Genomic DNA, 56350 nt, shown 5'->3' with positions numbered 1-56350 from the left:
AGAAGCAGAGCCGGCGCGCCTCCGCAGCGCGCTGAGGCGCTCTTGCGCCGCCCGAGCGGGCGCCCCTGCCCTTTTAGTCTGTGAGCGCAAGCCGCCCGCAACCGCGGGCGTCGCGGCGTGGCGGGCCGTGCACATGCGCGTCAGCCCCTCTTGTCACCGCGCGGGTGATGGACTAAAAACGAAAAGATTCGGGCATAAACGAAAACAAACTAGGGTTGTTTATTGTCAATAGGCTTTCGCTTCCTGGTTCATTTTTGTGTTCGTTTCAATTCCCTGGGCACCAGACCCACCACCCGACCGGCCACGCGCCGGCACACCGGAGACAATCCTCATGCTGCGTTCACGCCGTCATCTCATTGCTCTTGCGAGCCTCACTGCCATCGGCCTCCCAGGCTGCGCCTCGATGATGGGCAAGCCGTCGCCCACCTTCACCCTGCCGATGGCCGACGGCACCAAGCTCTTCGTGCGGCGTTGGCTCGCCGTGAGCGGCACGCCTAAGGGTGTCGTGCAAATGGTGCACGGTGCTTCCGAGCACAGCGGGCGCTATGACCGCTTTGCGCAGCACCTCAACAGCGACGGCTGGTTGGTGTACGCCGATGACCACCGCGGCCATGGCTACACGCGTGTGCGTAGCGGTGCGCTTGGCGACGCAGGCCCTGATGCCTGGAACAAGTTCGTCAGCGACGAGAAGTCGCTCAACGAATACATCGCGGCGCAGCACCCGGGGCTCAAGGTCTTCATGCTCGGCCACAGTATGGGCTCGTTCATCGCCCAAGACTACGCGGCGCGCTACGGCAACACTGTGTCTGGCGTGGTGCTGTCGGGCAGCAACGGCGTGCTGGCCAATGCTGACCAGACGGTGGCCGCCGTGAAAGACCTCGCCAAGGCCAACCCCATGGCCCCGTCGCCGGTGCTCGCGGGCGTGTTCGAGTCGTTCAACAAGCCTTTCACCGGCAAGCCCGGTTTCGATTGGCTCAGCCGCGATGCGGCCGAGGTCAAGAAGTACCAGGAGGATTCGATGGCCGGCTTCGCCTTCAACAACGAGCTGGTGGCCGACTTTTTCGCCGGCCTGCGCGACCTGTGGAACCCGGCCCATGAGGCGCGCATTCCGAAGGCCTTGCCGATCTACGTGGTCTCGGGCGACAAAGACCCGGTGAGCGGCAACACCGCAGGCCTGGACGTGCTACTGGCCAACTACAAGCGCTACGGCCTCACCGACGTGCAGCACAAGTACTACCCGGGTGCGCGCCACGAGATTTTGAACGAGACCAACCGCGACGAGGTCGAGGCCGACATCATCGGCTGGCTGAACGCCAAGCGCGGCTAAGCAGTGCGGCTGCGGGCCTTAGTTCGCAGAGGCTGCGCCTGAGGCCGGCAGGCCGAGCCGGCGCGCCGTTCTCTCGATGGCGCCACCGGCCGCTGACGCGCCGCGCTCGGCTGCGCTGGCCGCGGTTTTGAGGCCGCTCTTGGCGGCATTCACGCCACGCTCCACGCCACTTGCTGCCGCGTGCGCGCCGCGTTGCACGCCACTGGCCGCGGCATGGGCGCCGCGCTTGGTGGCGCCTTCGACTTTGGTGGCCACACTGGAGGCACCGCTCGCAGCGGAGTCGGCCACCTCGGTCGCCCCGGCCACGGCAAGACCTGCGGCGCTTTGCAACACCAGCACCAGGGCCACATTCCAAATCAGTTTGCGCATCTCAGACTCCCACGTTTAGCGTCGCAGGATGATAGTCGCGGCTTTTGCTCGCGCGGCGCCAAAGCCGCACTGTCGCCGTACAGCAGTGCGCGAAAGCGGGCATGACGGCCACGGCGGCACAATCGATGCGCATCGTCGGCGTCACCCGAGGAGAACCTGAATTGCTCACCTTGTACTTTGCCCCTGCCACCTGTGCCCTGGCCGCGCACCTCGCGCTCGAAAGCGCCGGTGCCGACTACCAAGCGGTGCGTATCGACTTCGGGCGTAACGAGCAGAATTCAGCCGGCTACCTGAAGCTCAACCCCAAGGGCCGCGTGCCCGCACTGGTGACGAGCCGCGGCATCCTCACCGAAACCCCCGCCATCCTGCTGTTCATCGCCCAGACCCACCCGCAAGCGGACTTGGCCCCGCTCGACGATGCGTTCGAGCTCGCGCGCATGAACGCCTTCAACAGCTACCTCAGCTCCACCGTGCACGTGGCCCACGCGCACGGGCGCCGCGCCTCGCGTTGGGCCGACGACCCGGCCGCCATTGCCGACATGCAGAAGAAAGTGCCGCAGACCATGAGCGGCTGCTACGAGCTGATCGAGCACGAGTTCTTCAAGGGCCCGTGGGTGATGGGCGAGCGCTACACGCTGAGCGACCTGTACCTCTTCACGCTGTCGCAATGGCTTGCAGGCGACGGGGTCGACGTGAAGCGCTTCCCCAAGGTGGCCGATCACATGCAGCGCATGGCGGAGCTGCCGATCGTTCGCAAGGTGTTGGCGGCGCAGAGCGCGAAGGCCTGAGTTGCCCCGCCGGCGCGCGGCCAACTCGATTCGACGCTGGCTTAGGAGAGCGTTCGCTTGAAGAAGGCAACCGTGCGCTGCCAGGCTTGCTTGGCGGCGGCCTCGTCGTAACGTGGCGTGGTGTCGTTGTTGAAACCGTGTTGCACGCCGGGGTAGATGTAGGCCTCGTAAGCCACGCCGGCTGCCTTCAGCGCGGTCTCATAGGCTGGCCAGCCAGCGTTGATGCGCTCGTCGGCGCCGGCGTATTGCAGCAGCAGCGGTGCCTTGATGCGCGCGGCCTCGGCAGCGGAAGGTTGCGCGCCGTAGAAGGGCACACCTGCTGCGAGACCGGGCAGGCGTGTGGCCAGGTAGTTCACGATGCCGCCGCCGTAGCAGAAGCCCACCGCGCCGACCTTGCCGTTGCCCGCAGGCAAGGCCTTCAGGTACTGGTAGGCCACGACGAAGTCTTCACGCGTCTTGGCTTGGTCGAGCTTGGAGAAAAGCTCGCGTGCCTTGTCTTCGTCGCCGGGGTAGCCGCCAAGGGGGGCGAGTGCGTCGGGCGCGAAGGCGACGAAGCCGTCGAGCGCCAGGCGACGGGTGATGTCTTCGATGTGCGGGTTGAGGCCACGGTTTTCATGGACGACCAACACCGTGGGCAACTTGCCGGAGGAGGCTTGCACGGGCTGGGCGAGGTAGCCGCGCACCGTGCCGTAGCCTTGCGGTGAGGGCAGCTCGATGCGGCTCGTCTTGAGCCGCGCGTCTAGCGGCGGCACCTGCTGCGCTTGGGCGAAGTCCGGGCTCAGTGCTGCCAGCCAGCCTGCAGCGGTGGCACCGACTGCCGCGTACTTGGCCGCCCCATCCAGAAAGCCGCGCCGGCTCAAGCCACCATGCACGTACTGATCGAAGAGCTTCAACACTTCGGGTGGGAAGTCTTTGGCAGTCAAACGGCTCATGGGTTCACTCCTGGGGTGGTGTCGTGGGCTCGGCAGGCGACTATGCAATCACCCGAGGAACCACCTGCCCGTGGTGGGTATGTGCCCGGCGGGGGATGAACAACGAAAACAAAATCGTCAGAACGGCAGCAGCTTGAAGTTGGCCACCCGTTCGGCCAGCCAGATGGCGGCGATGGCAGCGATCAGCAAGGAGCCGCCGATGAAGATCAGGCGCTGATACAGCCAGCGCTTGCGCAGGCCGAAGGCCACCGGCAGAAACACCGCCACGATGGCGAGCTGGCCACACTCGACGCCGACGTTGAAGCCGACCAGCGCGAGCAGCAGCGCACCTTGCGGCAAGCCCAGGTCGCCCAGCACGCTCGCGAAGCCGAAGCCGTGGATCAAGCCGAAGCAAAACGCCACCAGCCAACGCCGGCCCTGGAACACCGGCCACACGTTGTTGAGAGCGGCCAGCACCACCGACGCCGCAATCGCTGACTCGACCCAGCGGGTAGGCAGTGACACCAGCCCCAGCGTAGCAAGCGACAGTGTGATCGAGTGCGCCACGGTGAAGGCGGTGACGATCTTGGCCACTTCCCAGAACGACTGCTTGAAGCTGCCCGCCGCTTCCCAACGCGGTTTGCGCCACACCAGCACAGCCGGCAGCAACAGCGAGAGCAGGAAGAGGATGTGGTCGAAGCCTATCCAGATGTGCCACACGCCTTCGCGCACGTAGTCGCTGAACTGCGAGAAGAGGCTCATGTCTTTCAGCGCGAAGACTTGCTGTCGGGCTGCCGGGCTGAAGATGGCGGTGCGCGTGTGGCTTTGCGCGCTCAGGTTGAGCAGGCCGCGGTGCTGCGGGTCGATGTCGGCAAAGAGGCTGTAGGTGAGGGTGAGCTGTGCGGGCGCATGGGCGCAGCGGATGCGCAAGTGCAGCACGCTGTAGGCACCGTCGGAATGGTGGTCGACCTGCTGCTCCGGCACCTCGACCTTGCAAGCTGCACCGTCGCTCTGCACGGCCAGGCGTGCCAGGGCGTACGCGGCGATCTCGGCGTGCTTGGCGCGTGTTTCACCCCAGGTGATGTTGCCGTCGCCATCGGCGTCGAGGCCTATCGCGTAGTCGAGGTCGCGCAGGGCGATATCCCAGCGGCCGGTTATGTCGCCGACGCTGGTGTCGGTCACCTGCAGGCTGAGGTAGCTGTCGGAGGGCTTGTGGGCTTGCGCCGAAGACAGGCCTATCCACAGGGCGGCGAACAGCAGCCACGCGCGCATCAGGAGCCACCCTTCAGCTTACGGGCCAGCGCATTCAAGGCGGTGCTTTCGATGTGCGAGGCGGCCATCCACTGCAGCACCGGCTCGGCCGCCGCGGGTTGGCCGGCGGCGAGCGCGGCTTCGAGCAGGATGCGTGCGTCAGCGGGCTCGCGCTGCACGGCGTAATTTTGTTGCGCGAGCTTCAGTGCTTGCGGCGCTTGGCCGAGCACCCCCAGGGTGAAGCGCGATTCTTCTTTCTGGTGGGTGGCGTCGCCGCGCAGGCGGGCGTCTTCGAAGCGCGCGCTGAGATCGTGTTGCCAGATGGCAAGCATCGGGCTCTTCAACGCCTTCGCGGCGAGCACCAGGCGCAGCAACAAGAGATCGGAGCGCGTCTTGTCTTTCAGCAGCCCCAGCACCTCAGCCGGGCGCTCGCGATCAAGCAGGAAGTCGGCATAGGCGGCCAGCAGGTAGCCGTCGGTCAGGCCCAGGCCCAGCGCGCGGCGATAGCTGGCCTCGGCTTCAGTGTGGCGGCCCAGGCGGTCTTCGATCTCAGCCAGGCGCGTCAGCACCCAGAGCTGCTCTTCGGGCGTGGCCTCAGGGTGTTGCGACAGCGCGTTGCGCAGGCGGGTCGCCGCCGCGCTGGCGTGGCCGGTGACGGAGTGCACATTGGCGATGCAAGCAATGCCGATCAAGGGCGTGGCCAGGGAGGCCACTTGCTCGCAGGCGCGCTGCGCGCCGGAGTAGTCGGCCTGCACCATGCGGATGGCGGCCTGCCAGGCCCAGGCCTCGCCTTGCTGCGGGTCTTGCTGCAAGGCAGCCTCCAGGTCGGCGAGTGACGCATCGAACTGGTGGCTGAATTGCAACAGGATGGCGCGCATCACCCGCACAGCCACCGGCGGGTCAGCCATGCCCCACCACGGCGCCAGCGCGGCCTGGGCGTAGCCGATGTAGCGGGGGTCGCCTTCAGCGGCCACTTCGTTGTAATAGCGCCGCGCCAGGTGCACGGCCAGGTCAGGGCTGTTGGGGTTTCGCGTCAGTTCGGCTCGCAACTCTCGCAGCTGGCGCATGCGCGGGTCGGCGGCTCGCGCCGGCAAAACTTCGAGCACTTCGGCGTCAGAGCCCGGCGTATAGGGCGTTGCGGCCACATTGCCGGCAAAAGCGGCGAGTAAAAGGGCAAGACAGAGGGGGGCGGCGAAGCGCATAGGCCGAAGGGAAGCAAGGGCGGCATGGTAGCAACGGATCGATAAATTCCGCGTTTTGGATCAGAATGCGCCCCGGCCCTGTCATGCAATGTCAGCGCTCTTCCAACCCTATCCAGGAGATAACTATGACCAAGCTTCTTTCGACCCTGATCGTTGCCGCATTCGCCTTCACCGGTGTTGCAGCCCAAGCTGCATCGCACGCCGGTGCCGCCCCCATGAAGGCCAGCGAGCCGGCCGATGGCGCCAGCGCCGCCAAGAAGAAGATGATGAAGAAGGAAATGAAGAAAGAGAAGGCAGAAGCCAAGAAAGAAGAAGCGAAGAAGTAATTCTTCAGCCGCTTTTTCTATGCGGCTACTTGTCGCAGAGGGTGTGCGACAAACTAAAGGCAGGAGGTTTCTCCTGCCTTTTTTCTTGGGTGTTTTGCTTTCGCGTGCTCAGGGCGCGACGCGCGATCGCCTAAGGGCGCGCAATGCACCCACCGGCGGCCCGACAAGCGGCGCACGCGGCGCCGGGGTGCGCGTGGGTTGACGCTCACCTTGCGAGAGCGACCACGCACAGCTTTGTGCGAGGGCCCATGCCGCCACCACGAACAAGCCCATGCCGGCGATAGCAAACAAGACCAGCAGCGCGCCATGCACCCACTGATCGCTGAAGACAGCGAACAGCACACCCGAAAGCGCTGCGGTGAAGCCCGCTCTCATGCTGCCGGTGGCACCCAGCATGCCGCCTAGCGCCAGCGCGTAGCAGGCCACAAAGACCCATGCCAGCACCATCTGCGCGAAGCTCAGATTTTTGAGGGTGAGGAGGATGCCGTCCATGGCGCTGAGCATAGACAAAGAGTTAGGCGCGTGGATGTCAGAAAACGCCGCGTTGTGCACTTCCACCGAGATGAGGGGAGTGCACGCAGGCGCGCGTGTAACGGACTCGTGCTGCGCGCAACAGCTTTGTGTGAAACCTCTCGTTCGGGGCTTGCGGCGGGGCCGCGCCAACCTGAATTCTCAGGTTCTCACCGAGCGGGTGCGGTGCTGTAATGCACAGCAAGCTGCAAACCTATTGAAGGGGGGCGCATGGGGTCACGGTGGTGGCAAGGCGAGAGACCCACGACGATTCGGGCGCGGGTGCAGCTGCTTGTCGTGGCCTGCGTGGTACCGGCGTGGCTGCTCGCGTTTGCCATCTCCTATGTGTCGTATCAGCGCGAGCGAAATGCGATCGTGATCACCACGGTGCAGGCCGCTCGCTCGCTCACGCAATCGGTGGAGCGCGAGTTTTCGACCAGCATTGCCGTGCTGCAGACGTTGGGCACGTCGACCCACATTGATGAAGGCGACATGCGCAGCTTTCACGCGAGCGCTAGCGAGACGCTGCGCTACAGCTCGGGTGAGGTCATCTTGCTGCTTGACACCGAGCTGCGAGTGCTGATGAGCAGCCAAACGAGATTCGGCACGCCCCTGCCCACACTGAAGCACGACCGCTTCCCGCAGGTGATGGTGACCCGGCAGCCGGCGGTGTCCGAGTTCTTCATCGGACAGGTCTCCCGTGAGCCCCAGGTGGCCGTGGCCGTGCCGGTGATACGCAACGCACGCGTGATCGGCCGGCTGGAGATGGTGCTTTCGCCTCAGCGCTTCACCCAGCTTCTGGCGCGCCAGCAGATGGATCCGGATTGGACGGTGGCCGTGCTCGACAGCCATGGCGTGATCGTGGCCCGCAACCGCAAAGCCGAGAGTTTCGTGGGCCAGCCTGCCACCCCGGCGATGCTGCAAGCGCTGAAGGATTCACCTGAAGGGAGCTCGCGTGGGAAGACGAAAGACGGCATCGACGTTATCGCCTGCTTCAGCCGCTCATCTGCCTACGGCTGGTCCGTGGCCATCGGCGTGCCCGAGGCGGCGCTCAACGCCAGGCTTGAGCGCACGCTCGTGGCGTACATCGCCGGAACGGCGGCCATGCTGACCTTGGGCCTCTTGTTGGCCAGCGTGATCGGGCGGCGCATCTCGGAGCCCATTCAGGCGCTGGTGGCGCCAGCTCTGGCCATCGGCATGGGTGAATCGGCGAGCATTGCGCCGTCGCCGGTGCGCGAGGTGGCCGAGCTGGGCCAGGCCTTGCAGCAGGCGCTGGCGCTCCTGCGTGAGCGCGAGCAGGCTCGCCAACAGGCAGTCGCTTCACTGCGTGACAGCCAATCGCGCCTGCGCATGGTGCTTGATGCCAGCCAGATCGGTGATTGGGATCTCGACCTGCGCACCGACGAATTGCACCATTCACTGCGTCACGACCAGTGCTTCGGCTACTCCGGGCCGGTGCCCGACTGGACGGTGGCAACTTTCTTCGATCACGTGCATCCCGATGATCGGGAGCGGGTCAACCGGAACATGCAGGCCGTGCTTCGCGACGGCAAAAGCTGGCAGCAAGATTGTCGCGTGGTGTGGCCTGATGGCAGCGTGCATTGGCTGTCCACGCACGGCACCTGCCTCAGCGAAAACAGCGTGCCGTACTTCATGATGGGTATCGTGATCGACATTTCCGACCGCAAGCAAAGCGAAGAGCTGCGGCTGAACAGCGTGCGCCTGGAGCTCGAGAACCAGCAGATGCAGGAAGCCAACCGGCTCAAGAGTGAGTTCCTGGCCAACATGTCGCACGAGTTGCGCACGCCGCTCAACGCGGTCATCGGCTTCGCTGACATCCTGCGCAGCAGCAGCGCGCCCTTGCCAGCGATCAAGCAACAAGAGTTCCTAGGCCACATTGCATCGAGCGGGCGCCACTTGCTGCAGCTGATCAACGACGTGCTCGACTTGTCCAAGGTTGAATCGGGCAAGCTCGATTTTTTTCCCGAATGGGTGGACCTGCCGCGGCTCATGGGCGAAGTGACCGGGGTATTGCAAGCCGAGCTGGCGCTCAAGGGCATCACGCTCATCACCGAGCTCGAGCCGGGCCTGACCGACCTGCTGCTCGACCCGGCTCGGCTCAAGCAGATGCTCTACAACTTTCTGTCGAATGCCATTAAGTTCACCGACCCCGGTGGGCAGGTGGTGCTGCGCGCGTTTGCGCAAGGGCCTTCGCATGTGCGCATTGAAGTGGAAGACACGGGCATCGGCGTTGCCGAAGCCGATCAGCACAAACTCTTTCACCAGTATCAGCAGATCCACAGCGGCTACGCCAAACCGCACCAGGGCACCGGCCTGGGCCTCGCGCTGACGCGCCGCCTGGCGGAGTTGCAAGGTGGCTCGGTCGGGGTGCGCAGCACACTCGGCGTGGGCAGCGTCTTTCATCTGGTGCTGCCGCGCCGCAGCGGTCGGCACGGCATCGAGCCGTAGGGCGCATTTCTCAAATCCTGAAGCCCCGTGCGTGTGGTGAGTCGACAGGCGCGGTGATAGATTCGCGCCTCGTCTGGTCGCATTGGTTGTTGGTGGCGAGCACGACACACCCCCGCACGTACACAAGAGAACCTCATGAGCGCAGACACCAGCACCCAGGCACGCAGCACCCTCGGCGCCATCGGCATCGGCGTGAGCGATCTGAGCCGATCGGCCGACTTCTACATGCGCGTGCTAGGCATGAAGCAGCTGCGCACCTTCAAACTGCCCTACATGGATGAGATCGTGCTGGGCCTGGAGGGCAGCCGCGGCTCGGCCATCGTGCTGATGCAATGGACGGATGGCTCGGAGCGCCATTACGGCAACAACGCCATCAAGCTGGTGTTCTATGTGCCAGACCCCAAGGCCCTGGTGCAACGCATTCGCGACGAAGGGCTTGAAATCGTGCGCGAGCCCGTGCCGGTGCCAGCCCTGGGAAATGCAGTGGTGGGGTTTGCCAAGGACCCTGATGGCTACCTCATCGAGATCCTTCAGGCAACGCCCAAGGTGGCCTGAGGCCGCAGACGATGGCCGCTGCCCCGATCAAGTCCAAACCGCGCGCGCCCAGGGCACGCCTGTCTGCCGATGAGCGGCGCACCCAGATCTTGGACAGCGCCACGGTACTCATCCTGCATCACGGGCTGTCGCACTGCACGCTGGAAGAGGTGGCCGCCACGGCGTCGATCAGCAAGGCGCTCATCTACCGCCATTTCTCCAGCCGCGATGAGCTGCTGAAGGCGTTGCTTGAGCGTGAGTTCAGCGTGTTGCGCGGGCGAGGCCTGGGTTCGTTTCCGCCCGACACCCCCTTCGAACACATCCTGCGCGTGGCCACCCAGCAGGCGTTCGACTACCTCTATGAGCGCGGTGCGATCTTGCGCGAGCTGTTCAGCGACCGCGCAGCCATCAAGCTGCTGCAAGGGCGTGACCGCGACGAGCGCATGCTCAGCACGCAGTTCTTCGTCGAGAAGTCGATCCGCACTTACCGCGTGCCGCCTGAGGTGGCGCAGATCATCGCGGTCATCACCATCAACGCGCCAGCCTCGGCGGCGCGCGGGCTGCGCAAGTTCGGTTTCTCGCCGCAGATGAGCGCCGACGTGTGGTCCGAATTCATGCTCGGCGGGTGGGCCGCACTGGCCAAACGCTTCGGCGAAGCCGCCGTGCCGGTGGCCCCGCAGGCCCATACCGAAACCTCCAAATCCACCCTGCGGGCGGCCCGCAAGCGCTGAACAAGACGTGTCGCCCGTCGTACCGGGTGTTCCGTTGGTGCGCCGCAACGAAGGGATTCCCCTCGCTTGTGCGCGAATTCTCGGCTTGTAGACTCTTTGTCTACTAAGGTGCGCACCGTGAGTCGTGCATCGACTAACTACCGAGATCAGAGACGGTGGAGACGAGCCTGAACCTGGCGCAGGGCAGGGACAAGACCCAAAACTTGGAGACAACGACATGAAGAGATCAATTCTTGCTCTGGCGTCACTCGCTGCCTGCGTGGGCACTGTGCACGCGGCCGACAGCGTGACCCTCTTCGGTGGTGTAGACGGCAACGTCACACGTGTCAGCGCCGACGGCAAAGGTCATGTCTGGCAGGTGCGTGACGGTGGCATGTACGTGAGCAAGATTGGCTTCACCGGCAGCGAAGACCTGGGTGGTGGTTTTCGCGCCCACTTCTATCTGGAGTCGCAAGCCAACAGCGACACCGGCACCGGCGTAGCCACCAACACCAACAACCTCTTCAGCGGCGGCTCCCCTGCCGGTGCTTTCGCCTGGAACCGCAAGGCCACGGTGAGCCTGTTCACGCCGGTGGGCGAAGTGCGCATGGGCCGTGACTACACCGCCACCTTCGTGCCTGCGACCTACTTCGACCCGTTCTTCAGCGCGGGCGTGGCCAGTGCCGTCAACTACCAGCCTTACTACAAGTACATCTCCACGATCGGCCAGACACTGGCCCCTGGCACGCTGGTGCGCGCCAGCAACATGTTGGGCTACTTCATCCCCGCGACCTGGGTGCCGGGCTTGTATGCCTATGGCCAGGTTGCGCTGGGCGAAGGTGTGGGCCCGCGCTACACCGGCATAGGCTCGGGCTACCGCAGCGGCCCGTTGTTCGTGGCGGCGGCCTACGGCAAGACCAAGGCGCCGCTCACCGACACCGGCGCCTACCTCACCGCGCCTACCGCCAGCGGCAACAACAACCTCAACGTGTTCTCGGCAGGCGCGTCGTACAAATTCGGCGGCAGCTTCACCGTGATGGGGTTCTATCACTCGCAGAAGCTTGATTCCTTCGGCCAGCTGGGCGGTCCCACCGAGACAGACCGCAAAGTTGACGACCTGCTGATCGGCTTCTCTTGGGCCATTGGCGTCAACACGATCAAGGCGTCGTACATGGCGCGCAACGACAAGGGCCTGGCCGATGCCGACTCGCGCCAGGTGGGTGTTGGGTACTCGTACCACTTGTCCAAGCGCACGGCGGTGTACGCCAATTACGTGACCATCAAGAACGACAACTCGGCCAACTACAACTTCATTGCCTCCGGCTTCCTGCCGACGGCGGGTGGTAAGGCCAGCGCCGCGCAGGCAGGCATTAGCCACAATTTCTGAGTTTCCTAGGCGATGCCGGAGAGACTCCGGCTGCATGTTTGAATGGGGCTTCGGCCCCATTTTTTTCAGGGTATGCCCGGATGAGGTGGCGGCGTCTGAGAGGCGAACAATGAGGCTCGAAACCTCAGCGAGACACTCATGACACAAGACACGCCACCTGCCACCGACCCCGCAGTTTTGCAGCAGATGTTTGGCCGGGCGATGGCGCAAGGCATGGCCTTGGCGTTTTGGGCGGGCGTGATCCCGCAGGCGCCGGCCCTGGTGTCTGATGCCGGTACCCGCAGTTTTGCGCAGCTCAACGCACGCTGCAACCAACTGGTGCGGGCACTGCGCACCCGTGGCCTTCAAGCTGGCGATGGCGTGGCGGTGATGTGCAGCAATCGGCTCGAATTCGCCGAGGTCCTGTGGGCCACGCGCCGCGCAGGCTTGCGCGTGACACCCATCAACTGGCACCTCACCGCCGAAGAGGCGGCCTACATCGTCAACGACTGCGACGCCAAGGTGCTGCTGCTAGACGCGCGCTTTGCAGGCCTCGCCCCCGCTTTGGCCGAGCACACCCATTGCGCGCGCATTGCCATCGGTGGTGAGCTGGCTGGCTACGAAGACTACGAAACCATGCTGCAGCCGCAAGACACCGGCGACATCCCCGATCCGCAGCTCGGCACGTCAATGCTCTACACCTCAGGCACCACCGGCCGCCCCAAGGGCGTGAGCCGCGTGGCGGTGGCTGGCAGCCCCACCAGCGAGGCGGCCGCCTACCAGCCCGGCGTGAGTGTGCACCTGTGCACCGGCCCGCTGTACCACGCAGCCCCGCTCATGTTTTCGCTTGCGGTGCCCAACGCCTTCGGTGCCACCGTGGTGTTGATGGATGGGTGGGACGCCGAGCGCGCACTAGAGCTGATAGCGCAGCACCGCGTGACGCACTCGCACATGGTGCCCACCATGTTTCACCGGCTGCTCTCGCTGCCCGCCGCGGTGCGCGCGGCCCACGACACCAGCTCGCTGCAATACATCTTGCATGGCGCGGCGCCGTGCCCGGTGCCGGTGAAACGCGCCTTGATCGAATGGATAGGCCCCATCGTGCACGAGTACTACGCCGCCACTGAGGGCATGGGCAGCCTGGTCGACTCGCACACCTGGCTGCTCAAGCCAGGCACGGTGGGCCAGGCCGAGCCGGGGCACATCCGCATCCTGGGTGACGACGCCGGCGAGCTGCCGCCGGGCCAGGTGGGCACGGTCTATCTTCGTGCACCAGATGACGGCCGCTTCAGCTACTACAAGGACACCTCCAAGACGCAGCAGGCGTATGTGGGTTCGCACTACACGCTGGGCGACATGGGCTACCTTGATGAAGATGGCTTCCTCTTCCTCACAGACCGCAGCGCCAACCTCATCATCTCGGGTGGCGTGAACATCTACCCGGCCGAGGTGGAGGCGTCTTTGCTCACCCACCCGGCCGTGGCCGATGTCGGTGTGATCGGCGTGCCCAACGACGAGTGGGGCGAAGAGGTGAAGGCAGTGGTGCTGCTGCAGGGCGCGTACACCGCATCAGACGATCTCGCCCAAGCCTTGATAGCACACTGCCGCACCAACCTCGCGCACTTCAAGTGCCCGCGCAGCGTCGACTTCGTCGCCGAGCTGCCACGGCACGACAACGGCAAGCTGTACAAGCAGAAGCTGCGTGAGGCTTATCGCAAGCGCGTTTGATGGCTGAGGCTTGGATGCAGTGAAGAGGACGCAAAGGGCGCAAAGGGAAGACGCAAAGGACGCTAAGAAAACCGTCGTTGAATTCCTTGCGATCTTTGCGTCTTCCCTTTGCGTCCTTTGCGTCCAAAAAGAGCTTACCCAGGCTCTGCTGCTCAATAACCCATTTTTTTCTTCATCTCCTGATCCACCCATATGCGTGCGTGAATAGGGCCCGGCCGCTCTGCTCCTGCGCGCAGCTCGCCGCCGTAGTTTTTCACCCACGGCCACCAGGCCGTGTACACGTAGGGCACGGGCAGCCAGATGTAGGGTGACTTGTCGAGAATCTCGCGCGTCATGAGGCGCACCTTGATCTGGCGGATCTTCTCGTCGGGCTCGGCGAGCACCTCGCCCATCTTCTTGTCGAACTCGGGATCGTTCCAGCGCGAGGGGTTGAAGATAGAGGTCTTGCCGAAGTTTTTGCGGATCGAAGTGGTCGGGTTGGTGATGGTGCTGATCATGAAGTAGCCGGGGTCGTTGGTGCCCGTGGCCATGGCCCGCCCGTAGGCGCCGAACTCGGTCAGGTCCATTTCCATCTTCACGCCCACCTTGGCGAGATATGAGCCCACGAGGGTGACCAGGTCGTGGTTCTGCGTGTTGCTGCTCACCTGTACCTTGAAGCTGAAGCCGTTCGGGTAGCCGGCCTCGGCCAGCAGCTTCTTCGCCTTGTCGGGGTTGTAGGTGTAGAGCTCTTTGATCGACTCGGGCATGGCCGACAGCGGCTCGTAGTAGCCGGCGAAATCAGGGTGCTGCGGGTGCACGAACATCTCGGCGTTGCCGCCGTAGTAGGCCTTGACGATTTCCTGCTTGTTCACGGCCATGTTGAGCGCGCGCCGCACGCGCACGTCGTCGAAGGGCTTGGTGTCTGTGCGCATGGCGATCATCGTGCCCGAGATGCCCAGCCACTTCGAGGTCTTGAGCTTGGGCGCGCTCTTCTTCAGCTCGTCAATGGCGCTCCAGCTCACGAGCTCCAGCACGTCGAGCTTCGCGGTGCGCAGCGCCGTCAGCGCGGTCGCTTCTTCCTTGATGGTGCGGTAGCTGATCTTGTCGACGAAGGGCAGCTTGTAGGCCTGGCCGCCGATGGTGTCTTTGTCCCAATAGAGGGGGTTCTTGGTGAAGGTGCTGGAGCTGCCCTGCACGTAGTCGCTCAGCATGAAAGGGCCGCTGCCGTTCACGTGCTTCCAGTTGCCGGCCCCGGCGGCGCTCACTTCCTTGGGCACGATGGCCGAGTAGTAGCCATAGCCGAAGCGGTAGTCCCATTCCGCGTTGTAGTTCTTGAAGGTGAACACCAGGCTGTGCGTGCCGGTGGCTTCGACCTTGGCCACGTGGTCGAAGTAGCCCGGCTGCTTGCGCGGGCTCTTGAGCAGCCGCTCGTAGCTGTAGACCACGTCTTCGGCGGTCAGCTCGCGTGACTCCATCACACCAGGCTTGGCGGGAAACATCACGCCGCGGCGCAAGGTGATCTCCACCCGGAAGGGGTTGTCTTTCGTGACCCAGCTTTCGGCCAGCTCGCCGCGCGTGCCGTCGGGCGGCAGCCAGGCATCGGCGATGAAGCGGTGGGCGCCGCCGCGGTGCCGCGCCTTGGAGAGGTCGGCCGCAAACAGTTGTTCGTAAGTCAGGCCCGCGTCATTGTTGAGCTTCCACGACCAGTCGGCCGGGTCCCACGATTGCGCGTTGAGCGTGATGAACAGCGTGCCGATGTTGAGCGCGCCGCCGTACTGCGGCTTGTCGACTTGCGGCTTGTCAGCCTGTGCACTGGCAAGCGCAAGCGCAGGCGCCAGGGCCAATGCCGCAGCGAGTGCACCGGCGAAAAAGGGCGCCGCAATGCGGGGCAATGTCATGCAAAGCTCTCCTTGGGGTGGGTGCCGCGACATACTTTTTGTTCGACCGATCGGTGCCGGGCGCAGCCATCATGGCCCATGCCTGCTCTGTCATTGAGAGGGGAAACTCTGGGAATTGCAGGCCCACTTCAGGCCGCGCCCTGCGCATACCTGCCTTTCCAGGCGCGCCCCAGATGCACAACCTGTCACGAATGCACGGGTTTTGATGCAAGGTATTGCAGCGCAGAGCGTGCAGGCCTCAAGCCGGCCTGCCGGCACCCGATATCCGGAGTAACTCTTGCTCGTCGAGCCATGCGCCACCTTGTTCTCCGCTTTTGGCGGTTCTTACCCGTCAGCACACGTCTCTGTATCACCGCCGGTGGTGTGGCGGGTGGCTTGCTGCTGGGCCTGGCCGGCGCGACTGGGTGGATGCTGGAGCGCGCTTACGCCAGCAGCGTGCAGCTGGCCTACAGCGAAGTCGACAGCGCTTCGCAGCGCCTGGGTGACCGCGTGCAGCGCCTGCTCGACCAAGTGAACCAGACCGCCTCGCTGGTCAAGCACTATCAAGAACAGAATGGCAACGTCGACCTGGTTGCCCTGGAGAAGACGGGCCTGCTCGCCCCCGCGGGCCGCATCTCGGTGGCGCTGGCCGACCAGACCGGCCTGGTGTTTGCTCAAACCGCCGCGCGCGGCGCGGTGCCGCCCAAGCTCACGCATGTGACCGACCGCCAGCATTTCCAGGCCTCCTGGACGCGCACTGGCCTGGCCACCACGCAGCCAGTTTTCTGCGAAGAGCTTCAGCGCTGGATGGTGCCGGCGGGCCGCCAGCTCAAGCGCGCCGATGACAGCTTCGGCGGCGCCGTGCTGTTGGCCTTCGACGCAGCTCTGCTCACCGAAGGCTTCGTCGCCAACGACAGCCCGGGCAACGTGGTGGGCGTGGTGGGTGCGGACGGCATCTTCCGCTCGCGCTTGTCAGACCAGCGCCAGACCTCGGGTGACTTGATCGGTGGCGACAGCCTGGTGCAGGCGTCCAAGCGCATAGACCGCAGCATGAAGCCGACCCCGAGCCCCAGCGATCGCGTGGCACGCTTTACTTCGGTCACGCCAATCGCCGGGCACGACCTGTATGCGGTGGTGGCCGTGCCGGCCTCCACCTCGATGGCCGGCTATGAGGCGTTTCGAGCCGAGTCGCTCGCCGCGGCGCTCGCGGCCGGCCTGATCATCATCGTCATCACCGTGGTGCTCACCCGCCAGACGTACCGCCTGCGCCGCACCGTGGTCGAGAAAGAGCAAGCCGAGTTGCGCGTGTTCCACGAGAAAGAGCTGCTGGAAGTGACGCTGCGCTCCATCGTCGACGGTGTGGCCGCCACCAACCACCAGGGCCGCGTGACCTACCTCAACCCCGCCGCCGAAGAGATGACGGGCTGGACAGTGGCTGAAGCCATCGGCAAGCCACTCACCGAAGTGGCCTGCCTGGTGCACGCCCACACCCGCGAGCGCCTCAACTTCGGCCTGGCCGACCTGGCCCGCCCCGGCGCACAGGCCCGCTCGGCGCGCGACTCGGTGCTGATGCACCGCAGCGGCGTGCCGCGCTCGATCGAAGACTCGGGCGCCCCCATCCTTGGGCGTGGCGGCGCGGCCGTGGGTGCTGTGCTGGTGTTTCACGACGTCAGCCCGGCCAAAAAGCTGGCCGCTGAAATGTCCTACCAGGCCAACCACGACCTGCTCACCGGCCTGGCCAACCGCCCGGCCTTCGAGATGCGCCTGGACTCGGCGCTGGCCGTGGACGACCCCAAGGCGAGCGGCGTGGTGATGTTCCTCGACCTTGACCAGTTCAAGGTGGTCAACGACACCTGCGGCCATGTCGCGGGCGACCAATTGCTCAAGCAAGTGACGGCCTTGCTGATGCAAGAGATCCGCAAGCAAGACACGCTCGCCCGCCTGGGCGGCGACGAGTTCGGCGTGCTGCTCGAATCGTGCCCGATCGAGCCCGCCATGCGTGTGGCCGAAGCCATGCGTCGGCGCGTGAGCGAGCTGCAGTTCGTGTGGGAAGGCCGCTCATTCCAGCTCACGGTGAGCGTGGGCCTGGTGCCCTTCAAGGCTCATCAGTACAGCCGCTCCGACCTGCTGCGCGTGGCCGACTCGTCGTGCTACGTCGCCAAAGAGGCGGGCCGCAACCGCGTGCACGTGTACGACGAAGCCGACACCGCGGTGGCCCACCGCAACGGCGAGCTAGACTGGTTCTCGCGCTTGCAGAAGGCGCTGAGCGAAGACCGCTTCGTGCTTTACGCACAGCGCATCGCCTCGATCCAGGAAGACGGCGGCGGCTACGAAAGCGTCGAGGTGCTGATCCGCCTGCTCGACGACGAAGGCAAGATCGTTGCGCCCATGGCCTTCATTCCGGCGGCCGAGCGCTACGGCCTCATGCCATCGATCGACCGCTGGGTGATTTCGAAGGCGCTGAAGATGCACGCCGGCTTTGCCAAGCACTACAAGCTGCCGGCACGCTTCAGCATCAACCTGTCGGGCGCCTCGATGGCCGACGCCTCTCTGGTCGACTACGTGCGCCAGCAGCTCAAGACCCACCGCGTGGCGCCAGAGTTGGTGTGCTTCGAGATCACCGAGACCGCCGCTGTCGGCAACTTCGACATCGCGGTGCAGCTGATGCACGGGCTGCGTGAGCTGGGTTGCCGCTTCGCGCTCGATGACTTCGGCGCCGGCATGTCTTCGTTCACCTACCTCAAGCGCCTGCCCGTCGACTACGTGAAGATCGACGGCGCCTTCGTGAAAGACATGTCAAAAGACGCTGTCGACTTCGCAATGGTCGAGGCCATACACAACATCGCCCACCGCATGGGTCTGCGCACCGTGGCTGAGTTTGTGCAGAACGACACCACCATCGACATGCTGCGCAGGCTGGGCGTTGACTACGTGCAGGGTTACGGCGTCGAGAAGCCGCGCCCACTGGACGACGAAGCCCGCGGCACCGAGGCCGCGGCCCGGCTGCTGGCCGAGATGCCGGCGCAGCTCATCGCCGCCTAGCCTGCCCGCGCTGCTGGCGTCGTAGGCGCATTCCCACAGCGAAATACGGCGGCGCGCACTGGCCGCTTGGGGGCTGCCGCTCCTACGATCGTTTCACTGCTTTGCATGTCGAAACGAGACTCTCATGGCAACCGCGTCACGCGCCTTGTGGAAAGGCGCCATCAGCTTCGGGCTGGTGCACATACCCGTCAGCCTGCACGCCGCCACCACCGAGAGCGGCGTCGACTTCGACTGGCTCGACAAGCGCAGCATGGACCCTGTCGGCTACAAGCGCATCAACAAGCGCACCGGCAAAGAGATCGACAAGGACAACATCGTCAAGGGCGTGGCGCATGGCGAAGGAAAGTATGTGGTGCTCAGCTCGGAAGAGATCGAGGCCGTGTACCCGAAATCCACTCAATCGATCGACATCGAGGCCTTTGTCTCGGCCGCCGAGATTCCCTTCCTCTACCTCGATCGGCCGTACTACCTGGCGCCCATAGGCAAGGGCGAGAAGGTGTACGCGTTGCTGCGCGAGGCTTTGCTGAAGAAGCAGCGCATAGGCTTGGCGCGCGTGGTCATCCAGACCAAGGAGCACTTGGCTGCGCTGGTGCCGGTGGGCCCGGCTCTGGTGCTCAACCTGCTGCGCTGGGGTGCAGACATTCGCACCTGGGCAGACTTGAAGCTGCCCAAAGAGGGTGTGAAGGGTGCCGGTGTGACCGAGCGCGAGATGAAGATGGCCGGTCAGCTGATCGACGACATGACGACCGCCTGGCAACCCGAGAACTTCAGCGACAAGTTCAAGGACCAGGTGATGGCCTTGGTGGAAAAGAAGGCCAAGGCTGGCGACGCCGAGACGGTGCTGCAGCCGGAAGAAGAGGCGCCAGCCGCCAAGGCCGGCAATGTGATCGACCTCACCGAGCTGCTGCAGCGCAGCCTGAAAGGCGGGGGCAAGGCCAAACAAGCGGCCAAGGCCCAGCCGGAAGCCGAGCCCAAGCGCAAGCCGGCCGCGAAGAAGAAGCGCGCCGCCTGAGCACCGGCCATGTCCAGCAGCACCCCCACGCTCGCCGCGTACAACCGCAAGCGTGACTTCAAGCAGTCGCCCGAGCCCGCGGGCGAACTCGCCACCTCGGGTGAGGAGCTCAGCTTCGTGGTGCAAAAGCACGCAGCGCGGCGCTTGCACTATGACTTTCGCCTGGAGCTAGACGGCACGCTCAAGAGCTGGGCCGTGCCCAAGGGCCCAAGCCTGGACCCGGCTGACAAGCGTATGGCGGTCGAGGTGGAAGACCACCCGCTTTCCTATGGCGGCTTCGAAGGCGTGATTCCCGAAGGCCACTACGGCGCAGGCTCGGTGATCGTGTGGGACCGCGGCACCTGGTCGCCCCTCGGCGATGCTCGCAAGGGCTACCGCGAAGGCAAGCTCAAGTTCGAGCTGCACGGTGACAAGCTGCGCGGCGGCTACACCCTCGTGCGCATGCGCAAGCGCGACGACGAGCGCCAGACCGCGTGGCTGTTGATCAAGGAGCACGACGACGAGGCCAAGCCGTCGGCTGAGTACGACGTGGTCGAGGCCTTGCCCGACAGCGTGTTGGGCAAGAAGGCGCCGAAGAAGGTGGTGGCCAAGAAGGCAATAGGAAAGAAAACATCGAGCCATGCCAAGTCGGCCCTGCCGCTGACGCTGGCGCCGCAGCTTGCCACCTTGGCGAGCGAAGTGCCGCCCGGTGACGATTGGTTGTACGAGATCAAGTTCGACGGCTATCGCCTGCTCGCCCGCATCGATGGTGATGACGTGCGCTGCCTCACACGCAATGGCCACGACTGGTCGCACCGCATGCCCGCGCTGGTGAAGGCGATCAAGGGGCTGAACATCGGCTGGGGCTGGCTCGATGGCGAGATCGTCGTGGCGGGCGCGAACGGCGCCCCCGACTTTCAAGCGCTGCAAAGCGCCTTCGACTCGCAGCGCACCCAAGACATCCAGTACTGCGTATTCGACCTGCCCTTTCACGACGGGCGAGACCTGCGCAACACGCCGCTGCGTGAGCGGCGCGATCGCCTCGCGGGCTTGATCGGCCAGCACAAGGGCGCCGCCGTGCAGTTCAGTGCCGCCTTCGACGAAGACCCGAAGAAGCTGCTTGCCTCGGCGCAGCATGCCGGGCTCGAAGGCCTGATCGGCAAGCGTGGTGGCTCGCGCTACCACGCGCAGCGCTCCACCGATTGGATCAAGCTCAAGGTCGCGGCGCGGCAAGAGTTTGTGATTGGCGGCTTTACCGAACCGAAAGGCTCGCGCAGTGGCCTCGGCGCGCTGCTGCTGGGCGTGCACGATGACAAGGGCGCGCTGCGCTATGCCGGCAATGTGGGCACGGGGTTCGACGACAAGACGCTGGTCAAGCTGCGCGCTCAGCTCGACGAGATCGAGGTTGGCACCAGCGCCTTCGCCGATGCACCGGCGCGCGTGGGCACGGTCAAGCTCGTCAAGCCGCATTGGGTACAACCCAAGCTGATCGCCGAGGTGTCGTTTGCGCAATGGACCCGCGACGGCCATGTGCGCCAGGCGGTGTTCCACGGTTTGCGCAGCGACAAGCCGCCGCAACACATTGCCAAGGAAGTGGCCCAAAAAGTGACCCGGAAAGTGACCCGGAAAGTGACTGCTGAACAACCTTCGGCGAAGTTGCCGGCGAGTTTTCGCGTTACCCACCCCGAGCGTGTGATCGACACCCAAAGCGGCGTGACCAAGGGGCAGCTGGTGGAGTTCTATGCCGCAGTGGCTTCGCTGATGCTGCCTCACCTGAAGCAGCGGCCTGTGTCGCTGATGCGCGCACCGCAAGGCGTGGCGGGCGAGCAGTTCTTCCAGAAGCATGCCGAGGGCCGGGCGATGGCGAACGTCGACACCCTGGACCGCGGGCTCTACCCCTCGCATGCGCCTTTGCTGGCAATCTCGAATGCGCTGGGGCTGGTGTCGGCGGCGCAAATGAATGTGCTGGAGTTCCACACCTGGAACGCCACCACGCGCGCCATGGACAAGCCCGACCGCATGGTGTTTGACCTTGACCCCGGCGAAGGGGTGGTGTGGGCGCAGGTGGTGGAGGGCACGCAGCTCGTGCATGCCTTCCTCAACGAGCTGGGGCTGAAGAGCTTTCTCAAAACCAGCGGCGGCAAGGGCCTGCATGTGGTGGTGCCGCTCACGCCAAAGCTCGAATGGGACGCGGTGAAGGATTTCTCACAGGCCATCGTGGCCCACATGGCCGAGGTGATCCCGCAGCGCTTTGTGGCCAAGAGCGGGCCGAAGAACCGCGTGGGCCGCATCTTCATCGACTACCTGCGCAATGGTCTGGGCGCGACCACGGTTTGCGCTTGGTCGGCGCGTGCGCGGCCGGGCATGGGCGTCTCGGTGCCACTTGCGTGGGATGAGCTGGCTGGGCTGAAGAGTGCAGCGCAATGGACGGTAGCCAACGTGTCTGAGCGCCTGCCCACCGGCAACTCACCGTGGGACGGCTACACCGCCGCGCGCCAGAGCTTGGGCAAGCCGATGAAGGCCTTGGGCTTCGACCCGAAGAAGGGGGCGTGATGAGCGCTTCTCAGGCAGGCCTCTTGTACGTGAGCGACGCCATGCCAGGCATAAAGCGGCTGCGCCACGGCGACGGCTTTCGCTACCGCCGCCCCGATGGCCAGGCCTTGCGCGATGCCAACGAGCTGCAGCGCATACGCCACCTCGCTATTCCACCGGCCTATGAAGAGGTGTGGATCTGCCCGTTGCCCGAGGGCCATCTGCAGGCCACTGGCCGCGATGCGCGCGGCCGCAAGCAGTACCGCTACCACCCGGGTTGGCGAGAGGCACGCGACGCTGACAAGTTCGAGCGCATGCGCGAGTTCGGCGCCGCGCTGCCGCGCATACGCGCCAAAGTAAAGCGCGACCTGGTCGCGACGGTGGGCAGCCGCCCATCTGTGCTGGCGGCGCTGGTGCGCTTGCTCGACACCACCCTCATGCGCATCGGCAACGACGAGTACGCGCGCACCAACGGCTCCTTCGGCCTCACCACGCTGCGCAACCGCCATGCCGCAGTGAAGGGCAGCGTGCTGCGGCTCAAGTTTCGCGGCAAGAGCGGCGTATGGCACGAGGTGGCGCTCGACGACCCGCATGTCGCCCGCATCGTGCGCGCTTGTCAGGCCATGCCGGGGCAGGAGCTCTTTCAGTACGAAAGCGAGTCGGGGCAGGGTTGCTGCGTGGGTTCGGCCGACGTGAACGACTACCTGCGCGAGTTGAGCGGGGCCGATTTCACCGCCAAAGACTTTCGCACCTGGCATGCGAGCGTATTGGCCTTGCAGCTCTTGTGCACCGTGCCCGCCGATGGGCCGGTGAGCCGGCGTGCCGTCAACGAGGTGCTGCGCCAGGTGGCGGGCAGGCTGGGCAACACCCTGGCGGTCTGCCGAAAGTCTTACGTGCACCCAGACCTGATGGCGAGGGCGGCCGAGGGAGGCCTGGCCGGCTGGGCGGGCAAGGACAGCAAGCGCCGGCGCGGTCTCACGATGGCCGAATGCCGGCTGCTGGCCTTCTTGCCGCCACATTGAGCAAAAAAAGCTGGGGCGAAAAAAAAGCGGGCCGCTGGGGCCCGCCTGGATACCGCTGCAGACACGCCGGTCAGTTCAGACCGTGGCAGTCGTAGGCGTTGATTTTTGAGCGCCTGCCGCCTCTGCTTCCTTGCAGGAGGGAGCGCACACATGCTGCGCTTTGCCCAGCAGGCGCCGGGTCTTCAAGGTGTTGCGGGGGCGGTGCTTGCCGCACAAGAAGCACGACATGGTGCCGGCCTGGAAGTCACCAGCGCTGGCGAAGGGAGAGCCACCTTCCTTGACCTTGTAGCGAAGGCCGTCGGCCTGAATCTTCGTTTTGACGACGTCTTTTGCCAAAGTACTTTCCTCGAAATGGATGGAATTCCCGACTGAAGAAGGGTATTCCGGTGCCGCAAAACGCTCATAGTGACACGAAGCGGGCTTTAAGTCTTGCAAAGAGTGCATTGACCAAGCTGGTTGCACGGTATGCACGCACCCGCTGGCCCTGTGTGGGGAGCCAGAGTTGGCGATAACCCTTGGTTTCATTCCCAAGCGCAGGCGCACAAGCGGCATGATTCCCCGCTTTTCACTGGAATGACGGCGATGGCACTCTAGACTTTCGCCTCCTTGCCAGGAGCCGCCCATGTCGCCCAGCCCCATCATCTCCATCAACCCGCTCGGGTTCCCCTGGGACACCATCGACCCGTTTCTGTTCTGCGTCTACCACGACGACGCGTATCCAAAGGCCAACGCTCAGTTCGGCCCGGCGGCTTCGCTGGCCGGGCGCGATCTGGGGCAAGACTTTGCTGGCATCGATGGCTGGCGCATGTACCACGGGCTCACCGTGCCCGGCTTCCCGGCGCACCCGCACCGCGGCTTCGAGACGGTGACCATCGTTCGCAAGGGGCTGATCGACCACTCCGACTCGTTGGGCGCCACGGCCCGCTTCGGCGGTGGTGACGTGCAGTGGCTCACCGCCGGCCGCGGCATCGTGCACGCCGAGATGTTCCCGCTGCTTGACCTGGCCCAACCCAACCCGCTGGAGCTGTTCCAGATCTGGCTCAACCTGCCGGCGGCCAACAAGATGGCGGCACCGCACTTCACCATGTTCTGGTCGGAAGACATTCCGCATCTGGTGGCAGAAAGCGGCGAAGGGGGCGAAGGGCACATCGAGGTCGTCAGCATTGCCGGGCGCTTGGGCTCGAGTGACGCGCTGGCCCCACCGCCCGATTCCTGGGCCTCACGCGAAGAGGCCGACCTGGCCATCTGGACAATCAAGATGTCGCCCGGCGCGCGCTGGGTGCTGCCGGCGGCCAGCGGCACGGGCACGCGCCGCAAGCTCTATTTCTTCAAAGGTGCGAGCGTGCGCCTGGCGGGCCAGCATGTTGACGTGGCCTGCGCCATCGAGCTGCAGGCCGGGCAAGCGGTGGAGATCGTCAACGGCGAAGAGACTGCCGAGTTCCTGATGCTGCAGGGCCGCCCGCTAGGCGAGCCGGTGGCACAGTACGGCCCCTTCGTGATGAACACGCGTGCCGAGATTCAGCAGGCCTTTGCCGATTACCAGCGCACCCAGTTCGGCGGCTGGCCCTGGCCCGACAACGCACCTGTGCACGGGCGCGAGCCCGAGCGCTTTGCGCAGCATGCCGATGGCCACCGAGATTTGCGGCACACGGCCGGGCCGCCCTAAGGCTTGATCTGCCCTTCGATGCGCGCACACAGGCGGCGCAGCCTTGGCAAGACGGCCCATTGACCGGCAAGTTTGCCCACCCTGGCGCCCACCAGCACGCTCAGCAGGCCTTGGGCGGCCCAGGCGCTGAGGGCGGTAGCCGACTCGCGGCCTGCAGGGCTCAGCGGCACGATCAGCGTCAGGCCGAGCAGCACGCAGGCACCCACGGCGGCTTCGGTCCAGCCTTGGGCGCTCAACAGGCGGTTGATCTGCCGCTCGTGCTCGCGCTGCTCGGCTTCGGGCTGGTCGGGCATGCGCATGGCAATGCGGATGCGGGGCAGGCTGTGGCGCTCGGCGATGCCGCGGCGAAAAGTTTGCAGGTCGGCCAGTGACTCCAGCGCCACCGTGCGCGGGGGAGGAGCCAATCGACGGGAGGACGCCAAGCGCGGCCCCGTCAGGCTTCGCTCGGCGGGCAGAGGATGCCGAGAAAGATCGGTCGCACGTAGATTTCGGCCACGTTGTCGGGCGTGGCACCCGGCACCCAGTGGCCCAGGCTGACGGCCGAGTTGACCAGGCCGCTCGCCACTTGCGCGGCGATCACCGGGTGCAACGGGCGGATCGAGCCGTCCATCATGCCGTCGACCACCATGCCGCCCAGGCGTTCGGTGAGTCGGCTCATGCTGCGGCGCACCTCGGCGCGGCGGTTGGCGTCTGACAGTGCACTGGTGGCGCCCAGGCGCAGCAGCGGGCCTTCGGGCGACAACTGAAAGCGTGCCAGCGAGCGCGAGATGGCGCAAACTCGGTCCAGGCCTGTGCCCTCGATGCCATCGGCCAGGCTGAGCACGCGGCGGATCACGGCGAAGGTGCGCTCGAAGCAGGCTTCGATCAGGTCTTCTTTGTTGTCGTTGTGGTGATAAAACGAGCCCTTGGTCACGTTGAGCTGGGCCGAGATCATGTCGACCGAGGCCCCGCGGTAGCCCTGCTCGTTGACGAGCATCGAGGCCGCACGCAGAAAAGCTTCGGAGGTGGCGTCGTCATCGCCTAAGAGCCGCCAGCCCAGCTCGGCTTGCGATGGTGCCGACCATTGCGACCCGGGTGCGGCGGTGCCGCGTAGCACGATGTCGCTCACGCGCTCGCCAATGTGCACGTATTCGTCGATCTCGTAGCGGTCGATCCAGCCGCGTATCAAGTGCGCGACCGACAGCACGGTGTAGGTGCGTGCGGCCACATCGGCGCGGCCGAGCTGCGCGGTCTCGGGCGTGCGCAGCAACTCGCGCAGGCGACGAAACATCTCGTTGTAGGCGTCGGACACGACCTCGAAATGCGGGCTGGGCAGGGCGCGCATGTCGTTGAACTGCATCAGCGGCGCGCGCGTGCCGCGGGCGGTGTCGGCCAGCAAGACCGAATGCAAGCGGAAGAATTCGTTGACGCGCGCCTCGACGCCGGTTTTTTGCGAGGCGCTTTCGATGAGGCCGCGAAAAACTTCGATGGCGCGCAGGAAGCAGGCGCTCGCCAGGTCTTCTTTCTTGCGGTAATAGTAGGTGACGCTGTTGGTGACCAGCCCCACGCTGGCGGCGATGTCGGCCAGGGTCGCACCCTTCACGCCGTGCTGGTTGAACAGCTTTGCGGCGGCGCTCAAGATGGCTTCGCGCTTCTCCTGGAAGCGCTGGGTCTGAGCGGGGAGTGTCGCGGACATGGAAGACGGAGCGGCGGGATTGCGGGAGGCCATGTGAGAAGGCGCTGGATTATGCCGCCGAGCCGCCTTGCCGCCCTGTGCACGCGCTACACCGGCTACGCAATGGCGGCCCGCGTGGACACCGGCATGCTCATCGGCTGGGCCTGCGTGTGCAGGTGGCAAGCCACTGCGCGGTCGGTCCCCATGTCGGTAAGCACCGGGTCTTGCGTCTTGCAGATGTCCATCGCGGCCGGGCAGCGCGGGTGGAAGCGGCAACCTGAGGGCGGGCGCAGCGCGCTGGGCACCTCGCCCGTGACGACCACGCGCGGGCGGCTCGCCTCGATCTCGGGGTCGGCCACCGGCACCGCCGACATCAGTGCCTGCGTGTAGGGGTGCAGCGGGCGCTGGTAGAGGTCGTCGCGCGAAGCGATCTCGACGATGCGGCCGAGGTACATCACCGCGATGCGGTGGCTGATGTGGCGCACCACTGCCAGGTCGTGCGCGATGAAGAGGTATGAAAGACCCAGGCGCTGCTGCAACTCGACCAACACGTTGACCACCTGCGCCTGGATGGACACGTCGAGCGCCGACACCGGTTCGTCGCAGATGATGAGGCTGGGCTCCAGCGCGAGCGCCCGCGCGATGGCGATGCGCTGGCGTTGCCCGCCCGAAAACTCGTGCGGGTAGCGGTCGGCCATGTCGGGCAGCAGGCCCACGGTCTTGAGCAGTCCGGCGATGCGATCGGCGCGGTCGGCGGCGTTGGTGGCCACCTTGTAAACGTCGAGCGGCTCGCCGACGATGTCGCGCACTGTCATTCGCGGGTTGAGCGAGCCGTACGGGTCTTGGTAGACCATCTGCATGCGGCGGCGGAACTTGCCGGTGCGTTTGTCTTGCGCCGTGATCTCGCTGCCTTCGAAGTGAATGCGGCCCTGCGTGATGTCGAGCATGCGCAGGATGGCCAGGCCGGTGGTCGACTTGCCGCAGCCCGACTCTCCTACCAGGCCCAGCGTTTCGCCGCGCCTGAGGGCGAACGAGATGCCGTCGACCGCTTTCACGGCGCCCACCTGCTTGCGCATGATCGCGCCCGAGAAAACGGGGAAGTGAACCTTCAGGTCGTCGACGCGGAGCAGGGTTTCGCCCAAGGCGGGTGACGAGGTTTGCGCAGGGGTGGGGTTATGCAATGTCATCGCGCAGGCAAGCCATGTAGTGGTTGGTGCCGACCAGGCGCAGCACCGGTCGTTGTTCGGTGCACGACGCGATCGCGTGGCGGCAGCGCGGTGCAAACGCACAGCCGGGGGGCAGGCGTGCCAGATCGGGTGGCGAGCCTTCGATGGGCACCAGGCGCTGCGTTGCGTCGCCATCGAGCCGCGGCACCGAGGCCAGCAGGCCGCGTGTGTAGGGGTGGCTCGGGCGCGCGTACAGGTCGCGCGCTGCGGCCTGCTCGACGATGCGCCCGCCGTACATCACCGCCACGCGGTCGGCGTAGCGTGCCACCACACCCAGATCGTGAGTGATCAGGATGAGTGCGGCCTGTGTCTCGCGCGTCAGCTCTTTCAGCAGGTCGAGGATCTGCGCCTGCACCGTCACGTCGAGTGCGGTGGTGGGCTCGTCGGCAATGATGAGCTTGGGCTTGCAGGCCAGGGCCATGGCGATCATGGCGCGCTGGCGCTGGCCGCCGGAGTACTGGTGCGGGTAGGCGCCAGCTCGTGCAGCTGCGTCTGGAATGCGCACCTTGCCGAGCAGGCCGCGCGCGGCTTCGAGCGCCTCGCCCCAGGGCGTCTTGCGGTGCAGGTTCATCGGCTCGGCGATCTGCTTGCCCACCGTGATGGTCGGGTTGAGCGAGGTCATGGGCTCCTGAAAGATCATCGCGATGCGGTCACCGCGCACCGCGCGGATCTCTTCATCGCTGATCTTCACGAGGTCTTTGCCCTCGAACAAGATTTCACCGCTCTCGATGCGGCCCGGCGGGTTGGGAATGAGTCGCAGGATCGACAGCGCGGTGACGCTCTTGCCCGAACCCGACTCGCCCACGATGGCCAGTGTCTCGCCGGGCGCCACGTCGAACGACACGTTGTCGACCGCCGTGACTTCGCCGCGCTCAGTGCGAAAGCGCGTGGTGAGTCCGCGTACTTGAAGCAGGGGTTCGCGCAAGGTGAATTACCTTCGGTCTGTTGTGTAGCGTTGAACGGAGAGGGCGGGTCGAGCGCCGGGCCGCTCCCAAGCCGGCCCGCATCCCCTGGGGGGATCGGCCGGTGTACTCACCGGCCTAGGGGCAGACATCCCTATTTGCCCATCTTTTTCTTCATCTCTTGATCGATCCAGATGCGCGCGTAGATGGGCCACGGCCGCACGGCCCCGGCGCGCAGCTCGCCGTCGTAGTTCTTGACCCACGGCCACCATGCCACGTGGTTGTAGGGCGTGGGCAGCCACACGTAAGGCGCTTTCTCCAGGATCTCGCGCGTGAGCACCTTGATCATGATCTGGCGCTTGCCTTCGTCGCGTTCTGCCAGCACATCGGCCATGCGCTTCTCGTAGGCAGGGTCGTCCCACTGCGACGGGTTCCAGACCTGGCCCTTGACGAAGTTCTTGCGAATGGAGGTGGTCGGGTTGGTGTGGCCGTTGTCCATCAGGTAGCCCGGCGCGTTGGTGCGCGTGGTCATGGCCGACAGGAAGGCCGGGTACTCCATGGGCTGGATTTCGAGCTTCACGCCGATCTTGTCGTAGTAGGCCGCGAGCATCTGGACCAGGTCGCCGTGCGTGCCGTTGACCGCCACGTATTGCACCTTGAAGCTGAAGCCATTGGGGTAGCCGGCCTCGGCCAGCAGTTGCTTGGCCTTGGCAGGGTTGTAGGTGTAGAGCTCTTGCACCGCCTGCGGCATGGCCGTGAGCGGCTCGAAGTAGCCCACGTAGTCAGGGTGCATCGGGAAGCCAAACACCTCGGCGTGGCCGCTGTAGATCGACTGGATGATGGCCTGGCGGTCGATCGCCATGTTCATGGCGCGGCGCACGCGCACATCGTCAAATGGCTTGGTGTCGACCCGCATCGCCATGTAGGTGCCGGCCATGGCCAGCGTGCGCGACCACTTGAGTTCGGGCGCCTGCTTCTTCAGGTCGGCCACTTCGCTCGCGCGGATGACTTCGAGAATGTCGAGCTTGCCGCTGCGCAGCAGCGAATAGCGCGTGGCTTCGTCCTTGATGGTGCGGTAGGTGACCTTCTCGACGAAGGGCAGCTTGTATTCCACGCCGCCGAGCTTTTCCTTGTCCCAGTAGTTGGGGTTTTTGGTGTAGGTGTTGGAGTTGCCCGCCTGGAAGTCGGTCAGCAGGTAAGGGCCGGTACCGTTGACGTTCTTCCAGTTGTTGGCGCCGGCGTCGACCACTTCTTTCGGCACGATGGCCGAGTAATAGCCCCAGCCGAAGCGGTAGTCCCACTCGGCGTTGTATTCCTTGAAGTGGAAGACAACGGTGTGCGGGTCGGTGGCCTCGACGCTGCCGATGTGGTCAAGGTAGTGCGGCACCTTCTTCGGGCTCTTCTGCTGGCGCTCGACGTCGTAGACCACGTCGCTGGCCACGAACTCGCGCGACTTCATGACGCCCGGCTTGTCTGGGTACATCATGCCCTTGCGCAGCTTGACTTCCAGTGTGAGCGGGTCTTTCCAGGCCCAGGTTTGAGCCAGCTCGCCGCGGATGGCGTCGGTGGGCAACCAGGCATCGGCCACAAACCTGTACTTGCCGCCGTTCTTGACCGACTTGCTCAGGTCGGCCGCCCACAGCTGCTCGTACTGGCCGCCAGCGTCGTGGTTGATTTTCCAGTTGTAGTCGCCGGGGTCCCACGACAAGGCCGAGATGCCCACGTACACCGTGCCCAGTCTCAGCTCGCCGCCGTACTGCGGCTTGCCGGCCTGAGCGGCGACCAAGGCGGGCACTGCGACAAGGGCGCAGGCCACGGCGCAGGCGCGCAAACGGATGCTCAGATTCTTCATGGGCTGTCTCCTTGGGGTTGCGTGATGGGTGTTGCGTGATGGGGTGTGGATCAACGTGAGCCGCGCATGCGGGGGTCGAGCAGATCGCGAAGGGCGTCGCCGAAAACATTGGTCGCGTAGACCATGACGGTCAGGCACAGGCCGGGCGCGAGCGCCAGCCACGGGCCCTGGAACATGTAGGTGCGCCCGCTGCCCGAGAGCATGCCGCCCCAGGTGGGCGCAGGCGGCGGCACACCCAGGCCCAGGAAGGCCAGGCCAGACTCGGCCAGGATGACGGTGCCCACGCGGGTGGTGAAGATCACGATCACCACCGGCATCACGTTGGGCAGAATGTGCTTCCACAAGATGCGCAGCGACGAGGCACCCAGCGATTGCGCCGCGTGCACGTACATGTTTTCGCGCACCGCCACCACCGCGCTGCGCACGATGCGCGAGCCGTCGATGCCCAACAGCACACCCAGCGTGATGATGGTCTGCGTCATGCCGGGGCCGAACACCGACACCACGACGATCAGGATGATGAGCCCGGGGAAGCTCATCCAGGCGTCGACGAAGCGCTGCATCACCATGTCGAAGCGACCGCCCCAGTAGCCGCTGGTGACACCGATGATGATCGAGATGACGGTCGACAAAAGTGCGGCCGAGCAGCCGATGATCACCGACAGGCGTGCGCCGTAGAGGCAGCGCGAGAGCACGTCGCGGCCGAGGTTGTCGGTGCCGAACCAGTGCTCCCACGAGGGCGCTTTCAGGCGCGAGAGCATGTCGATCTCGTTGTAGCCGAAGGGCGCAATCAGGCTGGCGAAGATGCCGCAAAACAGCATGAACAAGAGCACCACGCCCCCGGCAGCGCCCAGGCGCTTGGTGCGAAACAATCGGGCGAAAAGGGTTCGCGAAGGTGCGCTCGGCGGGGCAGTCACTGCCACGGCCAGGTTGTCTATCACGGCAGCCATCAGCGAACCCTCACCTTGGGATCGAGCAAGCCGTAGCTCAGGTCGACGATCAGGTTGATCACCATCACGGCCACGCCCACCACCAGGAACACGCCGGTGATGATGGGGTAGTCGCGCTGGTTCACGGCATCGAGCAGCAGCAAGCCCATGCCCGGGATGACGAAGATCTGCTCAATGATCACGGCGCCGCCGATCAAGAGCGGCGCTTGCAGGCCGATCAGCGTGACCACCGGGATCAGCGCATTGCGCAGCGCGTGGCGCACGACCACCAACGGCTCCGAGAGGCCCTTGGCCCACGCGGTGCGGATGTAGTCTTGGCGCAGCACCTCAAGCATCATGGTGCGCGTGAGCCGCATGGTGATGGCCGACAGCGCGGCGCCCAGGATGATCGCCGGAATGATCATCTGCTTGAGGTTTTGCAATGGGTTGTCGAAGAAGCCCACGAACTCGACCTCAGGTGACCAGCCCCACCAGATTGAGGGAAACACCATCACCATGGTGCCGATCCAGAAGCTCGGCACGGCCAGCAGCAAGATGGAAAAGGAGCGGCTGAAGTAGTCGCCTGCGGTGTCTTGCCGCACTGCCGAGTACACGCCGATGGGGATGGCGATGACCAGGCCCACGATCATCGCCAGCAGGCCCAGCTCGAAGGTGACGGGCATGCGCGCCAACAAGAATTCGGTGACCGGTGAGCCTTGCCAGAGTGACTTGCCGAGGTCGCCGTGCAGCACGATGTTGGAGACCCAGATGAAGTACTGCTTCCACATCGGCTTGTCGAGGCCGAGTGCGGCGACGACTTGGTCGCGGCTCATCTTGTCGGCCGAAACGTCGTTCTGGCTGAGCATCATGTCGATGATGTCGCCGGGGATCAGCCGCACCGTGATGAACACGATGAGGCTCGCGAAGAAGAGTGTTGGCAGCAGCGACAGCACGCGCCGAATGATGTAGCCGCGCATCAGCCCACGACCCCTGGTGCGGGGGCTGGCGCCGACCATACCCAATCTTCGGCCTGACAAATTTCAGTTTGCATTTGCTCGCCTCGATGCGACCTGCGGAATTGACCGCAGAAACGCGCGAATCATGTACCGAACCAAGGAGAAAGTCTCGCAGGGCAAACACTTAGCCGAGCCTGAACGAGGGCTGAGCACGGGCATACCAATTATTCGAAATCGGGGTAAACACGAGTTTGAGGTGAGGAACTCGCCTGCCCGCGCAGGGTCGGCCCAGGGTCAACCCGGAGGGGTGTTTCCCCGGTGTGCCGTGCGGGTCAGCGCGGCCAGGCCGAAAGCAGGCCTCGCAGCGCGGTGACGAAGGCCAGCGGCTGGTCGACCATCAGGTGATGGCGCGCCGCAGGGATCTCAATTCGCGGCGAACCCGGTGGCGCCAAGCTTGCGATGTAGGCCAGCACCTCGGCGTCGAACAGCAGCGATTGGCTGCCCCACATGATGGACACGGGGCATTGCAATGCAGAGAAGTCGGGCACCGGGTTTTCCATGCGCATGTCGCGCCACTGGTAGGGGTCGAAGCGCCACGTCCAGCCTGTCGTGGCGTCATCGCTTGCTCCGTCTTCGAGGGGTGCGGGCTTGAGTGAGCCGCGCGCGATGTGGTCGGCGATGTAGAGGTTTTTGCAGACCTGGGGCGGCGCAAAGCGAAAGCGCGCGAGCGCAGAAGACAGGTCGGCGTAGACACGGTTGGGGCGCGGGTCGGTCAGGCCGCTCGGGCCGTGGCGCTGGCGCTTCTTGCGCAACTCGGGCGACATGATGGGTGAGTCGACCATCATCAAGCCGCCGAGCTTGTTGCCGCTGCGGGCCGCATAGCGCAGGGCAGGGAAGCCGCCGAACGAGTGCGCCACCACCACGGGCTTGGCCGTGCTCTCGAACAGGCCGGCCGCCGCCGCGACGGCGCCGACCTCTTGAGACAGCAGGTCGATGGAATAGCTCTCGCGCCAGTCGGAGCCACCCATGCCTGACCAAGACATGGCGGCCACACGGAAGTCATCTGCAAAGAAGGGTGCGATGAAACTCCACCAATCGGCGTGCGCACGGTTGCCGTGCAGCAGCAGCAAGCCCGGCTTGCCGATCTCGCCCCAGGTGAGGGTCTCGATCTGTGCGCCCTCTACCGGCGTGAACGAGCGCTCGGGCGTGCTCAGCAGGGCTTTTTCGAACCAGCGAGGAGCTTCGGGTTTGCCCCCTTTGAAGGCCGCCAGCGGTGCCTGAATGTTCAGGTCTTTGGAGGTCAGTTCGGTCACGGCTTGATCTGGGTGAATGGAAACTCAGGTATGCGATGCAGTGAAAAACTTTGTCGCTCACGAGACTTAGAGCACCCCAGTGTTAGGCTATAAAACCCATCGGCCCTGGTGGTAATGAGAAGTCTCTGTTTAGAAAATTCAGTCTGCCAGAGATTCGCGGCTTGTGCCACCGGGCAAGCGCCAGTCGATTCACTAAAGGAGAAGAGCATGAATTTCACGATGTCAGAGCGGCAAATCTACTGGCGCGAGCGTGTGGTCGCGTTCATGAACGAGCACGTGTACCCCGCCGTGCCCACCTATTACGCGCAGATGAAGGGCTTCGGCACCAACCGCTGGCAGGTGGTGCCGGTGGTGGAAGAGCTGAAGGCCATCGCCAAGAAAGAAGGCCTGTGGAACCTCTTTCTGCCCAAAGATTCGCTGCCTGAAGACAGCCCCTACCGCGGTGCCGGCCTCACCAACCTCGAATACGCGGTGTGCGCAGAAGAGATGGGCAAGGTGGGTTTTGCCTCTGAGGTCTTCAACTGCTCGGCGCCAGACACCGGCAACATGGAAGTGCTGGCCCGCTACGCCAATGACGCGCAGAAGAAGCAGTGGATGGAGCCCTTGCTCGACGGCAAGATTCGCTCGGCCTTTTTGATGACCGAGCCCGCCGTGGCTTCGTCAGACGCGACCAACATCTCGATGGAGATCAAGCGCGATGGTGACTTCCTGGTGCTCAACGGCCGCAAGTGGTGGTCGTCGGGTGTGGGCGACCCGCGCTGCAAGATCGCCATCGTGATGGGCAAGAGCAACCCCGACGCACCGTCGCACTCGCAGCAGTCGCAAGTGCTGGTGCCGTTGGACACCCCAGGCGTTGAAGTCATTCGCATGCTGCCGGTGTTCGGCTTCGACGATGCGCCACACGGCCACGCCGAAGTGGTGTTCAAAGACGTGCGCGTGCCGGCTGAAAATCTCCTGCTGGGCGAAGGCCGGGGCTTCGAGATTGCACAAGGGCGCTTGGGCCCGGGTCGCATTCACCACTGCATGCGCACCATCGGCAGCGCCGAAGTGGCGCTCGAAAAGATGATGAAGCGCCTGCAATCGCGCGTGGCCTTCGGCAAACGCATCATCGACCAATCGTTGTGGGAAGAGCGCATTGCCACTGCCCGCATCGACATCGAGATGACGCGCCTGATGTGCCTGAAGGCGGCCGACATGATGGACAAGGCCGGCAACAAGGTCGCGCGTCTTGAGATCGCAATGATCAAGGTGGCGGCCCCGCGCATGGCGCTGAAGATCATCGACGACGCGATCCAGGCGCACGGCGCGGGGGGTGTGTCGGAAGACTTTGGCCTGGCCAAGCAATACGCCAGCATGCGCACCATGCGGTTGGCCGATGGGCCGGATGAGGTGCACAACCGGGCGATTGCGCGTTGGGAAATGGGCAAGTACCGCGCACCTGCTAAGGCCTGAACAGCTTCCAGCAAAACGAAGGCCGGACAGTCAATCGACTGCCCGGCCTTTTTTGTTGAGCGTGCGCTCCGCTCAATGACGATGCATGCAGCTCACTGCTTGGTGGCAACCCAAGTGCCGTTGTCTCCGGTCACGGTTTCGTTCCATGTGCCCGAAGCCGCGGTGGCCAAGAAACTCCCGGCGAAGGCCGTGCTGGCGAAGTTGAAGTTGGCAGTGCCGGTGCTCGATACATTGCCGCCCAGGTAGAAGGTGGTTGCAGTCGAGGTGGTGCAGGTGCCGCTAACCGCCCCGAAAGCATCGACCAGCAAGTGGGAGCAGGTTCCGGAGGTGGTACCGGTGTAGGTGGTGCTCCACAAGCCAAGTTGCGGCGAAATTGCAGCGCCAAGGGTGGGTGGGGTGATGCCGAGAGCAGTTGCCAGGGTCTCGAAGGCAACCCGGTTGAGCCGGGTCGTCACCACGGGTCCAGGAATCAAGCCCCGCGTGCCCACGTAGATCGAGTTGTTTCGTTGGATCAGCGTGCGGGCCGATGCGGTTTGCGTGCTCGATGCGGGCAAGTTGGTGAAGCTCATCATGGGTGTGGTGTTGTCCAGGGCTGTGCCCACGGTGTACGTTCCTGAGCCAGCAGCCACGCAGTTCGACGACGCCTGTGTGGCGGTGTCAAGGTCACACAGGTAGTAGTTGATGACGTTGCCGGCACTGAACGAAGCCCGAAGGGCACCGCCGGTACACACCGTGCCGCTTGCCGGCACGCAACCGAGCGGCGCACGGGTATTGCCCAGCGAGAGGGTGTTGCTCTGCGTGGGTGTCGCAGGCATTGAGAATGCGGCCGGCAGGCCCGCCACGGTGGTGGCGCCATTGCCAACGGCGCCATCTGATGGGCGATAGGAGAGCGCGGCCTCCACCGTGAGGTGCCGGATGCGTCGAACCTTGGCTCCGGTTGGCATGGTGCCGTTGAGTTGGTTGGCCGTCACGCCGATCAAGGTGGACTCGGTATTGAGGGCCAGGCTCTGTGCCTGGGTGGCGACGCTGGCAATCGACTGGCCACTCACGTCCACATCTTCGCGTGTGCTCACATACCGGTACCCGTTGCCCCAGATGGCGATGGATGGGCTGCCGTTGGTGCTGGCATGGGCGTTGGCCTCGTTGAGCGAGGGCACCCAGCCCGAAGCGGTGGAGACCCACTGAGGGACATAGGTGCTTGGCACAGCAGAACGGGGCAACCCGTTCGAGAGGACGTCGGCCACCACGTAGAACGGGTACAGCCCGGTGCTGACATTCGGGACGTTGGTCCAGTAGTAGTGGCGCACATCGAAGGTTTGCGCGTTGGTGTAATTGAAACGGCGCACGGTGTAGTCGGGCGAGCGGGTCGTGAGCGCACCCAGGACCAGGGGCACACCATCGCGCAGGCTCACGACGGAGGCGGCGCCGATGACCGTCAATGCGCTGCTGTCTGAAGAGGGGGTTGTCGCGTAATTGCTGTACAGGTTGGCTGCGTTGACTTGCAGCTGCAATGCCGCCACTGCTTCCGCTTCGACCAGAGTCATGCCTTGTGCCACGCCGGCTTGAATGAGGCTTGTGATCGGGCTGATGACGCTGGCCTTGCTGGCTGGTGCTTTCAGCGTGTAGGTGGCACCGCCGGCTCCCGCCGGAATGGATGCGGTCACGGCGATGCCCGCCGCTGGGGTGGCGGTGAGGCCGGTGAGGGTAAAGGCGCCTTGCGCGTCGGCGCTTGTGGTGGTCTCGCCAGCATCGCAGGCACCGTTCCCGTTGGCATCGACACAGACGATGGCACCGGCGCCGCCGATCACGATGCCCGACAGGGTGACGGGAGCGGGCGGTGGAGGCGGTGGGGGTGGTGGGGTTGGTGAGGGGTTGCTGCTTCCGCCACCACCACCACATGCCGCGACCAGAAACACCACGGCAATCCAGGACGAGCGCACCGCAGCGCGCCGCAAAGACTCTTCATTCATGATTCCCTCCCGATTTTGTTCATAGGCCGGCAAATCAACGTTTGCTCAGCCACCTGCCGGGTGATTCTCGTACGCAACCCCGGTAGGCTGATTCTATGGGTGCGGGTCTAGCCAGCTTGAATGGCTTTCCCGACCTCGTTGCGCCCCTGTTCGCTGCCGCTCTGCGGCACGACCTCTTCATCGCGATCCGAGATGGCTTCAAACTGCGCTGCCACCTGGTCGTCGGCGTCGGCCCCGGTGCCGATGTGCGTGCCCATGGTCATGGTCACGTAGCTGCGTGCAAACGTGCCCGCACCCGCATTCAGTATTACGCGGGTCGGTGCGTCTTCCGACACCAGGTACAGCAGGCCCGGCGTGACGGCAGCCGGCGCCAGTTTGTCGAGCACGGCTTGCGGCATCAGGCCTTCGGTCATGGCCGTGGCGGCGGTGGGGGCGAGGCAGTTGACGCGCACGTTGTCTTTCGCGCCTTCGATCGACAGCGTTTGCATCAGGCCGACGAGCGCCATCTTGGCGGCGCCGTAATTCGATTGGCCGAAGTTGCCGAACAGCCCCGACGACGAGGTGGTGTTGACGATGCGGCCGTACTTCTGCGCGCGCATGATGTCCCACACGGCCTTGCAGCAGTTCACGGCGCCCATCAGATGCACATCGACCACCAGTTTGAAGTCGGCGATCTCCATTTTGCTGAAGCTCTTGTCGCGCAAGATGCCGGCGTTGTTGACCAAGATGTCGACCCGGCCCCAGGTGTCCATCGTGAGCTTGACCATGGTCTGCACTGCGTCGAAGTCTGTCACCGAGCCGACGCTTGCGATCGCTTGGCCGCCCGCGGCCTTGATCTCTTGCGCCACCGCTTCAGCGCCGGGGCCGAGGTCGTTCACGACCACTTTCGCGCCGCGCTGGGCCAGGGCCAAAGCGTGCTCGCGGCCGAGGCCGCCGCCTGCGCCTGTCACGATCGCGACACGGCCGTCAAAGTTAATGCTCATAGTCCTCTTTCAAAAGATCTGGTATGTTTATTGAGGCAAAAAATTGCCCTATCTACATAGGGCAACTCAGTTCACTGAAATGATAGGTTAGAAAACTCGGTTGGTGTTTGGGGGGCATCCTCAGCGCCGGTTTCTGATCATTTGTGCCACCTTATTTAACCAGCAAGGAAGAGACATGTCGCTGTTCAATCTCACGGGCAAGGTTGCCATCATCACCGGCTCATCGCGCGGCATCGGCAAGGCGATAGCCGAGCGCATGGCCGAGCATGGCGCCAAGGTCGTGATCTCGTCGCGCAAGCCCGACCCCTGCGCCGCCGTGGCTGCCGGCATCAATGCCGCACGCGGTGCGGGCACGGCCATTTCCATTCCCGCCAACATCTCGTCGAAAGACGACCTGAAGCACCTGGTCGAAGAGACCACGCGCCAGCTGGGCAAGGTCGACATCGTGGTGTGCAACGCGGCGTCCAACCCGTACTACGGCCCGATGGCGGGGATCGAAGACGACCAGTTCCTCAAGATTTTGCAAAACAACGTGATCGCTAACCACTGGCTGATCAACTTCGCGGTGCCGCAGATGATCGAGCGCAAAGACGGCGCGGTGATCATCATCTCAAGCATCGGTGGCCTGCGCGGCTCGCCAGTGATAGGCGCATACAACGTGTCGAAGGCAGCCGACTTTCAACTCGCACGCAACCTCGCCGTCGAATATGGCCCGAGCAACGTGCGTGTGAACTGCATTGCTCCCGGCTTGATCCGCACCGACTTTGCCAAGGCTTTGTGGGAGAACCCAGACACCTTGAAGCGCGCCACCTCGGGCGCCCCCCTGCGCCGCATTGGCGAGCCCGACGAGATTGCCGGCGCGGCCGTGTTTCTTGCCTCTTCTGCAGGCTCATTCATGACTGGCCAGGCGCTGGTCGTCGACGGCGGCGCCACCATTTGAGCGGGGACAAACACATGTCGACAGCCACCACTGCAGCCACCACCGAGCTGCAAACCTTTCGCGAACAGACCCGTGCCTGGCTGGAGCAAAACTGCCCACCCGAGATGCGCAAGCCTGTCACCAGCGAAGGTGATGTGTGCTGGGGTGGGCGTAACTGGAAGTTTTCGTCCGAAGCACAGAAGACCTGGCTGAGTCGCATGGCCGACCAGGGCTGGACAGTGCCCACCTGGCCGCGCGAATACGGTGGCGGTGGTCTCAATGGCGAAGAAGCCAAGATCCTCTCGCAAGAGATGCGCGCGCTGGGCTGCCGTTCGCCGGTGCAGAGCTTCGGTATCTGGATGCTAGGCCCGGCGCTGCTCAAGTTTGGCAACCATGAGCAGAAGCTGGAGCACTTGCCCAAAATCGCGCGCGGCGAAATCCGCTGGTGCCAGGGCTATTCCGAGCCCAATGCCGGCTCTGACCTCGCCTCGCTGCAGACCCGCGCTGAAGACAAGGGCGACCACTACATCGTCAATGGTCAGAAGATCTGGACGTCGTACGCCGACAAGGCCGACTGGATCTTCTGCCTGGTGCGCACCGACCCGGCGGCCAAGAAGCACACCGGCATCAGCTTCGTGCTGTTCGACATGGCCACACCCGGTGTCACCACCAAACCCATTTTGTTGATCTCGGGCCAGTCACCGTTTTGCGAAAGCTTCTTCGACGATGTGCGCGTCGAGAAGCGCAACCTCGTTGGCACGCTCAATGCTGGCTGGGACGTGGCCAAGTACCTGCTCACCCACGAGCGCGAAATGATCGGTGGCATGGGTGACCGTGGTGCCAGTCGGCCACTCGGACAGGTGGCAGCGCAGCAACTGGGTATTGACGCACTCGGCCGCCTCGACGAGCCCGTGCTGCGCGCCCAGATCGCGCAGTTCGAGGTCGACGAAGCCGCCTTTCGCATCACCATGGAGCGTGTGATCGACATGGCCAAGGCCGGCCAGGGCAACCCGGCGTTTTCATCGGCGCTGAAGTACTACGGCTCAGAGCTGAACAAGCGCCGCTTCGAGCTGCTGATGCAGGCTGGCGGCAGCGAGGCGCTGGAGTGGGAAAGCGAGCGGGGCCAGCATGGCGGCACGGCGCGCGCCTGGTTGCGCACCAAGGGCAACTCGATTGAGGGCGGCACCACGGAAGTGCAACTCAACGTGATTGCCAAACGAATCTTGAACCTGCCCGGAGCCTAGGCATGACAGCCCCCACGTCGCTGCGCTCTTGCCCCCCAAGGGGCTTGCAACGGCTTGGGGCCGCCCGGCGCTCGTTGCGTCTCTAGTTTGCTGGACTTTTCAAATATGGCACTCGTACTCACTGAAGAACAAGGCATGTTGCGCGACAGCGCGCGCAGCTTCATCGCCGACCACGCGCCCGTATCGCAACTGCGCCAGCTGCGCGACAAGCGCGATGCCGATGGCTACTCGCGCAAGCTTTGGGCGCAATTCGCCGAGATGGGTTTTACTGGCATCCTCGCGCCCGAGTCGCATGGCGGCATGGGCCTGGGCCAGGTAGAAGCCGGTGTGGTGATGGAAGAGATCGGCCGCAACCTCACGGCCTCGCCCTTTCTCACCTCCAGCGTCGTGGCCGCCACCGCGTTGCTGCAAGGTGGCAGCGACGCGCAGAAGCAAGCCTATGTGCAGAAGATTGCGCAAGGCGAGCTCATCGCCACGCTGGCGGTCGACGAAGGCCGCAAGCATGACCCTGCGCACACGGCACTTGCGGCCGAGAAGACCGCCACCGGCTACACGCTCGACGGCACCAAGACCTTCGTGCTCGACGGCCACGTGGCCGACCTGCTGATCGTCGCCGCGCGCACCGCCGGCAAGGCCGGTGACAAGACCGGCATCACGCTCTTCCTCGTCGACCGCACGGCGGCGGGGGTGGACGTAGAGCGTGTGCTGATGGTTGACGCGCACAACGCGGCGCGCATCCGCTTCAACAAGGCAGCCGTGCCGGCCACGGCCGTGCTCGGCGCCGTAGGCGAAGGCTGGGCGGTGCTCGACGCCGCTCTGAACGCCGGCCGCGTGGCGGCCGCCGCCGAGCTGCTGGGCCTGGCCGACGAAGCCTTCGCGCGCACCGTGGCCTTCTTGAAAGAACGCAAGCAGTTCGACCGCATCGTGGGTGAGTTCCAAGCGCTGCAGCACCGCGCCGCCGTGCTCTACACCGAGATCGAAATGACGCGTGCCACGGTGCTCAAGGCCCAGCAGGCACTAGACGAGAAATCGCCGCTCGCCGGCGTTCTCGCGTCGGTCGCCAAGGCCAAGGCTGGCACCACCGCCACGCTGGCAGTGCAAGAGGGCGTGCAGATGCACGGCGGCATGGGCATGACCGATGAGTTCGAGATGGGCTTCTTCATGAAGCGCGCCCGCGTGCTGCAAGAGTTGTTTGGCGACGCCAGCTTTCACGCCGACCTGTTGGCTCAGCTCAAGAAGTATTGAGTGGCACGAACGGGCTGACCATGGCGGAGCCTGAACCCCCACCGGGGCCGGCGCCGTCATTGCAGGGTCTCTTCGTTACGCCGATCGGTGCGGCGGTAGTGCGAAATCATCAAGGTCGTCCAGCGGCCATCGGGCCCCCTCAGGTGTGAGGTGTGCACACGGTGGTCGTCGTCCAGCCACTCGATGACATCGCGGTAGTGGGCGAGCGTTTCGGGAGCCGAGAGCGAAGGGCCCTGCGTGTCGAGCGTCAGCACCTTTCGCGAGGCATCGAGCGTGCCGCTGTAATTCCACAGCCAGGGCAGCATCGAGCCCACCCAGGTGCCCACGAAGCGCTCTTGCACGGGGTCGAAGCCCAGGGTCATCAGGGTGTCAGTGGTACCACCGCCCGGCAGGTCGATCTGCGCGCCACACACCACCCACAGCTCGCCCAAGCTGCGCACGGTCTCGTGCCCGCGCGCGCTGTCCGGCTGCTCGCCACTGCCCTTCAGCGCGGTGGTCTCGCAGGCCCACTCGCCGCGAAGCTTGTGCAGCCATTGGTGTTGTTCGAGCGCTTGTGGGTGCATCCGTGCTCCGGGCCGCCAGGGCCGTGTGGCCGACGAGATGCATTGAAGTTAAGCGTTGAGCGCCGTGCTTTCTGTAGGACAAGCCCGGTTTTTGGCCCGGGGCATCAGGCCGTCCTGACGAACCCGGGCGCTAGCGTGCAGCAGCGCGGGTCTTGGGCGCGGGGGCTTCCGGCGCCAGTGTGTTGCTGGCCAGCAGCAGGGCCACCAGCGCTTCGCCGCCGACCGAGATGTGCTCGCGCATTGCCGTGGCGGCGGCTTCGCCATCGCCCTTGCAGATGGCATCGACGATGCGGTGGTGCTCGCTGTCCGAGGTGGTGAGCCGCCCCGGTTGGTCGAAGCCGCGCTGACGAAAGGCGGCCAACCGCTTGCGCACGCCGCGCACGTGGTCCACCAGCACCGGGTTGCTGCAACTGCTGTAGATCTGCTCGTGCAAGAGGGCATTGGCTTCGGCATAGCCCTTGCGGTCGTTGGCCTTGGCGCAGCGCGACGCGGCAGCCAGGGCCTTGACGAGCGTGGCCGAGGATTCCGGCGTGACGCGCCGCGCGGCGAGGCGCGCGATGGCGGCCTCGATCTCGCCCAACGCTTCTAGCAGCGCAGCCAGCTCGGCGGCGGCGGGCCGGCGCACGTAGATGCCCGAGCGCGGTGCGATGTGGACCAGCCCTTGCGCCGCCAACAGCATCAGGGCCTCACGTACCGGCGTGCGCGAGGCGTTGAAGCCTGCTGCCAACGCCTTCTCGTCGATGGCGCTGCCGGGTGGGCGCGCACCGGAAAGGATCTCGGCTTCAATGGCGGTGCGGATGCGGTCCTGAATGCTGAGGGGGCGAGGGCTCATTTGCGGCGGAAATTAGCACATGCTGATGGAGGCTTGGGGCTTGTTGAGTGAGCGTGAGCCCTTGCGAAGAGGCTCAAACGCGCAGGCGGGAATTCAAGACGCGCGCACATGCTGGATTCTCTAGCCGTCGATGGGTTGAGCCGGCGTTTCCAGAATGCGCTGGTAGAACGCCAGGTCTAGCCAGCGGCCGAACTTGAAGCCCGCTTGCTTGATGGTGCCGGCATGCTCGAACCCGAGGCTCACGTGCAACGCGATGCTCGCGGCGTTGGCAGCATCGATGCCGCCGATCAGCGTGTGCACCTGGCGCTCACGCGCGGCGCCGACGATGGCGTCGAGCAGCTTGCGGCCCAGGCCCTTGCCGCGGTGGTCGCGGTGCACATAGATCGAGTGCTCCACGCTGTACTTGTAGGCTGGCCATGCGCGGAAGGTGCCGTAGCTTGCAAAGCCGAGCAAGCTGCCTGCGTCATCTTCGAAGCCCAGCACTGGGAAGCCATTGCTGCGCTTGGTGGCAAACCAACTGGTCATGGATTCGGGTGCGCGCGGCGTGTAGTCATACAGCGCGGTCGAGTTGGCGATGGCCTCGTTGAAGATGTCGAGGATGGCGCCGGCATGGCGCTCTTCGGTGCAGGCGACGAGTTGCATCGCGTTTTCCTTGATAGACGATCGGGCGGCGGGCCGTGGCGATCTTCAGCGGCGTGAAGACAGCCCGTTCAAGACCATGTCGAGGTACTGCTCCACCACTTGTACAGCGCTCAGCCGCCCGCCTGGTTTGTGCCAGCGCGGCAGGTAGTTCAGGCCTGACAGCAGCAGGCGCGTGGCGAGCGCGGGGTCGATGTCGCGCAGCGCGCCTTGCTGTACCGCGTCAGCCACGCACTGGCGCAGCAGTTGCTCGAAGCGGTCGCGCAGTGGCACCACCGCCAGTCGTTGATCGGGGTCGAAGTTGGACCAGAAGGTGTTCGACGAAGCAATCCAGCCCGAGCGGTCGCTGTCCATCTGCTCCGCGCTGCACAGCAAGAAGGCGCGGATCTTGTTGAGCGGCTCTTTGGCCTGCTCGACCGCCACCGCGGCGCGCTCGACCAGCGCCGCCATGCGGCCTGCGACCACGCGCTGGAACAGCGTTTCTTTCTCGGGAAACCAGTAGTACAGCGCGGCCTTGGTGATGCCCGCCGTCTCGGCGATGTCGCGCAGCGAAGTGCCTTCGTAACCCTTGCGTGCGAACAGGTCGGCGGCAATGCCGATCAGCTGCTCTTCACGCAACCCACCTTCCAGGGGCACGGCAGCGGTGCTCTTTTTGGCGGGGGCGGGGTTCTTGGCGGCCATGGGCGGGGCGGATGATAGGCCAAGCCGGTCGGTACTTCAGTGCCCGGTGAAGCGCGGCGCGCGCTTGGCCGCCCAGGCTGCAGCGCCTTCCTTCAGGTCTGCCGATTGGGCGGCGCGGGTGATGTCGCGCTGCAAATCGGTGGCATCTAGCACGCCGCGGGCGATGCGCGTGAGGTGCTTCTTCATGCCCAGCAGTGCGAGTGGCGCCATGCCGGCGAGTGTCTGCGTCAGCTCATCAGCGGTGCCGGCCAGGGCCTCGGCGGGCACCAGGTGGGTGAGAAAACCGCAGGCAAGCATTTCGTCGGCGCCGATTTTCTCGGCGGTGAGGAAAAGCCGCTTTGCCATGTTGACGCCCAGGCGGCTCACGTAGCGCTCCATGCCGCGCTGGTAGAAGTGCAAGCCCAGGCGTGCCGCCGGCATGAACATGTCAACCTCGGGTGCGCCGATGCGAAAGTCGCAGGCAAGCGCCAAGTCGGTGGCGCCGCCATACACCCCGCCTTGCAGCACGGCGATGGTGACGGGGCGTGCGTCTTCGAAGGCGTCGACCATCTGGTCGAAGCTCACGCCGCGCTTGCGCCCGATCTGGCCGATGTCGGCGCCACTGCAGAAGTATTTGCCTGTGGACTGCAGGCGCAGCACCAGCACCTCGGGGTTGGCGTTGACGGCCTCCACATGCTCGGCCAGCGTGGCGAGGTCGTCGGGGTCGAGACGGTTGGCCTGGCGCGGGCGGTTCAGCGTGATGGTGGCGACGTGGTCCTGGGTCAGCAGCTGAGGTGTCATGGGGTGGACTTTAGTTCTGTGGCGCCGTCATCTCCGTTTTCATGGAAATGACGGGCGCTTCCGGCCACCTGCGCGCTTTGTGGGAATGCCGCCAAGACCCGAGGCCCTAGCGCCCCTTGAACAGCGCCGGTCGTTTCTCGGCAAATGCCCGCCGCCCCTCTGCGTAGTCTTCACTGTTGAAGCAGGCATCTACCAGCCGCGCTACTTCCGCATCATCGGTGCGTGAGTAGCGCTCGAAGGTGTTGATCGCCGCCTTGGCTGCGCGCACCGTCAGCGGCGCGTTGCGTGCAATCGTCTGCGCATAGGCACTCACCCGTGCCTCCAACTCGTCTTCACCGACCACGAAGTTCACCAACCCTATTCGCAAGGCTTCGTCTGCCTGCATGAACCGCGCGCTGAACAAGATGTCGCGCGCAGACGATGGCCCGACCAGCCTTGCCAAGGCCGCTACCCCCGCGTACTCGTACCCCAGCCCCAGCTTCGCCGCCGGAATGCCGAACGTCGACCCGACAGAAGCAAAGCGCACGTCGGCGCTGAGCGACACCGCCAACCCACCGCCTATGCAAAAGCCCTGGATCATCGCGATCAGCGGCTTGTCGAGCCTGGAGAGCCAGGCCCGCCCGCGCTCGGCGATCTCGCCGTACTGCTTGCGCTGCTCGGCATTGGCGCGGTGCTGGTCAAACTCGGAAATGTCGGCGCCCGATGCAAAGGCCTTGCCGCCCGCACCCTTGAGCACCACCACGCGCACGCTGTCGTCTTGCTGAAAGGCCTGCAACGCCTCGCCCAGCCCTTGCCACATTTCGAGCGAAATGGCGTTGCGCCGCTCGGGGTTGTTGAAGGTGAGCCAGCCTATGCCCTGGGCTACGCTGGCCAGCAGCTTCTCGGTCTTGAGTTGGATCATGCGATGGCCCCTTGCGCTTTCAGTTGCTGGATGGTGACTTCGTCATAGCCGAACTCGCGCAGCAGGTCTTGCGTGTGCTCGCCGGCATCGGGCGCCGGGTGATGAAACTGCTCGGGGTGAGGGAAGCGCGACAGGTTGATGGGCGAGCGCACCAGGTTCACGTCGCCCAGCTCGGCGTGGTGGGCTGGGCGCGTCATGCGCAGGTGTTTTGTTTGCGGGTCTTCGAAAGCCTGGCCGATGTCGTAGATCGGCCCGCAAGGCACACCCACGGCATTCAGCCGGTCGACAAGATCGTGGGTGGCAAAACGCTGGGTCAGCGTGTTCACATCGATGTTGAGCTGTTGCTTGTGCTTCACGCGCGAGCGCACGTCCACATAAGCCGGGTCGTTGAAGAGGTCGTCGGCGTCAAGCGTCTTGCACAGGTTGGCCCACATTTTCTGGGTGCTCGCGGCCAGGTTGATGAGGCCATCGCTCGCCTCATACACGCCCATGGGCACCGCCATCGGATGGAAGTTGCCTTGCTGCTGGGGCACCTCGTGGCTCATGGTGTAGCGCGCGCCCTGAAAGTCGAGCTTGCTGAGCATCGACTCAAGCAGCGAGGTGTGCACCCATTGCCCCTCGCCGGTGTGCTCGCGGTGCAACAGCGCCAGCAAGATGCCCTGGCCGAGGAACATGCCGGCCGAGGTGTCCGACACCGCAATGCCCGCACGCATAGGCCCGCGGCCGGGCTCGCCGGTGATCGACATCAGGCCCGACAAACCTTGCACGATCTGGTCGACACCGGGCCGGTCTCGGTAGGGGCCGTCTTGGCCGAAGCCCGAGATGCTCGCGAGAATGATGCGCGGGTTGATGGCTTTGAGCTGCTCGTAGTCGAGGCCCAGGCGCGTCTTCACGTCGGCGCGAAAGTTCTCCACCACCACATCGGCCTTGGTCACCAGGTCGTGCAGCAGCGCCATGCCTTTAGGGTGCTTGAGGTCTATGCACAGGCTGCGCTTGTTGCGGTGCAGGTTTTGCTCGTCGGCACCGCGCCGCACGCCCGTCACGGAGCCGCCCGGCTGCTTGGGCGGTGCTTCGATGCGGATCACCTGGGCACCCCAGTCGGTGAGCAGGCGCACGGCGGTGGGGCCGGCGCGGGCGATGGTGAGGTCGAGCACCGTGTATTTCGACAGAGGGAATGACATGGGAACTCAACCGTAGTTGATGGCGCTGCCAGGGCGGAAGGCGGGCAGGCGTTTCATGGCCAGGCGCTCGGCGCCGCGTGGGTCGGCCACGACCCGGCTCTCGGTGTTGAAGACCATGGTCAGGCGCTCTTGCGGCGTGAACGGTTTCCACTCTGGCAGCGTGTCGGTGTTCGGGTTGCCGGTGCGCGCAAAGTTGCCCCAGGCCCGCATCAACTGGCGCATCAGCGGCTGCAGCTCGGGGCCTTGGCCGGTGAAGGCTTCTGCCGCGTCGACATTGCCAAATACGAATGGCATCTCTGCCGTGTGCGGCGAGTGCAGCAAGCCCCTGAGCGCCGGGCTCTCCCATGCGAACTCGTACATATAGACCGGCGCGCCACCTTGCAGGGCCTTCTGCTCGGCACCGCTGACGTTGGTGAGACGGTACATGTGGTCGCTGGCGATGTAGGCCAGCACCTCGCTCGGCGATGCACCTGCATGCTCTGCCTGGTAGACCGACATCAGGGCGTCGGCCCGTGCGTCGTCGATCTTCATGAAGCGCTTGACGCGTTGATGGGCATCAACGGCCGACAGCGTGAAGTTGGTCGGATCGGCCGCAAGAAAGAAGGTGGCCTCGGTGCGCGTGTAGCCGATCAGCATCGGGATGTGCGCTGACATCTCGGGCGCTTGCGGGTAAAACGGGTGGCGCGTGAGCGTGCGGCCGTCGATCACCGGGCGGTAGTGGTCTTGCCCGCGGTTGGCCAGCACCACGGCCTGCATGGCACTCAGCAGTTGGGCGGCGGGCAGCGTTTGCAAGGTGGCGAAGTCGCCCTCAGCCACGCCCAATTGCTGGAGCAGTTGATGCGTCGCCAGGGCCGATTCTTCGGGCTCTTGCACATGAAAACCCGAGGAAGAGCTTTGTACGATGGCGCGGTGGAACAAGCCTTGTGCGGCCGGCATCGCCATCAAGATGGCCACCTTTGCGCCGCCGCCCGATTGGCCAAAGATCGTGACCTGTGCGGGGTCGCCACCGAAGGCCGCGATGTTGTCGCGTACCCATTGCAAGGCAGCCACCAGGTCGAGCATGCCGGCGTTGCCGGCGTCGGCAAAGCGCGGGTCGGCTTTCGTTTCGGCATCAGGCCCTGCATAGAGGTAGCCGAAGAGGTTGAGCCGGTGGTTGACGGTGACCACCACCACGTCTTCGTGCTTGGCCAGCGCGCTGCCGTCGAGCACGGGCGAGTTGCCGGCGCCGATGGAGAAGGCGCCGCCGTGCAGGTACACCATCACCGGGCGCTTGGCGGTATCGGGAGCCGGCGTGAACACGTTCAGCACCAGGCAGTCTTCGCCGTTGGTGGTGTCAGAGGCCAGCCACTGGAAGATGCGTGTGCGTGGTGCGTCGAGTTGCGGTGCGCGCGGGCCGTAAGCCAATGCGTCGCGTACGCCGGCCCAGGGGGTCACCGCTTGCGGTGGCAAGAAGCGGCGCGGGCCCGAAGTGTCGGCGGCATAGGGAATGCCTTTGAACACCGCGACCCCTTTCTGAAACGCGCCGCGCAGTTGGCCTGCGGTGGTGTCGGTGAGTGGCGAATCTGCCATGGCGGTGCCTCAGAGGGGCGCAGTTAATATATCTAACTAAGATATAGATATTTAATTGCTCGGTCAATCGGAGATGGCCCTGGCTTCGCCTCGCACCTGATGCCCGAGCTGCCCACGGATCAGGTTGGCACTACAGATCGGCGGTGTAGCGGGCCAGCATTTGCTCTTGCGTCTCGGCCGGCCCGGCCAGGCCGGTCTGGCTGGCGATCATCACACCCAAGGGCGGCAAGACCGAGCGTGGCATTTGCGCCGAGGGCTGCCACAGGTTCGAGCGCATGAAGGCCTTGGCGCAATGCAGGTAGGCCTCTTGCACCGTGACCTCGATGGCAAGCGTCGGCGGGTTTTTCTCGGTGGCAAAGAACTGCAGGTGCCCATCGGCTTGCGACAACCGCGCCGCGCCGTTGACGCGCAAGGTCTCGTCGACACCGGGGATGATGAAGACCAAGCCGAGCTGCCCGGTCTCGATGATGTTGTGCAGCGTGTCGAGCCGGTTGTTGCCTCGCGCATCGGGGATGAGCAGCGTGCGATCGTCCAGCACTTTCACGAAGCCAGGCGCGCCGCCGCGCGGCGATGCGTCGAGGTTTCGCGTGGCGCTGGTGCTGGCCACCACGAGAAAGGGAGTCAGCGCGATGTAGCTGCGGCAGTGCACGTCCAAAGCCGAGAGCTGCTTCTTGTAAGCGCGCTCCTTGGGTGCGGGGTACAGGGCGCGCAGTTGCTCAAGGCTGTCGATGTACATGCTGGACCTTGATCTGTTTGGCCATGAAAACGCTGTTGGGGTCGTCCCAATAGTCGCCATAGGGCGGGCGGCGCGCATAGCCCAGGCTGGCATAGAAGGCCAGGGCTTCGGGTTGCCGGGGCCCTGTTTCAAGCATCAATGTCATGCAGTGCAATTCGGCAGCCTTGGCTTCGAGCAGCACCAGCACCTGGCGGGCCAGGCCTTGGCCGCGGCTGTGGGGGTGCACGTACATGCGTTTGACTTCACCGTATTCGCGGCCAATAACGATAGCGCCGCAGCCGATGGCATGGCCTGCCGCATTGCGCGCAACGGCGAACAGGACGTTGGGCTCTTTTAGCGCGTCGAGATCCAATATGTGCCGGCTCTCTGGCGGATAGAGGCTGTCTTGGTACGCGTCCAGCTCGGCGATGAGCTGGATGACTTCGGCTTGATCCGGGGGTTCGAAGGCAACGGGCATGAGCGTGACCTACCTGAGGCTCAGCCGCCGGCCACGTGTTTGTCGCGCAACTCGCGCTTCAACACCTTGCCGATGGCGCTGCGCGGCAGCTCTTCAATAAAGTGCAAGCTGGCCAGCCGCTGGGTCTTGCCCACCTGCTGGTTGAACCATTGCAGCAGCTCGGCGTCGGTCTCTGGGTGGCCCGCTTTGCGCACCACGTACGCCACCGGCGTCTCGCCCCAGGCCTCGGAAGGCACGCCCACCACCGCCACGTCGGCCACGGCTGCGTGCTTGCGCATTTCGGCTTCTAGGTCGCTTGGGTAGATGTTGAAGCCGCCGCTGATCACCATGTCTTTCTTGCGATCGAAGAGCGTGAGAAAGCCCTCGGCATCGAAGCGGCCCACATCGCCGGTGCGTATGAAGCGCAGGCCGTCGGGGCTGTACCACTCGGCGTCGCGCGTCTTGCCGGGTTGCTGGTGGTAGCCGGTCATCATGGACACCGAGCGGCCCACCACTTCGCCCATTTCGCCGCGCGGCACCTCTTTGCCGTCTTCGTCGATCAGGCGAATGTCGTGGCCCTCGGCCGGCTGGCCCACGGTGTGCAGCTTGTCGGGGTAGGTGTGGGCACTCAAGATGCAGCTGCCACCGCCTTCAGTCATGCCGTAGAACTCGACCAGCCCACCGGGCCAGCGCTTCAGGATGTCGGCCTTGAGCACCGCGCCGAAAGGCGCGCTGGTGCTGAACTTGAACTGGAAGGATTTGAGGTTGAAGTTGTCGAACTCGGGCAGCGCCATGAGGCGCTGGTACTGCACCGGCACCAGCATGGTGTGCGTGACCTTGTGCTTCTGCGCCAGCTCGAGGTAGCCCCTGCTGTCGAACTTGGGCATGAGCACCAGGGTGCCACCCCAGGCCAGAGTGGGGAAGAAGACGACGAGCGTGGTGTTGCTGTACAGCGGCGTGGCCAGGATGGTGGTGCCGCCAGGGCCGTAGTTGTACGCACCGCCGCCTCGGCGCACATGCGCCCAACGCATGCTGTGCGGCTGCACGATTCCCTTGGGCGTGCCGGTGGTGCCCGACGAATAGATGATGTTGAAAGCCCAATCGGGCTTGGGCTTCACGGCTTTGAAGGGGGTGCCCGCGGGCGCCACCCATTCCTTGAGCTGGATGCCGATGGGCGAGCCGTCGATCGAGATGCGCGTTACGTCAGTGGCCTGGGCTGCGCCAATGGCTTCGGCGGAACTCTCGTCGGTGAAGAGCAGCTTGGCCTCGGCGTCTTTCAGCATGCCGGCGAGTTGCTCGACGGTCGAGCCGGGGGCGAGCGGGGCCACCACCACGCCGGCACGCAGTGCGCCGAGAAACACTGCGGCGTAGTGCACTGACGCGTTGGCGCAGATGGCGATGGCCTCGCGCGGCTTGATGCCGTCGCGCTTCAACGCAGCCGCCACGCGGTCCATCATGGCGTCGAGCTGGGCGTAGGTGACGCTGCACTGCTTGTCGATGATGGCGGTGTGTTTCGGGTCACGCTGGGCGTGGGCGTGGATCAGTTCGGCGATCACGCCGAAGTCATTTTCGAAGGGGGCAGCGATCGGGTCCATGGCTTCAGGGTACGGTCAGTTGAAAGAGGTTCGTCATTCCAGCTTTCGCGGCATGACGTCGGGCGCCAATCTACACCGTGGCCACCGCCGTGACGGGCGAGCCCACCGCGCCGGGCAGGCGCAGCGGCGGGGCGGTCAGCAGGAAGCGCGAGCGCTGGTGGGCGCGCAGCCAAGTGGCCAACTCGCTCAGGTACCAGAGCTCGCCCAAGGGCACGCCCAGCTTGAACAGGCAGTGCTCGTGCAGCGGCAGGGCGGCGCGCTCGCCATCGCCCTCGGCCTCGCGTGCGGGGTAGGCCTCGACGGCGTAGTTGTCGGCGATCAGTGCGGCCACGCCGCTGTCGCTCACCCATTGCAGCAGGCGCTCGTCACGGCCGTCGAGGGCGGCGCAGGCGTTGTTGAGCACCTTCATGTCGGGTTGGCGGTCCATGCGCAAGATCATGTCGGCGAAGCCGGTGTAGAAGAGCAGCAGGTCGCCTGTTTCTACTTGCACCTTCTGGCTGTCCATGATCTGCATCAGCCGTTCGTAGCCGACGCGCTCGCGCGTGTCGCCCACCTGCGCATGCAGATTGACCAGCACGCCGCGGCCCTGGATGGCCTTGACCGCAAAATTCTCTACGCCCAGCTTCATCGCATACGAGCCGCCCTCAGCACCGCAGGGGCACGAGGCCAGCTTCAGGTCACCGGGGCCCAGGATGTCTTCGTGCGCGCGGTAGCCGTTGTAATAGACCTTCTCGGGCTCGCCGTCGCCATCGGCGTCAAACCACGAGCCCACGTGGGCGAAGGTGTCCCACTGCGTGGAGTACTGCAGCGTGATGTTGACCTGGTCGTCGCAGATCACGTCGGTGAAGCGTGCGTCGAAGCGGCGCAGCGGCATGTTCATGAACGGGTCGCCGTTCAGGTCGGTGGGTTTCAGGCGCGGCGGGCTGCGCCGCGGGTTGAGCTTGGCTTCACCGGGGAAGTCGAGCGGCAGGCTCAGTCCGAACGACAAACCTTCCTTCACCTCGGCCACACCTTGCTTCACCTTCTCGGGCGTCAGCAGATTGAGGCGGCCCAGCTCATCGTCGGGGCCGAAGTCACCCCAGGTCGAGCCTTCGGGGCGTTGCTTCCAGCGGGCAGATGAACTCATTCAGCGTTCCTGTTTTTCACCAGAGGGCAGGCATGTGGGAGTACAGGCCGCCACCCACCGCTCAGCCTGAGGTATCGAAGGCCCGCTCAGGCCGTGCAGGGCTTCGATACCGTCGAAAATCAGAAAGCCCCGTACACCATGTTCTTGAAGACGTGGCGGTAGTACTCGCGTTGACCTGGCGCCTGCATCATCCAGATGGCGATCAGGTTTTCTTTCGGGTCGATCCAGAAGGCCGTGCCACCCAGGCCGCCCCAGTTGGCTTCGCCCACGCTGCCGGGGTTGGCCGCCTCACCTGGAGCGATACGCACCGCGAAGCCCAGGCCGAAGCCGAACCCCGGGCCGGGCAAGTAGCCGGTGTTCACACCTGGCACGCGGCTCGCGCGGATGATGTCGGCGCCCAGGTGGTCACGCGTCATCATCTCTACCGTCTTGGGCGAGAGGATGCGCACGCCGTCGAGCTCACCGCCGTTCAACACCATGCGGCAAAAGCGCAGGTAATCGGGCGCGGTCGACACCATGCCGCCACCACCCGACTCGAACACGGGCGGTTTGGTCACGTCGATCAGCGTCACCGGCTGCTTGCTGTCGGGGTCTAGTTTGAAGGGCTCGGCCAGGCGATTGAGCTTGTCGGCGCTGACCGCGAAGCCGCTGTCCTTCATGCCCAGCGGCCCGAGGATGCGTTGCTGCAGGTAGACGCCCAGCGTCTGGCCCGACACGCGCTCGATCAGCGAGCCGACCAGGTCGGTGGAGCGGCTGTATTCCCAGGTGCTGCCGGGCACGTTGGCCAAGGGCAGGGTTGCGAGCACCTTCGAGAGCTGGGTGTTGTTGAACTCGTTCTTCTGGATGCCGGTCTTGAGGTACTCGCTCTTCACCAGTGACTTGCCGAACACGCCGTAAGTGAGGCCCGAGGTGTGGCGCAGCAGGTCTTGCACCGTGGGCACGCGCGGCGAGGGCACGAGCTCGAGCGTGGCGTTGCCGGCGGCGTCTTTCTTCTCGATGCCCACCTTCAGGTCTTTGAACTCGGGCAGGTAGCGCGAGATCGGGTCGGCGAGGATCACCTTGCCGTCTTCCACCAGCATCATCAAACCCACCGACACGATGGGCTTGCTCATCGAGTAGATGCGGAAGATGGAGTCAGCCGCCATCGGTGCGCCGGCTTGCGGGTCGCGCTGGCCGACCACCTTCTCGTGCACCACCTTGCCGTCGCGGTAGAGCAGGATCACCGCTCCGGGCAGGCGGCTGGCAGCGGTGTCGCGGGCAACCAGGTCGTCGAGCTTTTGCAGGGCTGCGGCGTTCATCGGCGCTCGCGCGGTGCTGCTCTTGTCGGCCGTCATGCCGGCGCAACCGGCGAGCACCAAGGCCGCGCCGCAGAGTGAGGCGATCAAGGTTCGGCGGGTGGCGTGGGGGAAGGGGCTGATCATCTGTTTGTCTCCTGTCGTTGTGTTTGTGTTTATGTTGGCTGTGTTGCTTGCGATCAGTAGCCGGCGTGTCTGTCCACCGCGAACGGCTGTGGCAGCCCATCGCGCGCCCGTCTCAAGGCATCGACGCATTGCTGTGCCACGGTGTCAAAGGAAGCCTGGGCGGCAATGTGCGGCGTGGCCACCACCTTGGGGTGCGACCACACCCAGTTGTCGGGTGGAGGCGGCTCGCGCTCGAACACATCGAGCGCCGCGCCGGCCAGGTAGCCACCATCGAGCAGCACCTGCAGGTCGTGCTCGACCATCTGCTCACCGCGGCCCACGTTGATGACGAAGGCACCGCGCGGCAGCTGCGCCAGCGTGTGGTGGTTGAGCAGGCCGCGCGTCTCGTCGGTGAGGGGCAGGGCGCACACCAAGATGTCAGCTTGCGACAGAAACTGCGGCAGCTCGTCGTTACCGGCAAAGGTGGCCACGCCGGGCACCTCGCGTGGCGTGCGGCTCCAGCCACCGACCGCGTAGCCCAGCGGCAGGAAGGCGCGCGCGATGGCTTGCCCGACGGCCCCCAGGCCCATCACGCCCACGCGGCAACGCACGGCGGTGCGCACCGGGTGGCGCGCCCATTCGGCCAGCGATTGCTGTTCGGCGTAGAGCGCCAGGTCGCGCGTGAAGCGCAGCGTATTGGCCACCACGTATTGCGCGATCTCCATGCCCTGCATCGGGTCGACCACGCGCGTGAGCGGCACATGCGTGGGCAGGTCTTCCACCATCAGCTTGTCGGCGCCGGCGCCGGTGGAGCACAACACGCGCAGGTTGGGGTACTGCGGCAGGATGCCTGGCCGCATGCGCCAGGCCAGGATGGCCTCCACCGCCTCGGGCGGTGGGTTGTCTTGCTCAGTCCAGACGGGAGTGCCTTGTGCGGCCAGTCGCAGAGCTGCGGCAAAGGGTGCCGACGGTAAGGGGTTCGACAGCACCAGAATGGCCATGGGCTCTTTCGTTCTAAGCGTCGCTTTCTTTACGCGTCATAACCTGGGTTGCGCCGATCGAGCCGGCGCAGGAGAGCTGGCCACACCAGGCTGGCACCCTTGCCGTTGGTCGCGGCTTTTGATTGTTCGCGGTTCAGGTCGATCATGGACTGCGGCAATTCGTTGAGCTCGACACCACCCGACTGCGCCAGGATCTGCATGCGACAAGAGGTTTCGAGCTGGTACATGGCGCCGAAGGCTTCGGCCACGCTGCGCCCGCAGGTCAGCAGGCCGTGGTTGCGCAGGATCAGGCTGTTGGCCTTGCCCAGCGACTTGACCAGCCGCGGCTTCTCGTCGTCGCGCAGCGCCACGCCTTCATAGTCGTGGTACGCGATGGAGTTGAGCGGGAACGTGGAGTGCTGCGACAGCGCCAGCAGGCCGCGCTTTTGCGCCGACACCGCCACGCCATGCAAGGTGTGGGTGTGCAGCACGCAGGCCACCTCAGGTCGGGCTTCGTGCACTGCGCTGTGGATCACGAAGCCGGCCGGGTTCGTGTCGAACTTGGAAGGCATCACCTTGTCGCCGTGGTGATCCACCTTCACCAAGCTCGACGCCGTGATTTCTTCGAAGAAGAGGCCGTAGGGATTGATCAGGAAGCTGTGGTCATCACCCGGCACGCGGGCCGAGATGTGGGTGAAGACCAGGTCGTCCCAACCGAAGAGCGCCACCAGCCGGTAGGCGGCGGCGAGGTCGACGCGTGTCTGCCACTCTTCGGCAGAGACCTGGTTGCGTAGGGATGCGAATTCGAGTGGTGCATTCATGCTTTATCTCCTGTGAACGGTGGGCGAAATCATGACCGTTCGCGCAGAGCTTGTTGAAGTGCTTACCCCGTGGCAACCGGCTTCGACAGGCTCAGCCCGAACGGGCCAACTTTCCTACAACGCCTTCACCAACTCCGGCACGGCGGTGAAGAGGTCGGCTTCGAGACCGTAGTCGGCCACCGAAAATATCGGGGCCTCAGGGTCTTTGTTGATGGCCACGATCACCTTGCTGTCCTTCATGCCGGCCAGGTGCTGGATGGCGCCACTGATGCCCGCGGCGATGTACAGCTGCGGGGCCACGATCTTGCCCGTTTGCCCGACCTGCCAGTCGTTCGGTGCGTAGCCGGCGTCCACCGCCGCTCGGCTGGCCCCGAGTGCGGCACCCAGCTTGTCGGCCAACGGGGTCAGCACCTCGTTGAACTTGTCGCTGGAACCCATCGCCCGGCCACCCGAGACGATGATCTTGGCGGCGGTGAGTTCGGGCCGGTCGTTCTTGGCGATCTCCGAACCCATGAACTTGGACTTGCCGCTGTCGGCTTCGGCGGTCGCGGCTTCAACTTGGGCGCTGCCGCCGGTGGCAGCCGCCGGGTCGAAGCCGGTGGTGCGCACGGTGATGACTTTGACCTTGTCTTGGCTTTGCACCGTGGCAATCGCATTGCCGGCGTAGATCGGGCGCTCGAACGTATCAGCGCTCACGACGTGGGTGATGTCGCTGATCTGGCCGACGTCGAGCTTGGCGGCAACTCTGGGGGCAATGTTCTTGCCGGCTGCGGTGGCGGCGAAGAGGATGTGGCTGTAGTTCTGCGCAATGGCGAGAACTTGCGCCGCGACGCTCTCGGCCAGGCCGTGGTCGAGGTGAGGCGCA

51 protein-coding genes (1 of these 51 cut by a window edge) are annotated in these 56350 nt (G+C 64.8%); 19 read left to right on the top strand and 32 right to left on the bottom strand.

What is annotated here, in order from left to right:
- Both AC30QB_RS03770 and AC30QB_RS03765 read left to right on the top strand, forming a co-directional pair.
- On the top strand, positions 1–35 hold the 3' end of the coding sequence (locus AC30QB_RS03770; protein ID WP_489544854.1) for a hypothetical protein. 517 nt of this gene lie to the left of the window's left edge; the window shows 35 of its 552 coding nt (coding positions 518–552); its start codon lies off the left edge, out of view; its stop codon occupies positions 33–35.
- A 296-nt stretch (positions 36–331) separates the two neighbouring features.
- The gene (locus tag AC30QB_RS03765) at positions 332–1327 is read left to right on the top strand and encodes an alpha/beta hydrolase (protein ID WP_489544853.1); all 996 of its coding nucleotides are present in this window, start codon (positions 332–334) and stop codon (positions 1325–1327) included.
- 18 nt (positions 1328–1345) lie between these two features.
- Here the strand turns inward: AC30QB_RS03765 and AC30QB_RS03760 are convergent, their stop codons facing one another.
- Positions 1346–1696, bottom strand: a complete 351-nt coding sequence (locus tag AC30QB_RS03760; protein ID WP_489544852.1) for a hypothetical protein — start codon at positions 1694–1696, stop codon at positions 1346–1348.
- Between the two features lie 161 nt (positions 1697–1857).
- Here AC30QB_RS03760 and AC30QB_RS03755 point away from each other — a divergent pair, with 161 nt between their 5' ends.
- Positions 1858–2484 (top strand): glutathione S-transferase family protein, encoded by a 627-nt coding sequence (locus AC30QB_RS03755; protein WP_489544851.1) that lies wholly within the window; start codon positions 1858–1860, stop codon positions 2482–2484.
- 41 nt (positions 2485–2525) lie between these two features.
- Here the strand turns inward: AC30QB_RS03755 and AC30QB_RS03750 are convergent, their stop codons facing one another.
- From AC30QB_RS03750 to AC30QB_RS03740, 3 genes are all read right to left on the bottom strand, one after another.
- Positions 2526–3416 (bottom strand): dienelactone hydrolase family protein, encoded by an 891-nt coding sequence (locus AC30QB_RS03750; RefSeq protein ID WP_489544850.1) that lies wholly within the window; start codon positions 3414–3416, stop codon positions 2526–2528.
- Positions 3417–3533: 117 nt separating this feature from the next.
- On the bottom strand, positions 3534–4667 hold the full coding sequence (locus AC30QB_RS03745) for a HupE/UreJ family protein (protein ID WP_489544849.1): 1134 nt from the start codon (positions 4665–4667) through the stop codon (positions 3534–3536).
- Positions 4667–5848, bottom strand: coding sequence for a tetratricopeptide repeat protein (locus AC30QB_RS03740; protein WP_489544848.1), 1182 nt, complete (start codon positions 5846–5848; stop codon positions 4667–4669). The genes AC30QB_RS03745 and AC30QB_RS03740 overlap by 1 nt, the downstream gene beginning before the upstream one ends.
- A gap of 125 nt (positions 5849–5973) precedes the next feature.
- Here AC30QB_RS03740 and AC30QB_RS03735 point away from each other — a divergent pair, with 125 nt between their 5' ends.
- Positions 5974–6174: a hypothetical protein gene (locus AC30QB_RS03735; protein WP_489544847.1), complete on the top strand. Its 201-nt coding sequence runs from the start codon at positions 5974–5976 to the stop codon at positions 6172–6174.
- Positions 6175–6282: 108 nt separating this feature from the next.
- Here the strand turns inward: AC30QB_RS03735 and AC30QB_RS03730 are convergent, their stop codons facing one another.
- Positions 6283–6666 (bottom strand): hypothetical protein, encoded by a 384-nt coding sequence (locus AC30QB_RS03730; RefSeq protein WP_489544846.1) that lies wholly within the window; start codon positions 6664–6666, stop codon positions 6283–6285.
- 300 nt (positions 6667–6966) lie between these two features.
- Between AC30QB_RS03730 and AC30QB_RS03725 the strand changes: the two genes are divergently transcribed.
- The 5 genes from AC30QB_RS03725 (at position 6967) to AC30QB_RS03705 (ending at position 13491) form a co-directional block, all read left to right on the top strand.
- A complete protein-coding gene (locus tag AC30QB_RS03725) occupies positions 6967–9153 on the top strand; it encodes an ATP-binding protein (protein ID WP_489544845.1) in 2187 nt (728 codons plus the stop codon).
- Positions 9154–9288: 135 nt separating this feature from the next.
- Complete coding sequence (locus tag AC30QB_RS03720) at positions 9289–9708, top strand: VOC family protein (protein WP_489544844.1); 420 nt, start codon at positions 9289–9291, stop codon at positions 9706–9708.
- An 11-nt stretch (positions 9709–9719) separates the two neighbouring features.
- The gene (locus AC30QB_RS03715) at positions 9720–10418 is read left to right on the top strand and encodes a TetR/AcrR family transcriptional regulator (RefSeq protein ID WP_489544843.1); all 699 of its coding nucleotides are present in this window, start codon (positions 9720–9722) and stop codon (positions 10416–10418) included.
- A gap of 217 nt (positions 10419–10635) precedes the next feature.
- A complete protein-coding gene (locus tag AC30QB_RS03710) occupies positions 10636–11784 on the top strand; it encodes a porin (protein ID WP_489544842.1) in 1149 nt (382 codons plus the stop codon).
- Positions 11785–11922: 138 nt separating this feature from the next.
- Positions 11923–13491 (top strand): AMP-binding protein, encoded by a 1569-nt coding sequence (locus AC30QB_RS03705; RefSeq protein ID WP_489544841.1) that lies wholly within the window; start codon positions 11923–11925, stop codon positions 13489–13491.
- Between the two features lie 152 nt (positions 13492–13643).
- Here the strand turns inward: AC30QB_RS03705 and AC30QB_RS03700 are convergent, their stop codons facing one another.
- A complete protein-coding gene (locus AC30QB_RS03700) occupies positions 13644–15368 on the bottom strand; it encodes an ABC transporter substrate-binding protein (protein WP_489544840.1) in 1725 nt (574 codons plus the stop codon).
- A gap of 291 nt (positions 15369–15659) precedes the next feature.
- Here AC30QB_RS03700 and AC30QB_RS03695 point away from each other — a divergent pair, with 291 nt between their 5' ends.
- The 6 genes from AC30QB_RS03695 to AC30QB_RS03670 all read left to right on the top strand — a co-directional run bounded on the left by AC30QB_RS03695 (position 15660) and on the right by AC30QB_RS03670 (position 24600).
- Positions 15660–18389: an EAL domain-containing protein gene (locus tag AC30QB_RS03695; protein ID WP_489544839.1), complete on the top strand. Its 2730-nt coding sequence runs from the start codon at positions 15660–15662 to the stop codon at positions 18387–18389.
- 124 nt (positions 18390–18513) lie between these two features.
- On the top strand, positions 18514–19401 hold the full coding sequence (ku, locus tag AC30QB_RS03690) for a non-homologous end joining protein Ku (protein ID WP_489544838.1): 888 nt from the start codon (positions 18514–18516) through the stop codon (positions 19399–19401).
- Positions 19402–19410: 9 nt separating this feature from the next.
- A complete protein-coding gene (gene ligD / locus AC30QB_RS03685; protein ID WP_489544837.1) occupies positions 19411–21933 on the top strand; it encodes a DNA ligase D in 2523 nt (840 codons plus the stop codon).
- Entirely contained in the window at positions 21933–22934 is a 1002-nt protein-coding gene (locus AC30QB_RS03680) for a DNA topoisomerase IB (RefSeq protein WP_489544836.1), read from the top strand. The genes ligD and AC30QB_RS03680 overlap by 1 nt, the downstream gene beginning before the upstream one ends.
- A gap of 150 nt (positions 22935–23084) precedes the next feature.
- On the top strand, positions 23085–23306 hold the full coding sequence (locus tag AC30QB_RS03675) for a hypothetical protein (protein WP_489544835.1): 222 nt from the start codon (positions 23085–23087) through the stop codon (positions 23304–23306).
- Positions 23307–23556: 250 nt separating this feature from the next.
- Positions 23557–24600, top strand: coding sequence for a pirin family protein (locus AC30QB_RS03670; RefSeq protein WP_489544834.1), 1044 nt, complete (start codon positions 23557–23559; stop codon positions 24598–24600).
- Here AC30QB_RS03670 and AC30QB_RS03665 read toward each other — a convergent pair.
- The 8 genes from AC30QB_RS03665 to AC30QB_RS03630 form a co-directional block, all read right to left on the bottom strand.
- Positions 24597–25004, bottom strand: a complete 408-nt coding sequence (locus AC30QB_RS03665) for a hypothetical protein (RefSeq protein ID WP_489544833.1) — start codon at positions 25002–25004, stop codon at positions 24597–24599. The two genes, AC30QB_RS03670 and AC30QB_RS03665, sit on opposite strands and share 4 nt — an antisense overlap.
- A 29-nt stretch (positions 25005–25033) precedes the next feature.
- Entirely contained in the window at positions 25034–26275 is a 1242-nt protein-coding gene (locus tag AC30QB_RS03660; protein WP_489544832.1) for a TetR/AcrR family transcriptional regulator, read from the bottom strand.
- Positions 26276–26370: 95 nt separating this feature from the next.
- Positions 26371–27441 (bottom strand): ABC transporter ATP-binding protein, encoded by a 1071-nt coding sequence (locus tag AC30QB_RS03655; protein ID WP_489544831.1) that lies wholly within the window; start codon positions 27439–27441, stop codon positions 26371–26373.
- Positions 27428–28405, bottom strand: coding sequence for an ABC transporter ATP-binding protein (locus AC30QB_RS03650; RefSeq protein ID WP_489544830.1), 978 nt, complete (start codon positions 28403–28405; stop codon positions 27428–27430). The genes AC30QB_RS03655 and AC30QB_RS03650 overlap by 14 nt, the downstream gene beginning before the upstream one ends.
- Before the next feature lie 131 nt (positions 28406–28536).
- Entirely contained in the window at positions 28537–30234 is a 1698-nt protein-coding gene (locus AC30QB_RS03645; protein WP_489544829.1) for an ABC transporter substrate-binding protein, read from the bottom strand.
- Between the two features lie 50 nt (positions 30235–30284).
- On the bottom strand, positions 30285–31184 hold the full coding sequence (locus AC30QB_RS03640) for an ABC transporter permease (protein ID WP_489544828.1): 900 nt from the start codon (positions 31182–31184) through the stop codon (positions 30285–30287).
- Positions 31184–32140 (bottom strand): ABC transporter permease, encoded by a 957-nt coding sequence (locus AC30QB_RS03635; protein ID WP_489544827.1) that lies wholly within the window; start codon positions 32138–32140, stop codon positions 31184–31186. Before AC30QB_RS03635 ends, AC30QB_RS03640 begins: the two co-directional genes overlap by 1 nt.
- Positions 32141–32451: 311 nt before the next feature.
- The gene (locus AC30QB_RS03630) at positions 32452–33432 is read right to left on the bottom strand and encodes an alpha/beta fold hydrolase (RefSeq protein ID WP_489544826.1); all 981 of its coding nucleotides are present in this window, start codon (positions 33430–33432) and stop codon (positions 32452–32454) included.
- Between the two features lie 207 nt (positions 33433–33639).
- Here AC30QB_RS03630 and AC30QB_RS03625 point away from each other — a divergent pair, with 207 nt between their 5' ends.
- Positions 33640–34884 (top strand): acyl-CoA dehydrogenase family protein, encoded by a 1245-nt coding sequence (locus AC30QB_RS03625; protein WP_489544825.1) that lies wholly within the window; start codon positions 33640–33642, stop codon positions 34882–34884.
- Between the two features lie 92 nt (positions 34885–34976).
- On the opposite strand, the gene AC30QB_RS03620 is transcribed toward AC30QB_RS03625, so the two are convergent.
- Together AC30QB_RS03620 and AC30QB_RS03615 are read right to left on the bottom strand one after the other, a co-directional pair.
- Positions 34977–36854, bottom strand: coding sequence for a hypothetical protein (locus AC30QB_RS03620; RefSeq protein WP_489544824.1), 1878 nt, complete (start codon positions 36852–36854; stop codon positions 34977–34979).
- Between the two features lie 107 nt (positions 36855–36961).
- Positions 36962–37837: an SDR family NAD(P)-dependent oxidoreductase gene (locus AC30QB_RS03615; RefSeq protein WP_489544823.1), complete on the bottom strand. Its 876-nt coding sequence runs from the start codon at positions 37835–37837 to the stop codon at positions 36962–36964.
- 175 nt (positions 37838–38012) lie between these two features.
- Here AC30QB_RS03615 and AC30QB_RS03610 point away from each other — a divergent pair, with 175 nt between their 5' ends.
- The 3 genes from AC30QB_RS03610 (at position 38013) to AC30QB_RS03600 (ending at position 41245) form a co-directional block, all read left to right on the top strand.
- Entirely contained in the window at positions 38013–38777 is a 765-nt protein-coding gene (locus AC30QB_RS03610; protein WP_489544822.1) for an SDR family oxidoreductase, read from the top strand.
- Between the two features lie 14 nt (positions 38778–38791).
- The gene (locus tag AC30QB_RS03605) at positions 38792–40000 is read left to right on the top strand and encodes an acyl-CoA dehydrogenase family protein (RefSeq protein WP_489544821.1); all 1209 of its coding nucleotides are present in this window, start codon (positions 38792–38794) and stop codon (positions 39998–40000) included.
- A 105-nt stretch (positions 40001–40105) separates the two neighbouring features.
- Complete coding sequence (locus AC30QB_RS03600) at positions 40106–41245, top strand: acyl-CoA dehydrogenase family protein (RefSeq protein ID WP_489544820.1); 1140 nt, start codon at positions 40106–40108, stop codon at positions 41243–41245.
- A gap of 56 nt (positions 41246–41301) precedes the next feature.
- Here AC30QB_RS03600 and AC30QB_RS03595 read toward each other — a convergent pair whose 3' ends face one another.
- From AC30QB_RS03595 to AC30QB_RS03520, 16 genes are all read right to left on the bottom strand, one after another.
- Positions 41302–41808 (bottom strand): DUF1579 domain-containing protein, encoded by a 507-nt coding sequence (locus AC30QB_RS03595; protein ID WP_489544819.1) that lies wholly within the window; start codon positions 41806–41808, stop codon positions 41302–41304.
- A gap of 130 nt (positions 41809–41938) precedes the next feature.
- Positions 41939–42640 carry a GntR family transcriptional regulator gene (locus AC30QB_RS03590; RefSeq protein WP_489544818.1) on the bottom strand — a complete coding sequence of 234 codons (702 nt, stop codon included), beginning with the start codon at positions 42638–42640 and terminating at the stop codon, positions 41939–41941.
- 120 nt (positions 42641–42760) lie between these two features.
- Positions 42761–43282 (bottom strand): GNAT family N-acetyltransferase, encoded by a 522-nt coding sequence (locus AC30QB_RS03585; protein WP_489544817.1) that lies wholly within the window; start codon positions 43280–43282, stop codon positions 42761–42763.
- Positions 43283–43327: 45 nt separating this feature from the next.
- Positions 43328–43960: a TetR-type transcription factor C-terminal domain-containing protein gene (locus tag AC30QB_RS03580; RefSeq protein WP_489544816.1), complete on the bottom strand. Its 633-nt coding sequence runs from the start codon at positions 43958–43960 to the stop codon at positions 43328–43330.
- A gap of 36 nt (positions 43961–43996) precedes the next feature.
- Positions 43997–44740: an enoyl-CoA hydratase/isomerase family protein gene (locus AC30QB_RS03575; protein WP_489544815.1), complete on the bottom strand. Its 744-nt coding sequence runs from the start codon at positions 44738–44740 to the stop codon at positions 43997–43999.
- A gap of 106 nt (positions 44741–44846) precedes the next feature.
- Positions 44847–45641 carry an enoyl-CoA hydratase gene (locus AC30QB_RS03570; RefSeq protein ID WP_489544814.1) on the bottom strand — a complete coding sequence of 265 codons (795 nt, stop codon included), beginning with the start codon at positions 45639–45641 and terminating at the stop codon, positions 44847–44849.
- On the bottom strand, positions 45638–46822 hold the full coding sequence (locus AC30QB_RS03565) for a CaiB/BaiF CoA transferase family protein (protein ID WP_489544813.1): 1185 nt from the start codon (positions 46820–46822) through the stop codon (positions 45638–45640). Before AC30QB_RS03565 ends, AC30QB_RS03570 begins: the two co-directional genes overlap by 4 nt.
- A gap of 6 nt (positions 46823–46828) precedes the next feature.
- The gene (locus AC30QB_RS03560) at positions 46829–48391 is read right to left on the bottom strand and encodes a carboxylesterase/lipase family protein (protein WP_489544812.1); all 1563 of its coding nucleotides are present in this window, start codon (positions 48389–48391) and stop codon (positions 46829–46831) included.
- Positions 48392–48521: 130 nt separating this feature from the next.
- Positions 48522–49127 carry an MSMEG_1061 family FMN-dependent PPOX-type flavoprotein gene (locus AC30QB_RS03555; protein WP_489544811.1) on the bottom strand — a complete coding sequence of 202 codons (606 nt, stop codon included), beginning with the start codon at positions 49125–49127 and terminating at the stop codon, positions 48522–48524.
- Entirely contained in the window at positions 49108–49584 is a 477-nt protein-coding gene (locus tag AC30QB_RS03550; protein WP_489544810.1) for a GNAT family N-acetyltransferase, read from the bottom strand. The genes AC30QB_RS03555 and AC30QB_RS03550 overlap by 20 nt, the downstream gene beginning before the upstream one ends.
- A gap of 20 nt (positions 49585–49604) precedes the next feature.
- Positions 49605–51158, bottom strand: coding sequence for a class I adenylate-forming enzyme family protein (locus AC30QB_RS03545; RefSeq protein WP_489544809.1), 1554 nt, complete (start codon positions 51156–51158; stop codon positions 49605–49607).
- 70 nt (positions 51159–51228) lie between these two features.
- On the bottom strand, positions 51229–52284 hold the full coding sequence (locus AC30QB_RS03540) for a cyclase family protein (protein WP_489544808.1): 1056 nt from the start codon (positions 52282–52284) through the stop codon (positions 51229–51231).
- Positions 52285–52403: 119 nt separating this feature from the next.
- Positions 52404–53705: a serine hydrolase domain-containing protein gene (locus tag AC30QB_RS03535; RefSeq protein ID WP_489544807.1), complete on the bottom strand. Its 1302-nt coding sequence runs from the start codon at positions 53703–53705 to the stop codon at positions 52404–52406.
- A gap of 53 nt (positions 53706–53758) precedes the next feature.
- Complete coding sequence (locus tag AC30QB_RS03530) at positions 53759–54685, bottom strand: 2-hydroxyacid dehydrogenase (RefSeq protein ID WP_489544806.1); 927 nt, start codon at positions 54683–54685, stop codon at positions 53759–53761.
- Between the two features lie 29 nt (positions 54686–54714).
- A complete protein-coding gene (locus AC30QB_RS03525; RefSeq protein ID WP_489544805.1) occupies positions 54715–55485 on the bottom strand; it encodes a class II aldolase/adducin family protein in 771 nt (256 codons plus the stop codon).
- Positions 55486–55599: 114 nt separating this feature from the next.
- A partial coding sequence (locus AC30QB_RS03520; protein ID WP_489544804.1) for an electron transfer flavoprotein subunit alpha/FixB family protein occupies positions 55600–56350 on the bottom strand: 751 nt, incomplete at its 5' end.

It is taken from the genome of Rhizobacter sp., assembly GCF_046595475.1.
Classification (GTDB): domain Bacteria; phylum Pseudomonadota; class Gammaproteobacteria; order Burkholderiales; family Burkholderiaceae_C; genus Rhizobacter.
Note: the sequence above shows the minus strand (reverse complement) of the source record. Positions and strands in the feature narration are given on the sequence as shown.

Bases quoted from the DNA above. Each gene is read 5' to 3' on its own strand.
- AC30QB_RS03660 (WP_489544832.1), bottom strand. From the start codon at position 26,275: ATGTCCGCGACACTCCCCGCTCAGACCCAGCGCTTCCAGGAGAAGCGC.
- ligD (WP_489544837.1), top strand. From the start codon at position 19,411: ATGTCCAGCAGCACCCCCACGCTCGCCGCGTACAACCGCAAGCGTGAC.
- AC30QB_RS03635 (WP_489544827.1), bottom strand. From the start codon at position 32,140: ATGCGCGGCTACATCATTCGGCGCGTGCTGTCGCTGCTGCCAACACTC.
- AC30QB_RS03600 (WP_489544820.1), top strand. From the start codon at position 40,106: ATGGCACTCGTACTCACTGAAGAACAAGGCATGTTGCGCGACAGCGCG.
- AC30QB_RS03625 (WP_489544825.1), top strand. From the start codon at position 33,640: ATGAATTTCACGATGTCAGAGCGGCAAATCTACTGGCGCGAGCGTGTG.
- AC30QB_RS03575 (WP_489544815.1), bottom strand. From the start codon at position 44,740: ATGACACCTCAGCTGCTGACCCAGGACCACGTCGCCACCATCACGCTG.
- AC30QB_RS03595 (WP_489544819.1), bottom strand. From the start codon at position 41,808: ATGCACCCACAAGCGCTCGAACAACACCAATGGCTGCACAAGCTTCGC.
- AC30QB_RS03640 (WP_489544828.1), bottom strand. From the start codon at position 31,184: ATGGCTGCCGTGATAGACAACCTGGCCGTGGCAGTGACTGCCCCGCCG.
- AC30QB_RS03590 (WP_489544818.1), bottom strand. From the start codon at position 42,640: ATGAGCCCTCGCCCCCTCAGCATTCAGGACCGCATCCGCACCGCCATT.
- AC30QB_RS03715 (WP_489544843.1), top strand. From the start codon at position 9,720: ATGGCCGCTGCCCCGATCAAGTCCAAACCGCGCGCGCCCAGGGCACGC.
- AC30QB_RS03765 (WP_489544853.1), top strand. From the start codon at position 332: ATGCTGCGTTCACGCCGTCATCTCATTGCTCTTGCGAGCCTCACTGCC.
- AC30QB_RS03675 (WP_489544835.1), top strand. From the start codon at position 23,085: ATGCTGCGCTTTGCCCAGCAGGCGCCGGGTCTTCAAGGTGTTGCGGGG.
- AC30QB_RS03535 (WP_489544807.1), bottom strand. From the start codon at position 53,705: ATGATCAGCCCCTTCCCCCACGCCACCCGCCGAACCTTGATCGCCTCA.
- AC30QB_RS03570 (WP_489544814.1), bottom strand. From the start codon at position 45,641: ATGATCCAACTCAAGACCGAGAAGCTGCTGGCCAGCGTAGCCCAGGGC.
- AC30QB_RS03580 (WP_489544816.1), bottom strand. From the start codon at position 43,960: ATGGCCGCCAAGAACCCCGCCCCCGCCAAAAAGAGCACCGCTGCCGTG.
- AC30QB_RS03525 (WP_489544805.1), bottom strand. From the start codon at position 55,485: ATGAATGCACCACTCGAATTCGCATCCCTACGCAACCAGGTCTCTGCC.
- AC30QB_RS03585 (WP_489544817.1), bottom strand. From the start codon at position 43,282: ATGCAACTCGTCGCCTGCACCGAAGAGCGCCATGCCGGCGCCATCCTC.
- AC30QB_RS03620 (WP_489544824.1), bottom strand. From the start codon at position 36,854: ATGAATGAAGAGTCTTTGCGGCGCGCTGCGGTGCGCTCGTCCTGGATT.
- AC30QB_RS03655 (WP_489544831.1), bottom strand. From the start codon at position 27,441: ATGACATTGCATAACCCCACCCCTGCGCAAACCTCGTCACCCGCCTTG.
- AC30QB_RS03545 (WP_489544809.1), bottom strand. From the start codon at position 51,158: ATGGACCCGATCGCTGCCCCCTTCGAAAATGACTTCGGCGTGATCGCC.
- AC30QB_RS03530 (WP_489544806.1), bottom strand. From the start codon at position 54,685: ATGGCCATTCTGGTGCTGTCGAACCCCTTACCGTCGGCACCCTTTGCC.
- AC30QB_RS03740 (WP_489544848.1), bottom strand. From the start codon at position 5,848: ATGCGCTTCGCCGCCCCCCTCTGTCTTGCCCTTTTACTCGCCGCTTTT.
- ku (WP_489544838.1), top strand. From the start codon at position 18,514: ATGGCAACCGCGTCACGCGCCTTGTGGAAAGGCGCCATCAGCTTCGGG.
- AC30QB_RS03555 (WP_489544811.1), bottom strand. From the start codon at position 49,127: ATGTACATCGACAGCCTTGAGCAACTGCGCGCCCTGTACCCCGCACCC.
- AC30QB_RS03550 (WP_489544810.1), bottom strand. From the start codon at position 49,584: ATGCCCGTTGCCTTCGAACCCCCGGATCAAGCCGAAGTCATCCAGCTC.
- AC30QB_RS03645 (WP_489544829.1), bottom strand. From the start codon at position 30,234: ATGAAGAATCTGAGCATCCGTTTGCGCGCCTGCGCCGTGGCCTGCGCC.
- AC30QB_RS03735 (WP_489544847.1), top strand. From the start codon at position 5,974: ATGACCAAGCTTCTTTCGACCCTGATCGTTGCCGCATTCGCCTTCACC.
- AC30QB_RS03705 (WP_489544841.1), top strand. From the start codon at position 11,923: ATGACACAAGACACGCCACCTGCCACCGACCCCGCAGTTTTGCAGCAG.
- AC30QB_RS03760 (WP_489544852.1), bottom strand. From the start codon at position 1,696: ATGCGCAAACTGATTTGGAATGTGGCCCTGGTGCTGGTGTTGCAAAGC.
- AC30QB_RS03560 (WP_489544812.1), bottom strand. From the start codon at position 48,391: ATGGCAGATTCGCCACTCACCGACACCACCGCAGGCCAACTGCGCGGC.
- AC30QB_RS03540 (WP_489544808.1), bottom strand. From the start codon at position 52,284: ATGAGTTCATCTGCCCGCTGGAAGCAACGCCCCGAAGGCTCGACCTGG.
- AC30QB_RS03750 (WP_489544850.1), bottom strand. From the start codon at position 3,416: ATGAGCCGTTTGACTGCCAAAGACTTCCCACCCGAAGTGTTGAAGCTC.
- AC30QB_RS03710 (WP_489544842.1), top strand. From the start codon at position 10,636: ATGAAGAGATCAATTCTTGCTCTGGCGTCACTCGCTGCCTGCGTGGGC.
- AC30QB_RS03680 (WP_489544836.1), top strand. From the start codon at position 21,933: ATGAGCGCTTCTCAGGCAGGCCTCTTGTACGTGAGCGACGCCATGCCA.
- AC30QB_RS03745 (WP_489544849.1), bottom strand. From the start codon at position 4,667: ATGCGCGCGTGGCTGCTGTTCGCCGCCCTGTGGATAGGCCTGTCTTCG.
- AC30QB_RS03720 (WP_489544844.1), top strand. From the start codon at position 9,289: ATGAGCGCAGACACCAGCACCCAGGCACGCAGCACCCTCGGCGCCATC.
- AC30QB_RS03615 (WP_489544823.1), bottom strand. From the start codon at position 37,837: ATGAGCATTAACTTTGACGGCCGTGTCGCGATCGTGACAGGCGCAGGC.
- AC30QB_RS03610 (WP_489544822.1), top strand. From the start codon at position 38,013: ATGTCGCTGTTCAATCTCACGGGCAAGGTTGCCATCATCACCGGCTCA.
- AC30QB_RS03700 (WP_489544840.1), bottom strand. From the start codon at position 15,368: ATGACATTGCCCCGCATTGCGGCGCCCTTTTTCGCCGGTGCACTCGCT.
- AC30QB_RS03670 (WP_489544834.1), top strand. From the start codon at position 23,557: ATGTCGCCCAGCCCCATCATCTCCATCAACCCGCTCGGGTTCCCCTGG.
- AC30QB_RS03730 (WP_489544846.1), bottom strand. From the start codon at position 6,666: ATGGACGGCATCCTCCTCACCCTCAAAAATCTGAGCTTCGCGCAGATG.
- AC30QB_RS03565 (WP_489544813.1), bottom strand. From the start codon at position 46,822: ATGTCATTCCCTCTGTCGAAATACACGGTGCTCGACCTCACCATCGCC.
- AC30QB_RS03605 (WP_489544821.1), top strand. From the start codon at position 38,792: ATGTCGACAGCCACCACTGCAGCCACCACCGAGCTGCAAACCTTTCGC.
- AC30QB_RS03695 (WP_489544839.1), top strand. From the start codon at position 15,660: ATGCGCCACCTTGTTCTCCGCTTTTGGCGGTTCTTACCCGTCAGCACA.